Annotated in this window: 57 protein-coding genes and 1 tRNA gene (1 of these 58 cut by a window edge); 35 read left to right on the top strand and 23 right to left on the bottom strand. The window is 58.7% G+C overall.

Features of this window, described 5'->3' with window-relative positions:
• Nucleotides 1–32: 32 nt before the first annotated feature.
• The 3 genes from fabG to fabD form a co-directional block, all read right to left on the bottom strand.
• The gene (fabG, locus tag Q0936_RS16050) at nt 33–770 is read right to left on the bottom strand and encodes a 3-oxoacyl-[acyl-carrier-protein] reductase (protein WP_299292499.1); all 738 of its coding nucleotides are present in this window, start codon (nt 768–770) and stop codon (nt 33–35) included.
• 83 nt (nt 771–853) lie between these two features.
• On the bottom strand, nt 854–1,285 hold the full coding sequence (locus tag Q0936_RS16045; protein WP_299292501.1) for a GyrI-like domain-containing protein: 432 nt from the start codon (nt 1,283–1,285) through the stop codon (nt 854–856).
• Nucleotides 1,278–2,210, bottom strand: coding sequence for an ACP S-malonyltransferase (fabD, locus tag Q0936_RS16040; RefSeq protein ID WP_299292503.1), 933 nt, complete (start codon nt 2,208–2,210; stop codon nt 1,278–1,280). Before fabD ends, Q0936_RS16045 begins: the two co-directional genes overlap by 8 nt.
• Before the next feature lie 172 nt (nt 2,211–2,382).
• On the opposite strand from fabD, the gene Q0936_RS16035 reads away from it, so the two are divergent.
• Complete coding sequence (locus tag Q0936_RS16035) at nt 2,383–3,609, top strand: cytochrome b/b6 domain-containing protein (protein WP_299292505.1); 1,227 nt, start codon at nt 2,383–2,385, stop codon at nt 3,607–3,609.
• Nucleotides 3,610–3,861: 252 nt separating this feature from the next.
• Here Q0936_RS16035 and Q0936_RS16030 read toward each other — a convergent pair whose 3' ends face one another.
• Nucleotides 3,862–4,431: a YceI family protein gene (locus tag Q0936_RS16030; RefSeq protein WP_299144984.1), complete on the bottom strand. Its 570-nt coding sequence runs from the start codon at nt 4,429–4,431 to the stop codon at nt 3,862–3,864.
• A 144-nt stretch (nt 4,432–4,575) separates the two neighbouring features.
• Nucleotides 4,576–5,109, bottom strand: a complete 534-nt coding sequence (locus tag Q0936_RS16025) for a hypothetical protein (protein WP_299292508.1) — start codon at nt 5,107–5,109, stop codon at nt 4,576–4,578.
• Between the two features lie 244 nt (nt 5,110–5,353).
• On the opposite strand from Q0936_RS16025, the gene rpsF reads away from it, so the two are divergent.
• From rpsF to Q0936_RS16005, 4 genes are all read left to right on the top strand, one after another.
• Nucleotides 5,354–5,716, top strand: coding sequence for a 30S ribosomal protein S6 (gene rpsF, locus Q0936_RS16020; RefSeq protein WP_299292510.1), 363 nt, complete (start codon nt 5,354–5,356; stop codon nt 5,714–5,716).
• Nucleotides 5,717–5,734: 18 nt separating this feature from the next.
• Nucleotides 5,735–5,962, top strand: a complete 228-nt coding sequence (gene rpsR, locus Q0936_RS16015; protein ID WP_005608650.1) for a 30S ribosomal protein S18 — start codon at nt 5,735–5,737, stop codon at nt 5,960–5,962.
• A 12-nt stretch (nt 5,963–5,974) separates the two neighbouring features.
• Nucleotides 5,975–6,616: a 50S ribosomal protein L9 gene (rplI, locus tag Q0936_RS16010; RefSeq protein WP_299292512.1), complete on the top strand. Its 642-nt coding sequence runs from the start codon at nt 5,975–5,977 to the stop codon at nt 6,614–6,616.
• A 130-nt stretch (nt 6,617–6,746) separates the two neighbouring features.
• Nucleotides 6,747–7,295: a DUF4329 domain-containing protein gene (locus Q0936_RS16005; RefSeq protein ID WP_299292514.1), complete on the top strand. Its 549-nt coding sequence runs from the start codon at nt 6,747–6,749 to the stop codon at nt 7,293–7,295.
• Between the two features lie 66 nt (nt 7,296–7,361).
• On the opposite strand, the gene tig is transcribed toward Q0936_RS16005, so the two are convergent.
• On the bottom strand, nt 7,362–8,699 hold the full coding sequence (gene tig / locus Q0936_RS16000) for a trigger factor (protein ID WP_299292516.1): 1,338 nt from the start codon (nt 8,697–8,699) through the stop codon (nt 7,362–7,364).
• Between the two features lie 228 nt (nt 8,700–8,927).
• On the opposite strand from tig, the gene Q0936_RS15995 reads away from it, so the two are divergent.
• From Q0936_RS15995 to Q0936_RS15935, 13 genes are all read left to right on the top strand, one after another.
• Nucleotides 8,928–9,677 carry a transporter substrate-binding domain-containing protein gene (locus Q0936_RS15995; RefSeq protein WP_299292518.1) on the top strand — a complete coding sequence of 250 codons (750 nt, stop codon included), beginning with the start codon at nt 8,928–8,930 and terminating at the stop codon, nt 9,675–9,677.
• Entirely contained in the window at nt 9,674–11,152 is a 1,479-nt protein-coding gene (locus Q0936_RS15990) for an ATP-binding protein (protein WP_299292520.1), read from the top strand. Before Q0936_RS15995 ends, Q0936_RS15990 begins: the two co-directional genes overlap by 4 nt.
• On the top strand, nt 11,145–11,534 hold the full coding sequence (locus tag Q0936_RS15985; protein ID WP_299292522.1) for a response regulator: 390 nt from the start codon (nt 11,145–11,147) through the stop codon (nt 11,532–11,534). The genes Q0936_RS15990 and Q0936_RS15985 overlap by 8 nt, the downstream gene beginning before the upstream one ends.
• A 64-nt stretch (nt 11,535–11,598) precedes the next feature.
• Nucleotides 11,599–14,883, top strand: coding sequence for a chemotaxis protein CheB (locus Q0936_RS15980; RefSeq protein ID WP_299292524.1), 3,285 nt, complete (start codon nt 11,599–11,601; stop codon nt 14,881–14,883).
• Nucleotides 14,884–14,985: 102 nt separating this feature from the next.
• A complete protein-coding gene (locus tag Q0936_RS15975; RefSeq protein WP_299292526.1) occupies nt 14,986–16,209 on the top strand; it encodes a PAS domain-containing sensor histidine kinase in 1,224 nt (407 codons plus the stop codon).
• Between the two features lie 104 nt (nt 16,210–16,313).
• Nucleotides 16,314–16,706, top strand: coding sequence for a response regulator (locus Q0936_RS15970; RefSeq protein ID WP_299292529.1), 393 nt, complete (start codon nt 16,314–16,316; stop codon nt 16,704–16,706).
• 711 nt (nt 16,707–17,417) lie between these two features.
• A complete protein-coding gene (locus Q0936_RS15965; RefSeq protein WP_299292531.1) occupies nt 17,418–17,702 on the top strand; it encodes a DUF6525 family protein in 285 nt (94 codons plus the stop codon).
• Between the two features lie 10 nt (nt 17,703–17,712).
• On the top strand, nt 17,713–19,236 hold the full coding sequence (locus Q0936_RS15960) for an ABC transporter substrate-binding protein (RefSeq protein WP_299292533.1): 1,524 nt from the start codon (nt 17,713–17,715) through the stop codon (nt 19,234–19,236).
• Complete coding sequence (locus tag Q0936_RS15955) at nt 19,233–19,916, top strand: ATP-binding cassette domain-containing protein (protein ID WP_299292535.1); 684 nt, start codon at nt 19,233–19,235, stop codon at nt 19,914–19,916. Before Q0936_RS15960 ends, Q0936_RS15955 begins: the two co-directional genes overlap by 4 nt.
• Nucleotides 19,910–20,635, top strand: coding sequence for an ATP-binding cassette domain-containing protein (locus Q0936_RS15950; RefSeq protein ID WP_299292537.1), 726 nt, complete (start codon nt 19,910–19,912; stop codon nt 20,633–20,635). The genes Q0936_RS15955 and Q0936_RS15950 overlap by 7 nt, the downstream gene beginning before the upstream one ends.
• Complete coding sequence (locus tag Q0936_RS15945; RefSeq protein WP_299292539.1) at nt 20,632–21,570, top strand: ABC transporter permease; 939 nt, start codon at nt 20,632–20,634, stop codon at nt 21,568–21,570. The genes Q0936_RS15950 and Q0936_RS15945 overlap by 4 nt, the downstream gene beginning before the upstream one ends.
• A complete protein-coding gene (locus tag Q0936_RS15940) occupies nt 21,563–22,357 on the top strand; it encodes an ABC transporter permease (RefSeq protein ID WP_299292541.1) in 795 nt (264 codons plus the stop codon). Before Q0936_RS15945 ends, Q0936_RS15940 begins: the two co-directional genes overlap by 8 nt.
• Nucleotides 22,354–23,253, top strand: a complete 900-nt coding sequence (locus Q0936_RS15935; protein ID WP_299292543.1) for a DMT family transporter — start codon at nt 22,354–22,356, stop codon at nt 23,251–23,253. The genes Q0936_RS15940 and Q0936_RS15935 overlap by 4 nt, the downstream gene beginning before the upstream one ends.
• A gap of 186 nt (nt 23,254–23,439) precedes the next feature.
• On the opposite strand, the gene Q0936_RS15930 is transcribed toward Q0936_RS15935, so the two are convergent.
• The gene (locus Q0936_RS15930) at nt 23,440–24,399 is read right to left on the bottom strand and encodes a LysR family transcriptional regulator (protein ID WP_299292545.1); all 960 of its coding nucleotides are present in this window, start codon (nt 24,397–24,399) and stop codon (nt 23,440–23,442) included.
• Nucleotides 24,400–24,437: 38 nt separating this feature from the next.
• Here Q0936_RS15930 and Q0936_RS15925 point away from each other — a divergent pair, with 38 nt between their 5' ends.
• From Q0936_RS15925 to Q0936_RS15910, 4 genes are all read left to right on the top strand, one after another.
• Nucleotides 24,438–25,076, top strand: coding sequence for a glutathione S-transferase N-terminal domain-containing protein (locus Q0936_RS15925; protein ID WP_299292547.1), 639 nt, complete (start codon nt 24,438–24,440; stop codon nt 25,074–25,076).
• Between the two features lie 11 nt (nt 25,077–25,087).
• Complete coding sequence (locus tag Q0936_RS15920) at nt 25,088–25,999, top strand: sugar phosphate isomerase/epimerase family protein (protein WP_299292549.1); 912 nt, start codon at nt 25,088–25,090, stop codon at nt 25,997–25,999.
• Nucleotides 26,000–26,039: 40 nt separating this feature from the next.
• Nucleotides 26,040–26,960 (top strand): alpha/beta hydrolase, encoded by a 921-nt coding sequence (locus Q0936_RS15915; RefSeq protein WP_299292551.1) that lies wholly within the window; start codon nt 26,040–26,042, stop codon nt 26,958–26,960.
• A 282-nt stretch (nt 26,961–27,242) separates the two neighbouring features.
• On the top strand, nt 27,243–27,542 hold the full coding sequence (locus Q0936_RS15910) for a hypothetical protein (RefSeq protein WP_299292553.1): 300 nt from the start codon (nt 27,243–27,245) through the stop codon (nt 27,540–27,542).
• 196 nt (nt 27,543–27,738) lie between these two features.
• On the opposite strand, the gene Q0936_RS15905 is transcribed toward Q0936_RS15910, so the two are convergent.
• Genes Q0936_RS15905 through Q0936_RS15895 form a run of 3 tightly spaced genes read right to left on the bottom strand, consistent with a single transcriptional unit; the run spans nt 27,739 to nt 30,023 of the window.
• Complete coding sequence (locus Q0936_RS15905; RefSeq protein WP_299292555.1) at nt 27,739–28,908, bottom strand: glutathionylspermidine synthase family protein; 1,170 nt, start codon at nt 28,906–28,908, stop codon at nt 27,739–27,741.
• Between the two features lie 3 nt (nt 28,909–28,911).
• Nucleotides 28,912–29,583: a PspA/IM30 family protein gene (locus Q0936_RS15900; RefSeq protein ID WP_299292557.1), complete on the bottom strand. Its 672-nt coding sequence runs from the start codon at nt 29,581–29,583 to the stop codon at nt 28,912–28,914.
• Complete coding sequence (locus tag Q0936_RS15895) at nt 29,580–30,023, bottom strand: DUF2170 family protein (RefSeq protein WP_299292559.1); 444 nt, start codon at nt 30,021–30,023, stop codon at nt 29,580–29,582. Before Q0936_RS15895 ends, Q0936_RS15900 begins: the two co-directional genes overlap by 4 nt.
• A gap of 140 nt (nt 30,024–30,163) precedes the next feature.
• Between Q0936_RS15895 and Q0936_RS15890 the strand changes: the two genes are divergently transcribed.
• From Q0936_RS15890 to Q0936_RS15875, 4 genes are read left to right on the top strand one after another with little or no spacing between them, the layout of a single operon-like run.
• Nucleotides 30,164–31,213: an ion channel gene (locus tag Q0936_RS15890; protein ID WP_299378246.1), complete on the top strand. Its 1,050-nt coding sequence runs from the start codon at nt 30,164–30,166 to the stop codon at nt 31,211–31,213.
• Nucleotides 31,194–31,838 carry a DUF2491 family protein gene (locus Q0936_RS15885; protein ID WP_299292563.1) on the top strand — a complete coding sequence of 215 codons (645 nt, stop codon included), beginning with the start codon at nt 31,194–31,196 and terminating at the stop codon, nt 31,836–31,838. Before Q0936_RS15890 ends, Q0936_RS15885 begins: the two co-directional genes overlap by 20 nt.
• 13 nt (nt 31,839–31,851) lie before the next feature.
• The gene (locus tag Q0936_RS15880) at nt 31,852–32,262 is read left to right on the top strand and encodes a DUF350 domain-containing protein (RefSeq protein WP_299292565.1); all 411 of its coding nucleotides are present in this window, start codon (nt 31,852–31,854) and stop codon (nt 32,260–32,262) included.
• A 23-nt stretch (nt 32,263–32,285) separates the two neighbouring features.
• Nucleotides 32,286–32,846, top strand: coding sequence for a DUF1190 domain-containing protein (locus Q0936_RS15875; protein ID WP_299292567.1), 561 nt, complete (start codon nt 32,286–32,288; stop codon nt 32,844–32,846).
• 355 nt (nt 32,847–33,201) lie between these two features.
• Here the strand turns inward: Q0936_RS15875 and Q0936_RS15870 are convergent, their stop codons facing one another.
• Together Q0936_RS15870 and Q0936_RS15865 are read right to left on the bottom strand one after the other, a co-directional pair.
• Complete coding sequence (locus Q0936_RS15870; RefSeq protein ID WP_299292569.1) at nt 33,202–34,056, bottom strand: NmrA family NAD(P)-binding protein; 855 nt, start codon at nt 34,054–34,056, stop codon at nt 33,202–33,204.
• The gene (locus tag Q0936_RS15865) at nt 34,053–34,898 is read right to left on the bottom strand and encodes an alpha/beta hydrolase (protein ID WP_299292641.1); all 846 of its coding nucleotides are present in this window, start codon (nt 34,896–34,898) and stop codon (nt 34,053–34,055) included. Before Q0936_RS15865 ends, Q0936_RS15870 begins: the two co-directional genes overlap by 4 nt.
• Here Q0936_RS15865 and Q0936_RS15860 point away from each other — a divergent pair.
• Nucleotides 34,854–35,585 carry a TetR/AcrR family transcriptional regulator gene (locus tag Q0936_RS15860; protein ID WP_299292571.1) on the top strand — a complete coding sequence of 244 codons (732 nt, stop codon included), beginning with the start codon at nt 34,854–34,856 and terminating at the stop codon, nt 35,583–35,585. The genes Q0936_RS15865 and Q0936_RS15860 overlap by 45 nt on opposite strands.
• 235 nt (nt 35,586–35,820) lie before the next feature.
• Here the strand turns inward: Q0936_RS15860 and Q0936_RS20405 are convergent, their stop codons facing one another.
• Nucleotides 35,821–36,396 carry a LysR family transcriptional regulator gene (locus tag Q0936_RS20405; RefSeq protein ID WP_363323262.1) on the bottom strand — a complete coding sequence of 192 codons (576 nt, stop codon included), beginning with the start codon at nt 36,394–36,396 and terminating at the stop codon, nt 35,821–35,823.
• Nucleotides 36,397–36,523: 127 nt separating this feature from the next.
• Between Q0936_RS20405 and Q0936_RS15850 the strand changes: the two genes are divergently transcribed.
• Both Q0936_RS15850 and Q0936_RS15845 read left to right on the top strand, forming a co-directional pair.
• Nucleotides 36,524–36,946, top strand: coding sequence for a RidA family protein (locus Q0936_RS15850; RefSeq protein ID WP_299378243.1), 423 nt, complete (start codon nt 36,524–36,526; stop codon nt 36,944–36,946).
• Between the two features lie 12 nt (nt 36,947–36,958).
• Nucleotides 36,959–37,408 (top strand): VOC family protein, encoded by a 450-nt coding sequence (locus Q0936_RS15845; protein WP_299292575.1) that lies wholly within the window; start codon nt 36,959–36,961, stop codon nt 37,406–37,408.
• A 54-nt stretch (nt 37,409–37,462) separates the two neighbouring features.
• On the opposite strand, the gene Q0936_RS15840 is transcribed toward Q0936_RS15845, so the two are convergent.
• From Q0936_RS15840 to Q0936_RS15830, 3 genes are read right to left on the bottom strand one after another with little or no spacing between them, the layout of a single operon-like run.
• Nucleotides 37,463–38,170: a transporter substrate-binding domain-containing protein gene (locus tag Q0936_RS15840; RefSeq protein ID WP_299292577.1), complete on the bottom strand. Its 708-nt coding sequence runs from the start codon at nt 38,168–38,170 to the stop codon at nt 37,463–37,465.
• Nucleotides 38,167–38,583, bottom strand: a complete 417-nt coding sequence (locus Q0936_RS15835; protein WP_299292579.1) for a hypothetical protein — start codon at nt 38,581–38,583, stop codon at nt 38,167–38,169. The genes Q0936_RS15840 and Q0936_RS15835 overlap by 4 nt, the downstream gene beginning before the upstream one ends.
• Entirely contained in the window at nt 38,580–38,933 is a 354-nt protein-coding gene (locus Q0936_RS15830) for a MerR family transcriptional regulator (RefSeq protein WP_299292581.1), read from the bottom strand. Before Q0936_RS15830 ends, Q0936_RS15835 begins: the two co-directional genes overlap by 4 nt.
• A gap of 386 nt (nt 38,934–39,319) precedes the next feature.
• Between Q0936_RS15830 and Q0936_RS15825 the strand changes: the two genes are divergently transcribed.
• Nucleotides 39,320–40,240, top strand: a complete 921-nt coding sequence (locus Q0936_RS15825; protein ID WP_299292583.1) for a LysR family transcriptional regulator — start codon at nt 39,320–39,322, stop codon at nt 40,238–40,240.
• A 12-nt stretch (nt 40,241–40,252) separates the two neighbouring features.
• On the opposite strand, the gene Q0936_RS15820 is transcribed toward Q0936_RS15825, so the two are convergent.
• The 4 genes from Q0936_RS15820 to Q0936_RS15805 form a co-directional block, all read right to left on the bottom strand.
• Complete coding sequence (locus Q0936_RS15820) at nt 40,253–41,623, bottom strand: HlyD family type I secretion periplasmic adaptor subunit (RefSeq protein WP_299292585.1); 1,371 nt, start codon at nt 41,621–41,623, stop codon at nt 40,253–40,255.
• Nucleotides 41,620–43,368, bottom strand: a complete 1,749-nt coding sequence (locus tag Q0936_RS15815; protein ID WP_299292587.1) for a type I secretion system permease/ATPase — start codon at nt 43,366–43,368, stop codon at nt 41,620–41,622. The genes Q0936_RS15820 and Q0936_RS15815 overlap by 4 nt, the downstream gene beginning before the upstream one ends.
• A 63-nt stretch (nt 43,369–43,431) precedes the next feature.
• A complete protein-coding gene (locus tag Q0936_RS15810) occupies nt 43,432–47,139 on the bottom strand; it encodes a CHRD domain-containing protein (RefSeq protein ID WP_299292589.1) in 3,708 nt (1,235 codons plus the stop codon).
• Between the two features lie 646 nt (nt 47,140–47,785).
• Nucleotides 47,786–48,103: a hypothetical protein gene (locus Q0936_RS15805; protein WP_299292591.1), complete on the bottom strand. Its 318-nt coding sequence runs from the start codon at nt 48,101–48,103 to the stop codon at nt 47,786–47,788.
• A gap of 578 nt (nt 48,104–48,681) precedes the next feature.
• On the opposite strand from Q0936_RS15805, the gene Q0936_RS15800 reads away from it, so the two are divergent.
• Both Q0936_RS15800 and Q0936_RS15795 read left to right on the top strand, forming a co-directional pair.
• Nucleotides 48,682–51,120: a calcium-binding protein gene (locus Q0936_RS15800; RefSeq protein ID WP_299292594.1), complete on the top strand. Its 2,439-nt coding sequence runs from the start codon at nt 48,682–48,684 to the stop codon at nt 51,118–51,120.
• A 235-nt stretch (nt 51,121–51,355) separates the two neighbouring features.
• Nucleotides 51,356–51,538 (top strand): helix-turn-helix domain-containing protein, encoded by a 183-nt coding sequence (locus Q0936_RS15795; protein ID WP_299292596.1) that lies wholly within the window; start codon nt 51,356–51,358, stop codon nt 51,536–51,538.
• Nucleotides 51,539–51,665: 127 nt separating this feature from the next.
• On the opposite strand, the gene Q0936_RS15790 is transcribed toward Q0936_RS15795, so the two are convergent.
• A tRNA-Leu gene (locus Q0936_RS15790) sits at nt 51,666–51,750 on the bottom strand.
• 127 nt (nt 51,751–51,877) lie between these two features.
• On the opposite strand from Q0936_RS15790, the gene Q0936_RS15785 reads away from it, so the two are divergent.
• The gene (locus tag Q0936_RS15785; RefSeq protein WP_299144909.1) at nt 51,878–52,381 is read left to right on the top strand and encodes a Hint domain-containing protein; all 504 of its coding nucleotides are present in this window, start codon (nt 51,878–51,880) and stop codon (nt 52,379–52,381) included.
• Here the strand turns inward: Q0936_RS15785 and Q0936_RS20400 are convergent.
• Nucleotides 52,378–53,286: an NAD(P)H-hydrate dehydratase gene (locus tag Q0936_RS20400; protein ID WP_366524886.1), complete on the bottom strand. Its 909-nt coding sequence runs from the start codon at nt 53,284–53,286 to the stop codon at nt 52,378–52,380. The two genes, Q0936_RS15785 and Q0936_RS20400, sit on opposite strands and share 4 nt — an antisense overlap.
• Entirely contained in the window at nt 53,279–54,031 is a 753-nt protein-coding gene (locus tag Q0936_RS20395; RefSeq protein ID WP_363323264.1) for an NAD(P)H-hydrate epimerase, read from the bottom strand. Before Q0936_RS20395 ends, Q0936_RS20400 begins: the two co-directional genes overlap by 8 nt.
• 173 nt (nt 54,032–54,204) lie before the next feature.
• On the opposite strand from Q0936_RS20395, the gene Q0936_RS15775 reads away from it, so the two are divergent.
• Nucleotides 54,205–54,543 carry a P-II family nitrogen regulator gene (locus Q0936_RS15775; protein WP_299144907.1) on the top strand — a complete coding sequence of 113 codons (339 nt, stop codon included), beginning with the start codon at nt 54,205–54,207 and terminating at the stop codon, nt 54,541–54,543.
• Nucleotides 54,544–54,576: 33 nt separating this feature from the next.
• Nucleotides 54,577–55,617: the 5' portion of a type I glutamate--ammonia ligase gene (gene glnA, locus Q0936_RS15770; RefSeq protein WP_299144905.1), read on the top strand. The gene runs 363 nt beyond the window's last position; the window shows 1,041 of its 1,404 coding nt (coding positions 1–1,041); it begins with the start codon at nt 54,577–54,579; its stop codon lies off the right edge, out of view.

Below are 55,617 nucleotides of genomic sequence, written 5' to 3'. Positions count from 1 at the left end.
AAGGCCAGAGGTCGCTCGTGCAGCAGCGTAGCCTACAACATGGCCATGCCACCATTCACGTGCAAGGTGGTGCCTGTCACATAGGCGGCTTCGGGGCTTGCCAGATAGAGCACAGCGGCGGCGATTTCATGCGCCTCGCCCATGCGTCCGGCCGGAATTTGTCCCATGATTCCAGTCTTTTGGTCGTCGGTCAGCTTGTCCGTCATCGCCGTTGCAATAAATCCGGGCGCAACCGCGTTCACGGTGATGCCGCGGCTTGCAACTTCGTAGGCGAGGCTTTTGGACATGCCGATCATGCCCGCCTTGGACGCGGCATAGTTTGCCTGGCCAGGGTTGCCCGTGGCCCCCACAACCGAGCTGATGTTGACGATGCGGCCCCAGCGGGCCTTCATCATGCCGCGCATCACGCCCTTGCACAGTTTGAAGGTCGAGGTCAGGTTCACATTCAGGACCGAGGCCCATTCTTCTTCGGACATGCGCATAAAGAGGTTGTCGCGCGTGATCCCGGCATTGTTGACAAGCACGTCCACCGCACCCATCGCTTCGGCGGCCTGTTTGGGCAGCGCGTCGACCGCGTCGCCGTCGCTCAGGTTACAGGGCAGGACGTGGGCGCGTTCGCCCAGCTCATCGGCCAGCGCCTGCAGCGGGTCCACACGTGTGCCGCTCAGCCCGACGGTGGCGCCTGCGTCGTGCAAAGTGCGCGCGATATCTGCGCCAATGCCACCCGAGGCCCCCGTGATCAGTGCCGATTTTCCTGTCAGATCAAACATGCCTGTCCCCTCCTGCTGCGTCTGCTTTTTGACTGCCACATGGCTTGCCATGGCCCGCGCGGCGGCGCAAGCCACGGGGTGCCCTAAAGGACGTCCATATAGATGTCGATCACATTGAGCGTCGCATCCCGCGCCACCTGCCGGTAGACCTCGCGCGCCCAGGTTTTGCGCTGCAGGCCCTGTTCGGTCACAGGGGCATCCAGCGTCTGATAAATCTGCGGCAGCTGGTCAAAGCCCCCGCGATGGGTGTGCAGCAAGGCATCCGATCCCGGTGCCTCGAACATCTCGAACCCCGGCAGGGCGCGGTCCAGTGCCACACCGACCCGCACCTCCATCTGGTCTCCTGCGACACGGTAAAGCGCGGTTTGCGGCCCGACGTAGAAAAATCCGGCCTGCGCAATCGCAGTGTCCAATTGCCCAAAGATGTCCGGGATCAGTGACAACCGATCCGCAAACGGGATGGTTTCGACCACCCCGCCCAAAAGCTGCGGTGCAATTGTGACCCGGTCAGGCACCCGCCGCCGCCTTGACGTCCTCCGCCGTACCAACAGCGCGCGTCGCCACGGAGCGGTCGATCCGGCGCATCATGCCCGACAGGGCCTTGCCTGCGCCAATCTCCCAAATCTCGGTCACACCCTGCCCGGCCATCCATGCAGCACTTTCGCGCCAGCGGACGGAGCCGGTGATCTGATCGACCAGCAGCGTGCGCAGCACCGTCGCATCGGAACAGCCCGTTGCCTGCACATTCGGCACAACCGGCACGGCGGGCGCATTCAGGTCCACTTGCGCCAGCGCCTCGGCCATCACTGCGGCCGCGGGCTCCATCAGGCTGCAATGAAACGGTGCGGATACGGGCAACATGACGGCGCGTTTCGCCCCTTTGCCCTTGGCGATCTCGACCGCGCGTTCCACGGCCCCCTTGTGGCCCGACACAACCACCTGACCGGGATCATTGTCATTGGCCGCCTGACAAACCTCGCCCTGAGCGGCTTCGGCGGCCACTGCGCTGACGGCCTTAAAGTCGAGCCCGAGCAGTGCCGCCATCGCGCCAACGCCCACCGGGACCGCCTCTTGCATGGCTTTACCCCGCGTCCGTAACAGGCGTGCCGCGTCCGCGATGCTGAGCGCCCCAGCGGCACACAGCGCAGAGTATTCACCCAGCGAATGTCCCGCCACAAATGCGGCGTGGTCGATGCCGATGCCCTCGGCCTCGAGCGCGCGCATCGCCGCCATCGACGTGGCCATCAGCGCCGGTTGCGCGTTTTGCGTCAGCGTCAGCGTCTCGGCATCGCCCTCCCAGATCAGCGCGCTCAGCTTTTCGCCCAGCGCCTCATCCACCTCGTCAAACACCGCCTGCGCCGCCGGGTAGGCCTGTGCCAGATCCCGGCCCATGCCGATGGTCTGTGCACCCTGTCCCGGAAATACGAATGCCACGCTCATGACCTGCCCCTTTTGTGCTCTGCTTCGTCGCAACGGGTGTAAAGCGCGCGTCCCGCCCAGACAAGAGAGCCGCGCACGACACCTGTGCAGGTTTTCGAGGTTGCCACAGCATCACCCGCATAACATTACAGGCTGACGTGTTTCCATCAGGACCAACCATCGGAGCGTGCATATGGCCCTTTCCAACACCACCGACCGTTACGGCACAGTGTCAAAGACGTTTCACTGGCTGACCGCCCTGCTGATCCTGACGCTGTTCCCGCTGGGGCTGATCGCAAATGACATGGCGCACACGCTCAAGGCAGGCGCACAGCCAGATGCCTTTGTGGCACGTACGGTTTGGCTGTTCTCGCTACACAAGACGCTGGGGGTTGCGGTGTTCTTTGTCGCGCTGGCCCGCATTGCCTGGGCGCTGGCGCAGCCCAAACCCGGCCTGCTGCATCCTGACCGCAAGGTGGAAAGCCTGGCCGCCGAGACGGTGCACTGGCTGCTCTACGGCAGTCTCGTGGTTGTGCCGCTGTCGGGCTGGATTCATCACGCCGCTGCGTCCGGCTTTGCCCCGATCTGGTGGCCACTGGGCCAGAACCTGCCGCTGGTGCCCAAATCCGAAGCCGTGGCCGCAGCCCTTGGCGGCGCACATTGGGTGCTGACCAAGGTGCTGGGCCTGTCGCTTCTGTTGCACATCGCGGGCGCGCTCAAACACCATGTGATCGACAAGGACGCCACGCTGCGCCGCATGTGGTTTGGTCATGTGGCGGTGCCACCGGTCTCGGCCACCCACAAGCACCGTCTGCCGATCCTGGCGGCGCTTTGCCTGTGGGCTGTCGCCCTGTTTGCGGGCAATGCACTGGGTGTCTTTGCGCCCACAGGGGGCCTGACATCTGAGGCCGCCGCACTGGAAGAGGTTCAATCGGATTGGCGGGTCGAGGACGGCGTGTTGTCCATCACGGTGACCCAGCTCGGCTCCGAGGTCACTGGACAGTTTGCAGACTGGACCGCCGCGATCCGCTTTGACGACACGCAGGAACAAGGGACAGTGGGCGCAGTTGAGGTGACTGTGGCCATCGGCTCCCTGACGCTGGGGTCTGTGACCGATCAGGCGATGGGCCCGGATTTCTTTGGTACAACGACACATCCAACGGCCACGTTCACCGCCGATATTGTGACGATCACCGATGGCTACAGCGCGAACGGCACTCTGACGATCAAGGGACAGTCCGTGCCGATCACCCTGCCCTTTGGCTTGTCCGTGGACGGCGATACCGCGTCCATGACGGGTATGCTGATGCTCGACCGCCGCAGCTTTGGCATCGGGGACAACATGGCGGACGAAAGCTCGCTCAAATTCGCGGTCCGCGTGGATGTCGCGCTGACAGCCACCCGCGCGGCGGCGGAGTGACGCGCGCACACCATTTCAACCCACGCCCGCGCCACAGGCGCGCTGGACCAAAGCTGCCTGAAAAGGCGGCTTTGGTGTAAATCGTATCGCGCCAAAGGCGCGTCATCTTAAAAAATCCTGCCGAAGGCGCGTCACTAAAAAAATCCGCCAAAGGCGCGTCAATCACCACCACACACGCACTCCAACCAACACCACATACAAAAAGGCCGCGCCCCGACAGGCACGGCCTCAAGACTACGAAACCTGTGTCGCTTATTCGACCTTGGCCGCTTCGATCGAGATCTGGACTTCCACCTCGTCACTCACTGCGGGGGCAAAGGCGCCCAGTCCGAAATCAGACCGCAGGAGGGTGGTTGTCGCGTTGAAGCCCGCCCAGTCCTTGTTGGCCAACGGGTTGGTGCCAACCTGGTTCAGCACAGCATCCAGCACAACCGACTTGGTCACATCGTTCATGGTCAGATCGCCTGTGATTTTGGCGGTGTCGTCGCCTGTCACCTCAATGCCCGTCGACGTGAACGAGATCAGGTCCTCGTCGGTGGCATCAAAAAAGTCGCCCGACATGAAGTGGCCGTCGCGCTGTTCCCAGCCGGTGAACATCGACTTGGTGGGCATCGACACGCTCACGCTCGAATTTGCAGGGTTGGCCTGATCAAAGGTGATGTCCCCTTCGAACCCGGAGAACATGCCCCATGTGGTCGAAAAACCGAAGTGGTTGTAGGAAAACAGAATTTGGCTGTGGCTGGAATCCAGCGTGTATTTGTCAGCAGCCAGTGCAGATGTCGCTGCGAGGGCAAAGGCCGAGGCCAGGAAAAGGGGCTTCATTGGGTCGTCTCCACATGGGTTTCACATGGGGACAAAGATGTGCGTATTGGGGTTTGGCGCAATTGCACAGAGTTCAACACATCGTGCGCGCAGCCGAACACTTGGATTTGCGCATAAAAGCGCCGATTGGCGTGTTGCCAAAGGTCAGAGTTTGCCAGCGCAGCGCAGCGCGGTGGTCAAGCTGGCCCTTGCGGTCGCGTCGGTCAACTGTACCTCTGCCATCAGCGTGCCTTCTGCATCCCACAGGCGCAGCCCGTCAGAGGTTGGTTCCGCAGCACCCAGATCGCACATGCGCGTGCGGGCCAGCACAGTGCGGGCGCGTCCCCTGCCACGCACGGTGCGCACTTCCTGACGGACGGTGTCGATCTCGATCTCTGTGTCGCCCTCTGCGCCTGCCGCAGGCCAGCTGGCCTGAAACACCGCGAGACCGGCAAATCCCATCACCAGCGACAGCACAAATTTCATCAGCAGCACATCCGTCTCAAGCTGCGCACCCGGCTGGAGCCAAAGCCCCATGGCCGCCATCACAAGGGATGCACCCAGCAGTTTCTGCAATACGCGCACCAGCACAAGGTGCCCGTCCAGCGCGTGGGCTGTGTCGGTGTCGGCGTTCAGTGGCAGGTCTGCGGCATCGGGCCGTACAGCGGTCGCAGGCATTACATCGGAAAAGGCGGTCATGAAATCAGATCCTCGTTACAACTTGATTGCATCATCCCGTTCAAACTTGACTAAAATGCGGCCCTTGCGTGAAAAGGCCGTGCCTACCGCCCACAACGCCATTTGCCCTTGCGCGACAGGCTCAGCGATGTATACGGACGCGTCCCTGCAAAGACCTTTTTGCCGCGCAGTCTCTCGTGACCATCCCGCAGGGTTCATATGGATCGGTCTATGAAATGCGCCTTGAAACAAGTGGAGTACGTCCATGCCTCTTTATGAGCATGTGATGATCGCCCGTCAGGACCTGAGCAACACTCAGGCCGAAGGGCTCATCGAACATTTTGGCACAGTCCTTTCGGACAATGGTGGCACCCTCGTGGACAACGAGTACTGGGGTGTGAAGACCATGGCCTACAAGATCAACAAGAACCGCAAAGGCCACTATGCCTATCTGCGCACCGACGCCCCCGCGGCGGCCGTGCAAGAGATGGAGCGTCTGATGCGCCTGCATGACGATGTCATGCGCGTTCTGACCATCAAAGTCGACGAGCACGCGGAAGGACCATCGGTCCAGATGCAGAAACGTGACGAACGTGGTGACCGCGGCGACCGCCGCGAGCGTCGCTGAGAGAGAGGGAGCTAAACCATGGCTGCAAAACCATTTTTCCGCCGTCGCAAGGTCTGCCCGTTCTCCGGTGAGAACGCGCCCAAGATCGACTACAAGGACACGCGCCTGCTGCAACGCTACATCTCTGAGCGTGGCAAGATCGTGCCCTCCCGTATCACTGCCGTTTCGGCCAAGAAGCAACGCGAACTGGCCCGTGCCATCAAGCGCGCCCGCTTCCTCGCCCTGCTGCCCTACGCCGTGAAATAAGGAGCGACTGACATGCAAGTTATCCTTCTCGAACGCGTGGCCAAGCTGGGTCAGATGGGCGACGTCGTTGACGTCAAGTCGGGCTATGCCCGCAACTATCTGTTGCCCCAGAAAAAGGCGCTGACCGCGTCCAAGGCCAACATCGCGGATTTCGAAGCGCAGAAAGCACAGCTTGAAGCGCGCAACTTGGAAACCAAGAAAGAGGCCGAAGCGCTTGGTGACAAGCTGAACGGTCAGCAGTTCATCGTGATTCGTCAGGCGTCTGACGGCGGCAACCTCTACGGCTCGGTCACACCACGTGACGCCGCAGATGTGGCAACGGCCGAAGGGTTCACCGTGGACCGCAAGCAGATCGTCATCCCCGATCCCATCAAGGAGCTGGGCCTGCACGCCGTGCACGTCACCCTGCACCCTGAGGTCGAGGCTGTGATCCAGCTGAACGTGGCCCGTTCCGAAGAAGAAGCCGAGCTGCAAGCCTCCGGTAAGTCGATCCAGGAACTGGCTGCCGAAGAGGAAGCCGCGGCTGAGTTCGAAATTCAGGAACTGTTCGACGATATCGGTGCTGCGGCATCCGATGACGAAGATCTGGCGGAATCCGCAGGCATCGCATCCGAAGACGGTGCAGCCGAAGGCGACGACACACCCAAGGACTGATCGCATCAGCGATCTTTAGGACACGACATTCAGCGCCGCGCCCGACATCCGGGCGCGGCGTTTTGCGTTTGCCCGCCTGCCCCTGCATGCACGATTTGACGCGCGCTATGGTTCGGGACAGTGTGCGGCCATGAAACACGTTTTGCCCTTGGTGCTGGTGCTCGCCGCCTGTGTGCCCGACGATCCCGCGACAATTCAGATGGCCCCGCGTCCGGTCCCGCAGACCGACAACGAGGTGGCCTTTGTCAGTCGGTTGTTCAACGACATCCAACCACGGTCGATCATGGAAGATCGCGAGTATTGCGGCTTGATTGGCTTGGGTGCAGACGGCGCGTTAGTCGCGACCGCACCGCGGCGTGGGCAGGTGTCGTCCTGCCTGCCCCCGGCCCCCGGCAGCGTGCCGTTTGTCGTGGTCGCGTCCTATCACACGCACGGCGCCTACAGCCCCGACTATTTCACCGAAGTGCCGTCCTTTGACGATATGCGCACCGACATTCAGGACGGCACAGATGGCTATGTCGCCACGCCCGGTGGGCGGCTGTGGTATGTGGACGCGCGCAATCAGGTGGCGCGGCAGGTTTGCGGACGCAACTGCCTGATCCCCGACCCGGATCACCGCGAAGACCCCGATTTTGCCGTCCAGCCGACCTATACGCTGGACGATCTGCGCGCGTTCTAGGGCGCCAAACGAAAACAGCCGCGCGAGAAACCCGCGCGGCTGTTGATCCTGTCATGTGCCGACAGATCAGCTGTCGTCGTCTTCCAGCGCCTCGACGGCCTTTTGCAGGTCGTCCTTGGACACGTCCTTGTCGGTGACGCTGGCATTCTCGACGATGTGGTCGACAACCTTGTCCTCGAACAGAGGCGCGCGCAGCTGTTGCTGCATCTGCTGGTTTTGTTGCACAAATTCAAAGAACTGACGTTCCTGACCCGGATACTGGCGGGCTTGCTGCATGATCGCTTGGCTCATCTCGGCATCGGTCACTTCGACTTCGGCCTTTTGACCCAGTTCGGCCAGCAACAGGCCAAGACGCACGCGGCGTTCGGCCAGTTCCTTGTGTTCGTCCGTGGTCTCGATCTCGGGGTGATCGTGGCCTTCGACTTCGGGGTTGTCCTCGTGCCAGAGCTGATGCGCAATCTGCTTGGCCTCGGCGTCCACCAGGCTGGGCGGCAGGTCAAAGCTGACGATGTTGTCGAGCTGATCCAGCAGCGCACGCTTCATCACCGCGCGGGCGGCACCGCTGTACTCGCCTTCGAGCTGTTCGGAGATCCGCGTTTTCAGACCGTCGAGGTCCTCGGCGCCGTATTTCTTGGCCAGCTCGTCGTCGATTTCGGCCGCAACCGGTTTCTTGACGTCCTTGATGGTGCAGGAGAACACGGCCTCTTTGCCGGCCAGATGCTCGGCCTGGTAGTCCTCGGGGAAAGAGACGGTCACGTCCTTTTCTTCGCCAGCCTTGGAGCCGATCAGCTGTTCCTCGAAACCGGGGATAAAGGAGTTGGAGCCCAGCACCAGCGGGTAGTCCTCGGCAGAGCCGCCTTCGAACGCTTCGCCGTCGACCTTGCCGACAAAGTCCATGACAACCTGGTCGCCGTCGACGGCTTTGTTGCCCTTTTTGCGGGAGGAGAAGTCCTGCGCGTTTTCGGCCAGCGATGTCAGTGTTTCGTCAATCGCGGCGTCGTCAGCTTTGACCACCAGACGTTCCAGTGTGATGCCGCTCAGGTCGACTTCGGGGATTTCAGGCAGCGCCTCATAGGACATTTCGACGTTGACGTCGTCGCCCTCTTTCCAGTCCTCGTTGGTCATTTTGACCTCGGGCTGCATCGCAGGGCGGTCGCCCGACGCCTCAAAATGGTCCGACATGGCGCCGTCGATGCTTTCCTGCATCGCTTCGCCCATGAGCCGTTGACCGAACTGCTTTTTCAGCAGCGCCATAGGCACCTTGCCTTTGCGAAAGCCCTTCATTTCGACTTCGGGCTGCGCCTCGACCAGTTTTTCGTTGACCTTGGCGTCCAGTTCGGCGGCGGTCACGGTGATGGCATAGCCGCGTTTCAGACCGTCATTCAGCGTCTCGGTGACCTGCATGTGTGCTCCCATAGCGTAAAGGCCCCCAGGCTGGGGGCTGATCGGAAATTCGCGCCCTTCTATGCACGGTGGCGGCGGTGCGCAAGGGGATAGGACACGGCGACGGAAATTGGACTGCCGCCCCTGCGCGCGCGCAGGATCTTTGGCGGCGCTTAACACTAAATTAGGGCTGGTATTGCATCGGTTATTGAAGCGTTATCGGCATACACTCAAAACGGGAGGCGGAAGATGATCAAATATGTTTTTGCGGCCATTCTGGCGGTGACGGCCACATTCGCGGCGGCGCAAGACCGGGTGTTGCAGGTTGTGGCGGATGACTGGCCACCGTTTTCGGGGCCTAACCTGCCGGACGGCGGCATGTCGCTGGACGTGATCAAAGCGGTTCTGGAACGCGCGGGCTATACGGTTGAGACGCGTGTTGTGCCATGGGCGCGGATCATGGACGGCGCGCGCAATGGCACTGTCGACATTGTCGGCAGCCTGTTTGCCGACGCGGAATTGGCCAAGGTGTTGACCTATGGCGACCCCTTCTATGCCACCGACATCCAGTTGCTGCAGCCGGTTGGCGCGGGCCACAGCTATACCTCGGTCGAGGCGCTGCGCCCCTATTCGATCGCTGTGGGCGACGGCTTTTTGTACGAAGAGACATTTGATCGGGCTGATTATCTGGACAAGATGGTGGTCACGACGACGTTGCAGGCCGTTCAGATGGTGGCGCATGGGCGCGCCGATCTGACCTTGGACAGCGTCGATGTGCTGCGGCACGTCATTGAAAAGGATGACCCGTCGCTGAACGATCTGGTGGAGCTGGTGCCGGGGACCATGGCCTCTCAGAACCTGCACATGGCCGTGCGGACGGACCTGGAAGGCAGTGCGCAGATTGTGGCGGATTTCAACGCGACGCTGGCCGAGATGCGTGCGGACGGCACGTTGAAAGCCTTGCTTCAAAGACATGTGAGCGATCAAGTAAACGGATGACACGACGATTTTTCACCGATCCCCTCGGGTATCGCCTGGTTTTGGCGTCACTGCTGATTGGGTCGGTGTTGTCGGTTTTCTCAACCGGTATTCAGCTTTTGACGAGCTTTAACCGCCAGAAGGAAGAAGCGACAGCGGTCTTTACCCAGATCGAAACGGCGCTGGCCGGGACGCTGGAACAGGCGTTGTGGACCTTTGATTTTGATCAGGTGAACATTCTGCTGGACGGCATCGCCAGCAATGAGGACATCACCCACGTCGAGTTGGTGAGCCAGACGGGCCACCGCTGGGAACGCGGCGCGCCCAGCGAGGCGCCGGTGCAGCGGGTGTATCCGCTGAGTTACTCGCGCAATGGTCAGGTGACGCAAGAGTTGGGCAAGCTGCGGGTCGAACTGACCCTTGCGGCGGTGATCAACAATCTGCGCGAACAGTTCTGGGTCATATTGATGACCAACCTGATCAAGGCGTATCTGGCGGCTGTTGCGTTGCTCTATGTGGTGCACCGGATGATCACCCGGCACTTGCGGACGGTCGCGCGCCATGTTGACAACACAGGCGACGATCCCGCGTTGCAGCCTTTGGTTCTGGACCGAGAAAAACGCCGCAAACCCGACGATCTGGATCACATCGTGTCCGCCATTCGGCAGTTTGAACGGCGGGTCCAGAACGATGTAGCCGCCCTCAAGAGCGAGATTACTGAGCGTCGCAAGAGCGAGGCGCAGGCACGCGAGGCGCTGTCGGTGCGCTCCAGCTTTATCGGGACGATGAGCCACGAGGTGCGCACGCCGCTGAACGCCATTCTCGGGTTTCTGCACCTGATCGAGATCGACGAAGCCGTGCCTGAGCGCCAGCGTCACTATGCCCGTGTGGCCACGCGGGCGTCACAGCAGTTGTTGAACCAGTTGAACAATGTCCTTGAGATGTCGCGGCTGGATTCAAACGCGGTGTCGATCTCGACCCGCCCGACAGACATCCGCCGCCTCGCCCAGCAGTGGCAAGACACAACCCATGCCGCGATTCATTTCCACGAAAAGGACATCGAAGTGGTGCTGGAGCTCGAGCCGCCACTGCGCGAAAAATACGAATTGGACGGCGCGCGTGTCACGCAGATCGTCACCAACCTGACGGACAATGCGGCCAAATTCACGCAATCCGGGACGATCCTGATCAGCATCCGAGAAACTCGCGATCCCGACACGAATGAACCGCTGGGCGGGTTGCAAATTTCGGTGTCCGACACCGGGCCGGGCATTGATCGCGCGCAGTGTACACAGGTGTTTGAGCGGTTTACGCAACTTGACACCCGGCTGGAACGCACACATGGAGGATCCGGCCTCGGTTTGGCAATTTGCCTCGAATTGTCTCATTTGATGGGGGCTGACCTGACGGTTATTCAACCTGAAAGGGATGGTTTTACAACCGAGTTCTTGCTAGTGATACACAGTGCGGATGCACCGGAGGCCCAAAATGAGTGACCTGAAGAAAGTTCTTCTGGTAGAAGATGACGAGTTCACGCGCTTCATGATGAAGGAAATCATCGCCACCCTGGGTGTCACTGTTGAGATTGCGACCAACGGTACCGAAGGGTACGAAACGCTTGCTCATGATCCAACTGCCTTTGGTCTGGTCCTGATGGATCTGCACATGCCCGTGCTGTCCGGCATCGATGCCGCACGCAAAATTCGCAGCCTGGCGAAAAACCCGCCCCGCGAAGTGCCGATCATCGCCGTTACCGCTGATGTGAATTACCACGATGATGCACGGATTGAACAACTGGGCATGGATGGTTTTGCCAGCAAACCGGTGTCGCCGGGCAAGTTGCTGGCCCTGATTGACCGGTATTGTCTGGCGGCGTGACGGACACGCCGCACTCTCGAAACGCTCTCATGCGCGCAGAACGCCGCGTGACCAAGGAATTGCCATGACGGCTGACAACAACGGCGATGAAACCGATGCAGAGGTCGCGTCATCCGACCAAAACCTGCCTCGCGTTATTGGCATTGCGGCCTCTGCCGGGGGGCTCGAGGCGGTCTCGCTCTTGGCGCAGAACCTGCCTGAGAATGCCAACGCGATCTATGTCGTCGCCCAGCACATGTCGCCCACGCACAAAAGCGTGCTGTCCACGCTGATCGCCCGTGAGACGCGCCTCAATGTGCGCGAGCTTGAGGCGCATACCGTGCCCGAAGTCGACACGATATATGTCACGCCCCCCAACAGTGATGTCACATTGGAAAGTGGCGTGCTGCGGTTGCGCAACCCGGCGGGGCATGCGGCCTCTCCGAAACCGTCCGCTGATCGCCTGTTCAAGAGCATCGCCGCCGAATGTGGGGAACGCAGCCTCGGCATTGTTCTGTCAGGCACCGGGTCCGACGGCAGTTACGGGATGCAGGCCATACGGGAGGCCGGTGGCATCACCATCGCCCAGGAACCCGCGAGCGCAAAATACGATGGTATGCCCACATCCGCGATTGAAACGGGGTGTGTGGACCTGACCTTGTCGCCCGAACAGATCGGGACCCATCTGGAAAAGATCCTCGCCCGGCCCCGTGATTTCGACGGATTGCGTGCGTTGCAGGACCAACCTAACCCGCTGGGTGAATTGTTTGGCATCCTTCTGGCCCGCACGCAGGTGGATTTCGCGGACTACAAGGAAAACACGCTGAACCGGCGGATTGCCCGCCGCATGACTGCCTTGGGCATCGAAGATTATAATGGCTACGTTGATTATTGCCGCACCAACGTCAGCGAGGTCGACGCGCTGCACCGGTACCTTCTGATCTCGGTGACGCGGTTTTTCCGCGACCCCGATCAGTTCGAAAAGCTGGAACACGAGCTGGAGTTGAGCCTGAAGGGGCGCTCTGGCGGTCCTGTCCGCGTATGGGTGGTGGGCTGTGCCACAGGCGAAGAGGCCTATTCCATCGCCATCACCATTGCCGAAATCTTGGGTGGCATTGGAGCATTGGCCAAGAACAACGTCCAGATTTTTGCCACCGACATCGACCAGAACGCCATCGAAGTGGCCCGGCGCGGCGTCTATCCGATTGCCGCCGCACAGGACATTCCCGCCAAGCTGCTGAGTGAGTATTTCATTCTGGGCGACACCGAGATCAAGGTGCGGCCAGAATTGCGCTCCGTCACATTGTTTTCCCATCACAACGTGTTTCAGGACCCGCCGTTCATCAACGTTGATCTGGTCAGCATCCGCAACCTGTTGATTTATTTCAATCTCGCGCTGCAAGAGCGTGTTCTGAGCCGCTTGCACTATGCCATGTCTGCCGGTGCTTTGCTGTTTCTTGGCACGTCCGAGACCGTTGGCGAAATGGGCGTCTTTTTCGAAGGGCGGCAGGGTGCGGACAAGGTGTTTATCAAGCGCCGCGGCATATCCGGCGAGTTGGCGGTGGGCCACAGCGCCCGCGTTTATCAGCGCAAGGCCGCGGCCGGAGGTGGTCAGAAAAACACCAAGGCCACCGCAGATGCCGCTGCTGTTTCAGAAATGTCGCTGGCCCGGACGGTTGCCCCCAACGGTATGATCTGCACGCGCAACGGCAACATCATCGAAATTTTGGGTGACATGAGCCCGTTCATGGAAATCCGCGCCGGGGCGTCGACAGCGTTGAACATCAAGATGTTGATCGAACCGCTGCGCGCCGAGGTTGCCAGCCTGATCGCCGTCTCTTTGCGCAGCAACAGTCGCCGGGACGGACGCTGGCACACGGTTTCACTGCCCGTCGGCAACCGGGTGCAATTGCAAACTTTTCCATTTACCAGCACTAAAGGGGGCGAAACCCACTGTCTCGTGGCCGTCAATGCCAAGTTCGAGAAAGAGGCGGACATCCAGCTTGATGATATCTCGGACGAGGAACACAGGGCCTATGTCGAGCGGATGGAGACGGAAATCCGCGCCACACAAGAAGCTTTGCAGCAGACCATAGAAGAGCTGCAGACCGCCAATGAAGAACTGCAATCGGCCAACGAAGAGCTGCAATCCACCAACGAGGAATTCCAGGCCACCAACGAAGAGTTGGAGACGTCGAACGAGGAATTGCAGTCGTCGAATGAAGAGTTGATGACCGTCAACGAAGAGCTGCAGATCAGCTCGGCCGAACGTCAGGCGCTGGCGTCGGAGTTGGAGGCGACGATGACCTCGGCGCCTTATGCGGTCGCCTTGGCGGATCAGGCGTTGATGGTGCGCCGCCTCAGCAATGTCGCGCTGGAGATGTTCGGCCTGACCGAGATTCCGCCGACGGGCATCCACCTCAGCCAGTTCAATCTACCTGTTGGGTTTCCCGCCCTCGCCCCCATCGCCAATACCGTTTTGCGTGTGCAAGAGACCCGACGCATGCCGATCCTGTCGCGCGGCAAGTATTACTCGATGGTCATTTCCCCGGTTCACGATCAGCACCGCAAACTGATCGGGTTGTCGATCACGATCACCCAATATGACAGTGAACCGCTGAGCCGTGTGGTCGAAATGATGAGCGATATCAGTCGTGTGGCGCATTGGTCCTATAGCATGGACACCGACGAGCTGTTTTGGTCGCAAGAGATGTTTTCGATCTACGGGCGGTCGGATTCCGGTGAGATGCCAACCTGGAAGGACGCGCTCAATCTCGTCCATCCCGAGGACCGGGTAGAGGCATCAGAGCAGGTTGACCAGTTGCTGCGCGAAGGCGGGAGCGTGCGGTTTGAGCACCGCGTGTTTGGCCCTTCCGGCCACATTGTGTCTGTGTGCGGCAAGACCACTTTGATCCGCAATTCCGAGGGCGAGGCCACGCAGTTGATCGGTGTCGTGTGGGACACCGCCAGCGAGACTGAGCGCAACATCCGCCTCAACATCCTGGAAACGGTCCAGGACGAGCTTGGCATCGGCTTCTTTACCTTTGACGTCGAGAACAACGCGCCGCTGTGGAACCAGTCGATGTACGACATCGTAGGGTACGACAGCGTGGTGCATACACCCTCGGTTGAAAGCCTGTTGCAGGTGGTCGATCCGGACATGCGAGCGGAGATCTCCTCGCATTTCCAGAAAGCGTTGATTATGGGTCAACCCTTTGAAACTGATGTAAGATTGGTGCGGACAGACGGCTCCGTGTTGACTTGCATCTGCAAGGGTCAGGTGCGGCGTCGGGCCGACAACAAAGTGTCGCATGTCTTCGGCAGCCTCACCCGCATCAGCACGCAACAGGTGCAGTCCATCGCGAACTGATTGCGGTGCCAAGATCACGGAACTGATCTGAACTTAACCAAAGTTTTACGCAATGTGGGCATGATGCGCCGACTTGTGTTCCGTGAACGTAGAAAGTGCATCATGTCTGTTTTAAGCAAGAAAGACACTTTCGACCCAGTTGGTTCTCCCCCAGAAGCGGGCCAAACCGCGACGCTGCTGCATCTGCGCAGCGATACAAACGAGCTGTTTGGGCACCCCCTGCGCAGTGCTTTTGTCGGATCGCCCTATGCATCCTTTCTGCTGGATGCGAACGGAACCGTGATGTTGGCCAACCGGCGGGCGCAAAGGCAATTTGCCCCCGGAACCGATGCTGCGGACATCGACATACGCGGCACCACGTTTGCCGATCTGACCCATCAGACGCCCGAAGAGGTCTTTGCCAGGTTGAAAGCCGCGTCTTCGAGTGCGCGTGCGAACTTTACCATGAGTACCGGGCGCAAACGTCAAACACCGCGCAATCTGGATTTTCACGTGGCGATGTTGCACGCGCCGGGGCAATCGACACCGATCTACCATCTTACGCAAGATCACCTGACGTCGACCGTGGATGCGTTGATCACGATGAACGGCAGGCGATTGGAAACACATGAGAAACTGACGCGGCTTGAGGCGCAGTACAGTGCCTTGCATCAGGTTATGATCGCCACAGAGGCCTATGCGCACACCGCTTCGCACGATCTGCGCACGCCGCTGAACACGTTGACGGGCCTGTTGCAGATCTTTGAAATGAATTTTGGGCAGGATTTGCCAGATCGCGCGGTGGAGTACCTGTCTTATATGTCGCGCGCGGTGGCGCAGATGGACACTTTGACCGGCGATTTCCTCGAACATGCCCGCAGTGCAGCGATCGAGCTGGTGCGCGAGGATCTCGATATGACCGCAATGGTCAAAAATGCGCTGGATGATCTGAAGGGCGAGTTTGAGGCCATAGGTGCCACCTGCGAGATCATCGGGCCGTCGGTCAACCTGTGTGCAGAGCCGACGTTGGTGCGCATGTTGGTCAACAATCTTTTTACCAATGCCATCAAGTATCGGCACGATGCTCGGCCCCTGCACCTGCGGGTGACGCTGGTGCCAAAGGGCGATGCGCCAGCGCAGATGATCGTGCAAGACAACGGTATGGGGTTCGAACCTGGCGCGAGCGAGGCGATTTTTCTGCCGTTTCGCCGCTGCAACACCGAAATCGAAGGAACAGGCATCGGTTTGGCCACATGCCGAGAAGTGTGCCGCCGCCATGAGTGGAGCATCACCGCGCAATCCGATGGCCATACCGGCGCAATCTTTACAGTTCTCATGACGACCTGAGGCGCGCCGCAACACAAACACTTCTTAAACATCCGGACCGCTTGATTAAGGTTTTGTTTAATCTCGCAGCCTAGAAAACCCTTGCTTGAATATCGGAGTTGCTGATGGCTGTCGTACTGGTACTGGAAGATGACCCTGGGCTCCGTTTCATGTTCACAGAGGCACTTGAGAGCGCAGGCCACACGGTGCATGCGGCTGCGGACAATGACCAGGCAATGTCGATGCTGCGGCGGATGATCCCGGATGTTTTGGTCCTGGACCTGATGATTGCCGATGGGCTGTCAACTGACGTGGCCAACTATGCGGTGTACTCGGCACCTTCTGCGGGTGTGATTTTCATGACCGGCAGCGGCTTGTTTCCCAAAGGCGAGCTGTTTGGCATGTCGCGCAATGCCCGTCTTGTACTGCGCAAGCCGGTGGACGTGACAGAACTGACGACGATGGTCGCGCATGTCACCACCCCAACGGACGAAATGAGCCTCGCGCAGATCGAGTAGAGATATGGGCCAATCGCAAAAGGCACCATACGCTTACGTATTTTCAGCACTTTTGTGTTTTGGCAAGCCACGCAGACTTGGGTCGCAATTCAGCAAATATGCTGTATTCGACCGTCCGAACTGTAGATCGGGCCGCTCGTTCTTGTTGCGCGCCTGGTGCTGCGGCAAGCTAGGAGCACTGAAGCCTATGGCGCATAGCTCCAACCAAAAGTTCAAAACAAAGCGTTGAGCCGGTGGCCGACTGATGCGCCACTACAACTGGATGCACCGTCAACCAAGTGGCAGCGCTGACAGCCGACACGGAACGATTGGCTTTCAAAGCGGTCTGTCATCGTGGAAACGACGCCCCACGCCTCATTGGATCATTTACGGCGCTTTAAGCGCTGCGTAGCTGTAGGCTTGATGCTGCCCTTGCGATGCAGAAGATTGCGCATCTGGTTCGAAAGCGGTTGATGGCGCGCGCGCCTGCTCTTTCAATACTCTGACATTATTCATTCTCGGTACTTGGCGGATGCTGTCTGTCCCGACATGCGCAGACGCTGAATTTGCGCAAAACCTTGCCTGAACCCGGACGCATTTGCCCCACGACGGGCAGCCCCCCTGAAAGCCACCTCGAACAAACCTGAATGATATAACGTAACATTTCTATTGCGCGCATTCCCCAACTCCGGTACTCGCTCACCCGTCGAAACACACCGCGTGGCAGGTATCATGTCCCTTCATCAGTCCGGAAACCTGGGGCAAACGTCCTTGCGCGGCAAGCGCCGCAACGTGGATGCGATGCAGGCCTATGACGCGTTGCCCATACCCCTGCGCCGATGGCTGTGTCACGCGGCCCTGCCCTGGTCACCGACATCCGCGCGCAAGATCTGGAACCGCGCGCGCGCAACCGGACTCGATACCGACGAAGCGATCGCCTTGCTGCGGCGCGCCGAAACGAATACGCTCGCTCGTGAAAAGCGCGCGAACCGCCAGCCACCCCCCTTCCCTGATTAAGGATATAACCATGTCGTTCATGACACGGCTCGCTGCTGCTGCCCTGCTTTCCATGTCCTCCGCGCTGCCCCTGATGGCACAGGACCGAGACCTGACCATCTCGGTCGGCTTTGGCCCAACCGCCGAAGTCCCGGACCCGCGCGCCGGATACAATGGCTGGATGTCCAACCAGACGGGCGTGACCGAAACGCTGATGGGCATCGATTATGACCTGAACCTCTATCCGCGTCTCGCGGCGGGGATCGAACAGGCGGGTCCGACGACATGGCGCGTGACATTGCGCCCCGCACTTGCGTTCCATGACGGGACCCCGGTAACGGCGCAGGCGGTCATCAACGCAATCACCGCGATTTCGGACGAAGACAACAGCGGCTACAATGCGCGCATCGCAAAACTGTTGGATCTGGCGTCCATCTCGGCGGATGGCGACACCGTAGTGGTGTTTGAAACCAACAGCCCAAACGCGGCATTCCCGTGGACGTTGTCAGAGCCGGGCATCGCCATCGTCGGCGCGCCCTCTGACGCCTACCCGATCAACGCCACCGGTCCGTTCGTGTTCCGTGAGGCGATCCCGGAGCAGCTGTACCGCGTCGAGGCAAACGCCGACTACCGCCTTGGCACACCGCGCCTGGACGAAGTGCGCGTGGTCGCCATCCCGGACCCCGGCGCATCAGCGCTGGCATTCGAAGCCGGTGAGGTCGATCTGGTGATCAACTACCCCGAGACAGACTTTGAACGCATTCAGAAAACGGGCGCGCTTGGGTTTTCGGCCCCGACATCACGGCTTTATTTCTACACGATCAATGCCACATCCGGCCCCATGGCAAACCCGCTGATCCGCCGCGCCGTTTCGGTGGCCATAGATCGGCAGGGCATCGTGGATGCGGCATTGTCGGGTGTGGGCGGCCTGCCCGCCGGCACGGTCTATCCCGCGGGCAAGGGCTGGGCGGCCGAGATCGACCCAGTCTATGATCCGGCGCTGGCCGAAACGCTGCTGACCGAGGCAGGCGCGGCCAAACAGGGTGGCCAGTGGATGCTGGACGGCGCGCCGCTTGAGATTGACATCGTGACATACGCATCGCGGGCTGCATTGCCGCCCACTGCCGAGGTGACGCAGGCGTTTTTGCAGGCGATTGGTATCAAGGCGACTGTGCGCGTAGGCGAATATGGCGCCAGCAATGACGCGATTGCCGACGGCAGCGCGGACATGTTCCTACAAGCCTGGGTGACCACGCCCCAGGGCGACCCCGGTGCGGTGCTTGAGGCGTTGCTGAAATCCACAGGCGGGTCCAACACGGGCGGATATGCGAACCCGGAACTGGATCAGTTGCTGGCTGACGGTCGCACCACCTTCGACCCCGAGGCCCGTGGCGTGATCTATGATCAGGTGCAACAGATCATTACCGATGACGCCGCCATGATCCCGGTCTTTCATGTGAACCAAGTGAACGTGTCCCGCCCCGGTCTGACCGGCTATGCCGTCCACCCGACAGAGACCTATTGGATCAACCACGAGACTGCTTTCACCGAATGACCATCACGGCAACCGGCCTGACCGCAACGCGGGCGGGCCGCACCATCCTGTACCAAAGCGAGATGCGCATCGCGCCGGGCGAACGTGTGGGCCTTGTGGGGGCGTCCGGGTCGGGCAAGTCGACACTGGGTCACGCGCTGATCGACACCCTGCGCGCGGCGGGCCACGGTGTCGCGCATGTCCCACAAAGCCCGGACGAGGCACTCGACCCTCTGCGGTCCATGGCGTTCCACTGGCGCGAGGCAGAGCGCGCGTTGCGCAGCCCCCCCTGCCCCGCGCGCCAACAAGAACTGTTCGCGGCGCTCCGCATCGCCGGTGGTGATCTGTGCAAACGTCCCTGGAGCTGGAGCCGCGGCATGCAGCAACGGTTTGTGATCGCCCTTGCGCTGATCGGGACGCCCGACGTTCTGGTCATGGATGAGCCGACCTCTGCACTGGATCCGGTTGTGGCAGCGGGCACGATGGACCTGCTGGATCGCCATCTCGCGCACAGTGACACGGCCCTGGTGCTGATCACCCACGACCTTGGGCTGGCCGCGCGCCGGGTGGACCGGTTGATGGTGATGGACGCCGGGCGCATCGTCGAGGATGCGCCAACAGCGCAGGTGCTGGCCTCCCCCACATCCGGGGCGGCTCGGTCGCTTTGCGCGCACCGGAACTGGCTGGAACTGCCATGTTGAGCGTCGAAAACGTCACCGTGCGGCGCGGTCGGGCGCAGGTTTTGAACGACGTCTCGCTGACCCTTGCGCCGGGGAAAACGCTCGCGGTTGTCGGAGAAAGCGGCGCAGGAAAATCCACCTTGATCGCGGCCATCCTTGACCTTGTGCGTGTTGCTGCGGGTCAGATCACCTGGGCGGGTGCGCCCGTGCGCCGCTGCAGCCCCGCACTTGTCATGCAGGAGCCCCGCCGCGCCTTTAACCCGCATCTGTCCTTGCGCCGGTCGGTGATGGAACCGCTGGAGGCACAGGGCCACGTGATCGACACATCGCACCTGACGACCCTGTGCGCGGGGTTGGAAATTGCCCTTGACCTTCTTGATCGACGTCCAACCGAAGTGTCCATCGGGCAGGCACAGCGCGTGGGCATCCTGCGCGCCCTGATCGCTGCGCCGCCGCTCGTGCTGTTTGATGAACCGCTCTCTGCGCTGGATGCGGTCACACAAAAACACACCGCCCGCCTGATCGCCGACCTGCAACGCGAGGCCGGTTTCGCAGCACTGATCGTGACACATGACCTCGGATATGCGGCGGCCTATGCCGATGACATCGCCGTCCTGCGCGCCGGTCAGGTTCAGGAACGAACCCCAGCCGCCCGCTTTGTCACGGCACCGCAAACCGACTACGGTCGCACGCTGCGCGATGCCGCCTTTGCGCTTGGCGCACTCGAGCGTGTAGCATGATCCGCACCCTTGCCGGACTGACCCTGCGCGCGGTGGTGGTGCTGACAGGCACCGCACTTGCGACATTTGCCCTGCTTTGGCACGCGCCAGGCGATCCGGCCCTTGCCATTGCACTGGCACGCTACGACGCCGTGGTTCCGGCAGCGGTCGTCGAACAAATCCGCGCGCAGGCCAGCTTTGATGACGGGTTCTGGTCTGCATTCCAGACCTGGCTCGGCCCGCTGCTGGTGGGTGATTTTGGCCAGTCTTCGGTGACCGGGCGCGATGTGTGGCCCGAGTTGATGGCCTCGCTGTCCTACACGGTGCCGCTTGCGCTGGCCGGGCTGGCCATTGCGCTGGCCCTTTCGGTGCCGCTGGCGCTGCTCGCCACGCTGCGCCCCGGCGGTTTGCTGGATCGCGCAGCCGTTGCCCTGGCATCCATCGGTGTGGCGATACCGGCTTACTGGCTGGGGCTGCTGCTTGTTCTGCTCTTTGCCGTGCATCTGGGCTGGCTGCCTGCGATGGGTGCACGAACGCCCGCGCATGTCATCTTGCCCGCGCTCACCCTTGGGCTGGGGGTGGCCGCGTCCCTGACCCGTATCTTGCGCTCCGGCATCCTAGAGGCCCGCGCACAGCCGTTTCTGCCTGCGTTTCGCCGTCGCGGCGTAGGGGCCCGCGCCATCGAACGCGACCACGTGGCACCGCATGCCGCCATCCCTGTGGTTACGGTCCTCGGTCTCGAACTGGCCTTCCTGCTCGAAGGGGTTGTGATGGTCGAGGTGATCTTTGCCCGCCCCGGACTGGGCGTGTTTCTGGTCGACGCCATCGAGGCCCGCGACTTCCCCAAGGTGCAGGCCGTGGTGGTGCTGGCCGCAGTGTTGTTTGTGGTCGTCAACCTCGCCATTGACCTGTTCTATCGCCGCCTCGACCCCCGGATCGGAGAGCGGGATGCGTAGCGTGTTCATCCTCATCCTGATCCTCGTGGCGATCGCCGTGCTGGGTCCGTTGTTGGCCCCCTATGATCCAACCCAGATCAACATCCCCAACCGGCTGAGCGCGCCGAATAGCACGTGGCTGCTGGGCACGGATGCGCTGGGGCGGGATATCCTGTCGCGCCTGCTGTATGGTGCGCGCTGGTCGCTTGGCCTTGCCTTTGTGATCTCGGTCATCGGCCTTGTCATAGGCGCAACCGTGGGCCTGATCGCGGCGCTTGGCGGCAAGGTCGCGGATTGGCTGGCGATGCGCGCCACCGATACCTTTCTTGCCTTTCCGGACATCATCGCAGCAGTCGTCATCGCCGGGGTGCTGGGTGCCGGTACGGGCAGCCTGATCTTTGCGCTCACCGTAACGGGATGGATGCGCTATGCGCGCGTGGCGCGGGGCATTGGCCTGTCGCTCACGTCGCGCGGCTATGTGGTGCAGGCTCGGCTGGCCGGTCTGTCGCCGCTGGTTATCGCCTGGCGACACTATCTGCCATCGCTCCTGCCGTCGCTCGCCGTCGTCTGGACCGGCATGTTTGCGCGCGCCATCCTCGGGATTTCTGCGCTTGGGTTTCTGGGCTTTGGCGTGCAACCGCCGATCCCCGAATGGGGCACAATGCTGCTCGATGCGCGCATCCACATGCGCTCCACGCCGCTCCAGATGATCTGGCCCGGCCTCGCTGTCGTGGCCTGTGTGCTTGCCATCAACCTCGTCGGCGACGCGCTGCGGGATGCGCTTGCCCGGCAGGACCGCACCGAATGACCGCGCCAGACCGCCCGCGCATCGGCATTGGCCTGCGGCTGTTGTCGGGTCTCTTGATGGCTGGCATGTTCGTCTGCGTCAAAGCCGTAAGCGACGACATCCCCTTGGGTGAAATCGTGTTCTTCCGCTCGGCCTTTGCGCTGATCCCCCTGATTGTCTTTCTGTGGTGGCGGCGCGAATTTCCGCACGGCCTCGCCACCCGCCGCCCGCTGGCGCATCTGCTGCGCGCAGGCTTTGGAGCGCTGGCGCTCTTTGCATCCTTTGCGGCCATTGCACGTCTCAACGTCGCCGAAGCGATCCTGATCGCACAATTGTCGCCCATCCTGATGGCAGTGGCCGCTGTGGCCCTCCTGCGCGAACGGCTGACCGTCTGGCGCGTCGCGGGGCTGGTGCTGGGCTTTGCCGGTGTGATCGTGATGGTCTGGCCCGAATTGGGCGCGCAAGGCGCAGGCGACGCCAGGCTGGCCGGGATTGCCCTCGCGTTGCTGTCCGCTGTGCTGTCGGCGCTGGCCCTGATTATGGTCCGCAGCCTGAACCGCACCGAAAGCCCCGGCGCCATCGCGCTCTACTTTGTGCTGGCCTCGATGCTGGGCGCGCTTGCGACGCTGCCTCTGGGATGGGTGATGCCTGGCAGCTGGACGCTCGCCCTGTTGATCGGCGCGGGCCTGTTTGGCGGCTTTGCCCATATCGCGATGACAATGGCGTTCCGCTATGCCGAGGCCACGCGCCTTGCGCCCTTCGAATATGTCGCCCTGCTGTGGCCCATCCTCGCCGATCTGGCGATCTTCAGGTTGCCGCTTGCGACCAGTTTTGTCTTTGCCGTGCCGCTTGTCTTGCTGGGGGCCGCCATTGCAGCCGCCGAGAAATCCCGCCCCGAACCGCCCGGCGCATCCTGACGCCCGCGCGCCGCCGTACATCCGATGGTTCCGGCGATTTGTCTTGCAGCAACCACATGGAAAAACGGTACGGACGGGCAACGACCGGAACGGCCATCCAGCCCTTCACCCGCTATTTGCCACCAGGTTCTTCGCGGCGCCGAGCACAAGGATCAGTTTTCCGACTGCTATGCTGCATAGCGAAGTTCATTGAAGCAGGTTCCTGACGCCTTCTTTTGCCATTGCAAGGAACGCCTTCACTGCAGGGGATGAGCCGCGAAACGACGGTGTCAGTGCGTTGATGTCGGCAGCTGGCAATCGCCAATTCGGCAGGACTTCGACCAGATCGCCGGTGCTCAATTCGCGTTGAACCGCAAAGCGCGGCAATTGCGCGAGCCCCGAATTTCGCAGCGTCGCATTCAGGATTGGTGTCACATCATTGCAGGCAAATCGAGGCTCCAGCTCCGCCGTCATCTTTTTGTCTGCGCGCGAGAACTGCAAGACAGATGGCTCCAGCGTGCCGGAAAAGAGAAACAGGGGATGCGCGGGCAAGTCTTTCGGGTCTTTGATGGCCGTGGCTTCTGCAAGATAGTCGGGCGTTGCAAAAAATGCCGTCTCTGCGGCCCCAAGTGGGGTCATGGCCAAGCCAGAGTCCGGCAGCTCCCCCACGCGGATCGCAATGTCGTACCCTTCCTCAATCAGATCGACCCGCCGCGCCGTCGCTTCGAGCTTGATCCGCACCTCTGGGTAAGTTGCGATATATTGCGCCAGAACCTCATTGATCAGGCACTGCCCGATGATAACCGGGCAAGTCAGGCGCAACGTCCCGGATGGTCGCGCGTTCATCTCTTCCAAGGCTGTGGCGACAGCCTCGGCTTGCTCCAACATTTGCTTGGCATGCCGGTACACGCGTTCGCCCGCTTCGGTCAGGACAACGCTGCGTGTTGTGCGATTGAACAGGCGAACCCCAACGCGCTCTTCCAGGGTCGCGATCCGGCGGCTGACTGTGGGTTGCGGTATTTTGGTGATCCGCGCGGCGGCACTGAAACCGCCGTTGTCCTTGACACGCACCAGCAAGGCGAGATCCGAAAGCGAAGCGTCGATTAATTCATTCATGGATTTATAATATCTAAATTGACCGACTAATGCCAGCTGGCGATGTCGCATAGCTTTCTCTCAACGCAAACACACGTTGGAGAAAAACAATGACGACGCTTTATGCCTGGAACACACCAAACGGCCAGAAACCCGCCATTATGCTCGAAGAGCTGGGGGTTCCCTACGACTTGGTGCCAATCAATATCGAGCGCGGCGAGCAGACCGATCCGGCGTTCTTGAAGGTCAACCCAAACGCCAAAATCCCGGTGTTGAGCGATGCAAGCGTGTCGCTGTTTGAGTCAGGTGCCATTCTGCTGCACCTCGCGGAAAAACACGGCCGGTTCCTGCCAGATGGCGGTCAATCCCGCGCCGACACACTTGCCTGGAGTTTCTGGCAGGTGGGCGGACTGGGACCGATGATCGGACAGTGGGGGCACTTTCTGATGCTCGATGAAAAGCTGCCCACAGCCATCGAACGGTATTTGGCCGAAACGCTCCGCCTGTTCACAGTCCTTGAGGGCCGGTTGGCCGAGAGCGCATATCTTGGCGGTGCAGACTACACCATAGCGGACATGATGGTCTTTCCATGGGCGCGGGGCGGGCTGATCTATCTGGATCGGGTTGCCGCGGATCGTCTGCCGGATTTGCCCCATACCCGTGCCTGGGTTGCCCAGATCGAAGCGCGCCCAGCGGTCAAACGGGCCTTTGCCAAGCTCGACGCCATCGCCGATCCGCACGCGGCATAGGAGCCGTGCAGATGAACCGCCGGACATTCCTGTCGTCGGCTGCGACCACCGCTGCCGCCACTCTCTTCAAACCGAGTTTCGCCATGACCAACACAGTTCAACGTCGCGTCTTGTGGGCCGCAAATGTCCGCAACAAGTCACTCGATGACCGCCTCATCGCCGCCACCGAGGGGGGCTTTGATACCATGTCGATCTTTCCGATTGATTTCAAAATCTGGCGCGACCAAGGGCTGAGCAACGCAGACATTCGCCGCCGACACGATGATGCAGGTGTCCACGCGGCCATTGTGGACCCCTTTGTCCAATGGGCTCCGAATTTCTCAATTCCTGAGGGCATGCCGGACGATGTTCAGGCCTTTCTGGACCACTCCGAGGCAGATATCTTTGAGATGGTCGATGTGCTTGGCGCCACCCAGATTAACGTGGTCGAAGGCCTGGGGGTGGAGCATGAACGGACCGCCCTGATCGACGCCTTGGGTGGCTTTGCAGATCGGGCGCAGGCACGTGGATTGCGCCTCGGGCTTGAGCCGATGCCTGTATCGTCGATCGAAACACTTGCCGAAGGCTGGGATCTTGTGCGTGCCGTGGACCGCGACAACCTTGGTCTCAACTTTGATACCTGGCATTTTTGGCGGTCTGACCCCGACCATGACCTGCTGCGGACGATTCACGGGCACAAGATTTTCGACGTACAGATGGTCGACGCCAAGTCAGCACTGCGGGGCGATCTGTATAACGATCTTCTGCACCATCGTCTGCTGCCGGGAGACGGCGATTTTGACCTCCGGACAACGGTGCAAATTCTCAAGGACATCGGCGGCTTCAACTCTGTTGGTCCTGAGCTCTTCTCTGACGTGATGGACGCGCTGCCGGCCAAAGATGTCGGCCGCGTTGCGGGTCAAAACCTGAACGACTGGCTCTGAGCCAAGACCATTAATCCAAGAAAACAAAGGAAACGAACCTATGAAACATCTTATGCACTCAGCCGCTGTCTTAGCCTTGTCCGCATCCGCAGTCCTGGCCGATGCCACCATTCCGCAAGGATTTGAAAGTGCGCGTATGACCTCGGCAGAAGTGAACCTGCACTATGTGCGCGACGGCGGCCCCGGCGAAACGGTCATCTTGATGCATGGCTGGCCTCAAACCTGGGCGTCCTGGGTCGAGGTTATGCCGCTCTTGTCCGCCGACTATGACGTGATCGCCGTTGATCTACGCGGGGTGGGACAATCGGATAAGCCTGAGGGTGGGTATGAAAAAACCACTATGGCGGCGGACATCATGGCGCTCATGGACGAACTCGACATCAGCAGCGCCAACATCGTTGGCCACGATATCGGCGGGATGACGGCTTTTGCGTTTGCGAGCCAGTTCCCCGAAGCCACCACCACAGTCACGATTATCGACGTCCCCATTCCGGGCACACCGACCTTTGATGCAATCTCCGTCGATCCGCGCGCTTGGCACTTTGCCTTCCATGCGGCCCAAGGCAATGTCCCGGAGGTTTTGACCGCTGGTCGCGAAGCGTTTTACTACGGCGCGTTCTTGCAAAAATTCGATGCAGGTGCGGGCGGGATCACCGAAACCGAGATCGCGATCACGGTGGGTGCCTACAGCGACCCTCTGACGGCGGCAGCAGGGTTCAACTGGTACCGCGCCTTCGCTCAGGATGCGGAGGACAACAAAGCGTTCATGGAAACCCGGCTGGAAATGCCAGTGCTGGGGCTGAACGCCGGACGGCTGTCACCGGTACCGTACGTGCGTGACATGCTGGCCCCATTGGCAACGACCGTTGAAGGTCGGGCCTTCGACAGTGGCCACTGGATTGCCGAGACGCGGCCTGAAGAACTCTCAGCGACCTTGGACGATTTCTTCAAACGGCACTAATGCACCGGCGCGGCAGATCAACCTGCCGCGCCAAGCAACTAAACGGTGGTTGCGACACACACCCGTCATTGGCGGCGCCGCAGCACTCATCCCCAGTTCGACAGTTTATCCCTTCGGGACGGTTCAAAGCTAACATGTGGCAACGGTTCGGAACAGCGCCAGCGCGCCACATACCGGACATTGATCCCCAAGCACACCATTTCATCAGGATGAATGGCGGATCAGCGGGACAAAACCGCCATTGAAAAATGATGACATGCATGCAGGTATTGTGCGAAGCCGATGGCATTGTTGGAAAGCAAGCGAGTGACCAAAAAGGAAAACAAACGCAGTCTTTTGATCGCCTTCGCGCTTTCGTTCGGAAGTGCTTTGGTCTTTCTGGCAGCAGCCTTAAGCGACACTCTGTTCACGGAAATGACTGAAATTGTTCGAAATTTAGTACTTGTATTGACCTTTTTCGCCATGTGCGGAGTTTTGGTTTTCTTGGGTCCGCTTGGCATCGGTCCGCACATGAAAAAGATGCTTCCAAAAGACAGCCTTGGTTGGAAAGCACTTTGGTTCGTTCCTGACTTAGAGGAATGAATAGATTTTTTTCACCTGTAGTATCGTGCAAGTTGGGCTCAGAACGGACCTTGGGTAAGTGTCGATCCGGCTTAATGTGCGGTCGTCACAAAGGAGCAGTGACCAACGGCGGCTGTGCACACAAACCGCCCATTCGCTTCAAGTGCGCCGATGGCGGCTAACACCTCGTTTGCGTCTCTATACAGAATTGTAGAGGTTAAGTGGCAGTGTTGATGAAATGTGGAACAAAACGGGACAAATCTTGAGTGACTTCCGCCTTGTCTTCCCTAATGCAAAGGCCGCACGCTGTGTCTCCTATCAACCAAGACCCTATCATCATATGATCACGATCGAATTTCGCGGCAGGCCAGTACTGCTGTAGTATGCTTCCTTCGGCACCGTACTGTCCTTCGGTTTCCAAAACAGGTTTATCGGGGCGAACGACTTTGATGTTTGCACCTTCACGACTAAACAAAGGCTTTTCGACGTAGGCCATCGAAGTTACCCCATCCGGCGCATTGTCAGCGAACCAGCTGGGCAAAAGGTTAGGGTGATTTGGGAACATCTCCCACAGCAACGGAAGAATACCCTTGTTCGACAAAATGGCTTTCCATGGCGGTTCGATCCAACGTTGTGGTGCAAATGGAAGCGCAGGCCCGAACTGTTCACGAAACATATCTTCCCATGGGTAAAGTTTGAATATCGTGTCAATGACGATGTTGTCGCTGTCAGCAAACCGCCCTTGATGATCCAGCCCAATATCTTCCATCGCTACAAATTTGGGCACCAAACCAGCTTGCTTTGCGCAATCTTCCAAATAGAGTACCGTTGCCCGCTCCTCTTCATGATCTTTCACACTGGCGAAGTGCAGGTGATATCCGGGGGCAAATACTTTTTGTAACCGTGTAATCAGGGCATCCTGAACAGAGTTAAACTGGTCGGCTCCTTCAGGTAGCACGCCTGCTTGAATCTGTTGTTCTAACCAAATCCATTGGAAAAAACCCGTCTCATATAGCGCCGTCGGGGTGTCCGCATTGAATTCAAGCATCTTGGCAGGGCCAGTGCCATCGTAATGGAAATCAAACCGCCCGTAGAGCGTTGGATCACCACGGCGCCAACTTTCCGCAATCCATTGATGAAAAGGTTCGGGGATTGCCAACCTGTGCATGAGAGCAGGGTCAGCAACGACGTGGGCCACAAGCTCCAGACACATTTGCCATAGCTCGGTTGTTGGATCTTCTAAGTCATTTTCTATCTGTTCTAGCGTGAAACAGTAGGCCCGGGTTTCATCCCAGTAGGGTGCGCCGTACATAGAGTGAAAGCCGAAACCGAGTTTTTCAGCCAGCGTCTGCCAGCCGGGCCGTTCGGGCAGGTCAATGCGGCGCATAGGTCATAGTTTTGCGAGGAGAGCTTGAACATCGTTGCGCGCGGGGTTTTCCAATGCCTTGATTTTGTCTTCCAGAGCTTCGCCGGAGATCAACTTGGCTTCCTCCTCGGCGGCGGCCAGTAAGGCCTGCTGATGCGCCTGCTTTTGTTCGAGCCGTTCGAGGCTTGCCATGGCATTGGACATACGATCACCAGAGGCGTTTGTGCCCACTGCGGAGGCCTTCTGGGCCGCAATCAAGGCTTCATTTGCTTTGGCGGCCTCTATTTTTCGCTGAAGCGTTTCGATGCGAGAGTGCGATTGCTTGAGAGCTGCTTCCATGCCTTCTTCGGTTTGGCGATATTGACCGGCCAGCGCCTGGTCGGTCTCGACTTTGTCGCGCAGCTTCAAGACGCTTTCGATGATCTCGACCGCCAAAGGTTCGTCGCCGTTTTGCTTGGCAGCGCGGGCAGCATTGGTACGTCTTTCGATTTCCGCCATCATTTCCGAGACGGATTTCTCCTTGGTAATCCTGTTGGCAGTCATCCGCGCCTTCTCGTCTCGGGCCTTTGAGATTGCATCCTTTGCTTCCCGCATTTCTTGATCAAGTATGCGCATCAGGTTGGCATCCACCACAGCTTCGGCAGCTTCGTTGGCTCCGCCTTTGACGGCGGTGACGAGTTTTCTCCAAACACTCATGCTGCGCTCTCCTTACCTGTCCGTGGCCCGATGTCGCTCGCTAGTTCTAGAGCGCTTTCAGCGATGACCGAGAACTCTTCCACAATCTCGTCAAGCGAAGCGTTCCGTGAGACAGCTCCAAACAATTCGTAAAACTCGCGACCGTCTACCTTATCGATACTCAAAGCACAGAGAGGCAACAGCGCTTTGTGATTGCGCAACATCATCGATTCAAACGCCTCGGGATCATCCTGTGCGTCGCGTGGCCAAAGAATTGCTGAGGTCAGGATCTGTGCGGCACCAACAGCGACGTGCAGGACAAAGTCGCCAGCCGTGGCAACCGAAACTTCCAAGACATCGGTATCTTCGATGTGGTTTATAGAAAACCCCTTGCCTTGATCCAGCCTGATAAGCGCATCAGCAAGCGATCTGGTCGTCCACGAGACTTCGCTCTCGGTCATATTCCCTCACATCGTAAAAGCGTCTACCTATGGGTATGTGTGCTTATCATGATTTTCAAGGCAGACTACCACTTGTAAGTGTTTGACAGTCAGTCGCTTTAGTTCAAATATCGCTCACGATTGGTCGCTGGTTTGAAGATTTGCCGATACTGACAAAACTACTTTCGCGATTTTATCGTGAACTGTTGGATCTCAAGTGGTGGCTGTTGAGTGTTTTCGCGGCGATGTTTTTTGTCGTCTCTTGGGTCTTTTTCCGGCTCGCCGGAGAAGCAGAGATCACAGAAAGCTTGGCAACCTACGTTTACTTTGCGGCCACGACGGCCTCGACAGTGGGTTACGGAGATATGTCGCCGCAAACACAAATGGGGCGTATGATCGCTGCATTCTGGTTTTTTCCGGGATCGTTGCTGATCTTTTCGGCGGCTTTGGGACGACTGGCGGGCGGCATGGTGGAAAGGATAAGGCGCATGGCAGATGGATTTGGCAGCTACGAGACTCTTCATCATGCGACCGTGATCGTGGGCTACAACCGTGACCATACGCCGGTCATGATTGAAAATCTTATTGCCGGCCAAGACGGAGACAAGGACATTGTTTTGCTGACCAGCAGCACCGAGGGCGACTTGCCTGAAGGCGTAAAGTTGGTGAAATCGGACAGGTTGGACGCCCTGTCGTCGTTGAAACGGGCAGCGATCCCGAACGCGGAGAAAGTCATGGTCTATGCAAACTCGGATGCAGAGACATTCAACACATGCCTGGCTATTCGCGAGCTTAACGAAACACTGCACATCGCTGCGTTCTTCGAAGACAGGGATACTGCGCGTCGGGCGGCAAAACTCGCCGGTCTGGAAGCGATTGTTTCAAATGCATCAGAAGCACTGGTGCGGGCAGCACAGGATCCTGGCGCGGGTCAGGTACTTATGGCAATGTCGGCAGCAAATGTCGGAGCCACAGTTTATTCCGCAACTGTCGGCGCGAATGTTGAGGTGGCAAGCCTGCGAGCTGCACTCTACGCGTCTGAAGCGACTTTGATCTCGTTGCGTCAAAGTTCCGGCGACGAGTTCGAATTTGCCCCATTCCCGTCGCAGCTAATGGCTGGTGGCACATTCTACTATCTGTGCCAAGAACGGCTGTCGGCAGGGCAGATTTCCGACAAGATTGAGGGGGCGGATGTTTCGATCACTGTTTAGTCGAAAACCAACCAAGAACATTCCCGAGATTTCCAATCTGACAATCGATCGAGCATTCCATATTGATCCAGTTGAAATGAAGCTCGTCGGTAAGGATTCTATTTTTGTTTCCCCCGAAATAGACTTGCGAATAGTAGCACAAGGGTATTCCGATCTTGGTGAGCAATCCTTTCTGCATCGCTTCTACCCGGATGATGATCGTTTCATTTTGCAGATCCAAGGCGGTGATGGTGTTTCCGACAAGCGGATCGATGAAATCGTTCTCTGGTACGCTTTTGACGTGCGATACATTTCGCAAGACGATGAATGGTCGGGAATGAAACAGAAAATGAGCGCTGCACAGTTCAGTTTGCCTACGCAGGACGGCGCTATCGTTTTTCAGCGTGTTTGGTTTAACCATAGTGATGCAGCCGAAGACCCAATGACATATTTTGAGGACGTTCATGAAAATAGGGAATCGCAAAAAGGGCGCAGTGTATTCCAAACGGCCATGCTTTTTGGAAGGGGCTTGAAAGATGGTTCTGATGAAATGCTTCTTGTGAACATGGAAGAGCCCGAAGACGGTGACAGGGCCGTGTCGTACCTTGTCGGTCGCGCAATTCCGATGCATTCTCTTGTGACTTAGGGAAGGACCCACGATGAGCACTCTGATCGCCACACTTACTGGCCTCGCGCCGTTCTTGATGTATTTTGGGACGGCATTGATCCTGTTGATGATTTTCATGTCGATCTACATGTGGATGACACCAAACGACGAAGTCGCGTTGATCAAGGAAAACAATGCCGCGGCATCAGTTGTACTGAGCGCAGCTTTCTTGGGATTTTCGATACCCCTTGCCAGCGCCGCTGCGAACTCGGTGAACCTGATTGATTTCATTGTCTGGGGCATTATCGCGGGTATCGCCCAGCTATTAGTGTTCTTGGTGTTTCGGCGGTTTTACCCACTTGTAGCGGAACGCATCACACAAGGCGAAATCGCCGTTAGCATCAAACTGGCTGGCCTATCGGTCACAGTGGGGCTGTTGAACGCCGCTTGCATGACATATTGAGCCTTGCGCTCGGAGGATAAGCTATGAAACGATCCCGTTCGGTCACACTGCTCACGATGGCATCAGCAACCTTCGCGCTGGCGGCGTGTGAAGAACAAGTCGATACCGAGGGTGAATTGTACAAGAGCGAGGCTGAATGTTCTGCTTCGGAATTTGTGCCGGAAGCCGACTGCGCCCCCCTTCTGACCGAAGGCACGCGAATTCATAAGGCAACCGCGCCACGCTACAACACGATGAATTTGTGCGAGGCAGAGCATGGTCGGTCGGAATGCGTTCCCCACCCAGGTGGACCGCAAACCTATTACTCACCGTCGCCTCTTGGCTATCTTGTCACCGGTGCAATCGCTGGTGGCGTAGTTTCCGATCTTGTGCGTCCTGTCTACCGCGAAAGGGATAGTCGCCGGTATTACACGACAGGAGGCGGCTTTGTTCGGTACATGGACAACGGGCGTTACGGCACGACGCGTTCAACCATCCAAAGCTATAACCCAACCATTACTCAAGCGCCTCCCCGCATTCAAACTCGCACCACGATTGCATCACGCAGCGGTTTTGGGTCGCGCAGTGGTTCTTTGGGAAGCTGAACTTTTTCGACCAACACGCCAAAAGGCGTCATTCCGGTCAAAACTTATGACTGTTTCAATCTTGTTCTCAATGACCGCTGTGGCAAGAATCTGGACCTTGGACGGCTTTGCAGCATCCGGCGAAATGGGCTCGATGCCGACATCGGAGCGGTAGCAGCATTATGTCGTAGGGCTCATATCTTGGCGGTGAGGGCGGCCCTTAGCAGCCAGTCATCGTAACAGACGACGCCTGTGTGCAGCTTCACCGAACCACCCATTCGCCGCAGCCGCGACGTTGCCGAGCAGTTCGATGACCAGAGCGCAGACTTTTCATTTACGTGTCGATGCAAACTCAAACCCCGCATTTCTCGGCAGCCTACATTGACGCAATCGAATGCTTTTGGAGAAACGCCTCAAACCGCAACGCATCTGGTTTCACCGCTCGCAGCTCTTCACTGCCGAATGCAAAATTCACCCGATTGTGCCAGCCAAGCTGTTCGGCAAACTCTGGCACCAACCGTCGAAACAATGCGCGGGGGAGACGCCAGGTCTTGGGACGTTTGCCAGTGGCGTCTCGATAGGTTTCCTTCATCTGTGCCACCGTCATGACATCGCCCGCCAAGTTGATCTTGCGGCCCGCCCAAGTGCTTGGGTTGGTGAGCGCCTCACCGGCCATCCATCCGAGGTCTTCTATGGCGAGCATCTGGAATTTCGTATCCGGGTCCAGCGAACCAGCCAGCACCGGGAACATGAGTGCGGGCTTCATTTCCGGGTTCAACAAGTTGTCCATAAACCAGACGGTGCCGAGAAGCGTCCAGTCGATACCGCTGCGTTTGATCTCACGTTCCAGCAGCGCCTTTGAGATGAAATGCTCTGGCCCGCCGGGCGCATGGCCATCGCCCATGCTGGACTGCACAATGTGGCGGACCCCGGCGGCTCTTGCCGCTGCCAAAACGGCGCGGCCTTGTTCCAACTCACCCACCAGGCCGACCCCGGGGGCATAAAAATCCTGAACGGAGAAGACCCCGGCAATGCCTTTGAACACATCGGGCAGTGTTTCCGGTTTGGACAAATCGCCCTCGACGACCTCTGCGCCCATTTGTGCAAGCGCTTGTGCCCGGGTCGACTGCGCGCGCCGCGTCAGAATGCGAATGGGATGCCCGCGATTGAGCATGTCACGCGCGACCGCGCCGCCCTGCAGTCCCGTGGCGCCAAGAATCAGAAAGGTCATTGCGCAGCCTCCAAACCAATGAATTTCTTGATTATGTCCGCCACGCGGTCGGGTCGTTCGACAGCCGAAATATGCTTGCCCCCGACCGCTTCGAAGCGCCCTTGGGGTGCCAGCAATGCTGCTTTGGCCTGCACAGCGATGGGATACATCCTGTCCTCCTTCCCGGCGATCACGAGGGTTGGGACGGTCAGTTCTGACATGCGGTCAAGCAAGGGTGCGCCGCGCAGGATGACGGAGCGAACTGCGGTTGCCAGTGGTGCGGGATTGGCCGCTTTCAGCATGTCATGGAACGCGCGCGCATAGGCCGTGTTTGCCGCGAGGACAGTGGCGGAGAAGAAGCTTTCGGCGACCCCGTTGCGGAAGGATGCCGTCTTCAACGCCCACCGCGCGCCGCCCGCGATAAACCGCGCCTTCAGGCCGGGGCGTTTTGCGTCGATCTGCATGGGCGTGTTCATCAGCACAAGGGCTTTGACGCGGGCGGGCGACATCAGCGCCAGGTGCGCCGCCGTGATCCCACCCCAAGAGGTGCCACCGACAATTGCGCGGTCGAGATTGAAATGATCCATGACTTCGCTCATCGCCTTGGCGCAATCCTCCATAGTGAACGCGTCCGTTCCGCCTTCGCTTTGTCCATGGGCCGGACCGTCGATCAGCAGAAAGCGATAGGAGGTGCTCAAACGCGCAACCAGATCGTCGTAAATATGATGGTCCGTGAAGATGGATGGCCAGAGGACGAGGGTCTCGGGCCCTTGGCCGGTTTCGACAACATGAAGCCGTGCGAGTGAGGTTGGAACAAGGTGCGAAACGGGGGCTGTTTTCGTGAACTCGGTTATGGCGTTCATCATGTCACTCCAAAAGTAATCAATGATTACATATATCGCGTTGCGCGTTATGTAAACAGTGATTACAAGGCGCGTATGATACAGACAAAACCCCGCGACGCGCTTCGGCACGGCAACCTCAAGGAAGCCCTTATAAATTACACCTTGAATGCCGCCGACGACGGCATGTTGGCCGACCTGTCCGTGCGCAAGGCAGCGCGAGAATTGGGTGTGTCGCCGGGCGCGGCTTACCGGCACTTTCCCGACAAGAACGCGCTTCTGCAATGTGTGGCGGAACGGGGATTCGACTCGTTGGCGACTGCCTTTGAACATACTGTGCCTTTCGACAGCACGGCGAAGGATGCGGCGGATGCCCGAAAACGGTTTGCTGCGCTGGCTATGGCCTATGTCTCATTCGCGGGTGCGCATCGAGAATTGTGGCGTCTGATGTTCGGGCCATTTGGCCTCGGCCCCAGTGGCGCATCTGACCGGCCCTCAACCTATGACTGGCTCGGCAAGTGTTTGTCCGAGTTGGCGAACTGCGACATCATTGCGCCGCCCCGGCCCGAGCACCAGTTCTTTGCATGGTCAGCGATCCACGGCATGTCAGACCTACAAGGGTCTCCTGCCTTACGTGCCCAGCCAATCGCCGCGTCTGTGGAGCGGCAGTGTGAACTGATCATTTGTGCGCTTGCAGCGCAAAGTTAGATGAGCTCGCGAAGCTGGCATTCGTTTCGATGTGGAATTGAACAGTTCGGGCTCTCCAACGCCACTACGTCGACCGCAGCATGTTCGCTTGCTATGCCGCCTACCCCGGTACGAACGGCCAATTTCTGCCGTTCGATTTCGGAAACCCATTCTGCGGTTGGGACCCGTATTGCGGGCATTCACATTTGAAACTGTCTGCCACTCGTCCCGAATACTGTCGCAATCTACCTGCCTGTTACGCATCCAATGCTTCACGTATCGCGCGCGATTGACGGCACTCGGCGAGGCCGGGGCGGGTTACGAAATACACGGGCGCCGCAGAGCCACTCAGGCAAATGGCACGCTCTGAAAGCGCCCCATGTCGCGTTTTGGCGGCAAGTAGCAGTGCATCAAGTTCGTTGGACCAGATCAGTTCTACGTCATTGGTTGAACGTGTTTCCCGGATATAGGGGTCAAGCTCCTTTGAATGACGGGGCCATCCCTTTGGCAGGCGTTCAGCGACGACCGGATCAATACCCAAGCTCAACTTCCGACCGTTGAGCGCCGGGGCAACTGCTTCGGTCGCATCTGTCAAAACGTCGAAAGCCCGCGAAACCTCGGGGAGGTAAACCGCGCCTTCTGGTGTCAAAAGCAACCCTTGTGGCAACCGCCGGAACAGCGAAATGCCAAGAGACATCTCCAGGCGTTTCACCTGCTGACTGACGGCACCGGCCGTTACGCCAAGCTCTGCGGCCGCTGCCTTGAAACTCAGATGTCGAGCGGCCGCCTCAAAGGCCTTGAGGCCGTTCAGGGACGGAAATCGATAGGTCATAGCGCCTCCTAGCACGCATAGCCGGCGCGGTAGACTGAGATTTTCTAAGCCTCGCGCTCAATTTCTATCGTTTGAACAAAACCTGCCTATCCCCGCAAATCCTCTCAACAAACAGAAAGAGGGTCTTATGACGATCAGATACAATCCCCCAACCGGATGGCCACAACTTGGCCGCCCCTTCCATCATGGAGTGATCGAACCCAAAGGCCACGTTCTCCACATGACGGGGCAAGTCGCTTGGGACAAAGCAGGGAACGTCATTGGCGACGGCGACTGTGAAACGCAGGTCCGGCAATGCTTCGACAATGTCGAAAACATCCTGAAAGCCGTGGGTGGGCGCTTGGACGATATCGTGTCGTTGACGGTCTTCTACCTCGATCCGGCAGACATGCCAGCCATCCAAAAGGTCCGGGCCGAACGCCTGCGGTTGGAGCACGGCCCCGTCAGCATTCTCATTCAGGCCGCGGGGCTGATCACACCTGACCTCTTGGTGGAAGTCGCCCCCATAGCCGTGATCCCTGATGATCGCTTTCACGAACCAAGATACTGAGGCTGGATTGCCATGCACAAACATGAAGGTGTCAGAGCCATTCGCAGCTTGGACTACGTGATCCTCCTATGTGATGACCTCGCAAAGATGAAAGCGTTCTACCAAGGTCTTTTCGCGTTCCAAGTCGAAGAAGATTTCCCGGAACGAATGGTCTTCTTTCGGGTCGGCACGCTGTTTCTGGGTCTCAGGAAACGTGGCCGCCCCTACGATGGACCAAGCCTGCCGACGCTATCTGCATCCATTCAGATCAGCTTTCGTGTGCCGCCAGCTGACGTTGATCTCGCGTACGACCGGCTGGTCGAAGGCAAGATTGACGTGATCGAGCCTCCGACAAATCAGGATTGGCCCCACAGGACGCTGTTCTTCCGCGACCCGGAGCACAACATCATTGAAATCTTCGCCGACATTCACCCGCGCGAGACATTGGCTGAACCATCCGGTGCACATCAGGTTGTCGACTGAGGGCGGTTGCTGCGACTTGGGCCACATCCATGGGCGGCCCCTTCTTCGCCATGGCTAAAGGGCCCGATCAACATCGGCGTCCGCAAACCCGAACTCTGTCATCAATATCCGATGCTCCGCACCCCCGATGAAGGTGTTCAGAACTTGATCAACTTGGTTACGAAGGTCACTGGCCGAAAGCGCAAAAGCGAAGCACCCAAACGCTGGCTCCCTCTCCCGAAGCGGGACGTTCACAACGGCGAGGCGCGCGTCATCGTTCGACTTAAGAAAGCCCTCATGAGCGCGAGCAACACTGGCAAACGCACTGACCGTCCCGTCATACACCGCCTGCGCCGCATCTGTATAAGTCTCGAACACGTGGATCTGGCCGGGTGCCACGCCGAGGTCAAGGGCCGTCAAATGCTGTACCTGGTCTCGTATGACTGCGAGTTTCAGATCATCAGATGCGGCAAGGCTACGATATCCCGTTAAGCCCTGCGCATCCTCTGCCCGGACCAGCAATCCATCCGGCAAAGCCCAGATCGGCCTGCTGAACAAAGCAATGCGCTGCCGTTCAGGGGATACAAAAAGACCCGTGGTCATGTGCCAGTCGCCTTGGGCGAGACCGGGCAAAAGTTGGGCGAACTCGGTTTCAACAAACTCAATGTCGCCAAAGCCGAGTTGACCAAGGACGTACCGCGCCAACTCAACATCGCATCCGGTCACGGTTCCTGCGTCATCCACATAGTTGAACGGCGGCTCGATGAGATATGCGACCCTCATTCCACAATCACCACTTGCCCGTTATTGGCCCCGTCAACACATTTGCCGAATACCCGCCCCACCCGATCTTGGCCGGCAAGTAATGCTCCATAGCGGCGTTCAGACACATCAAGAAAGCCGGAGTTCACGACATTGATCCGCACTCCCGGAGGCATCTCAATCGCTGCACCCTTCACGACACATGCGAGCCCACGGCTTCGCGATGCGACCTCCAGATCACGATCCAACAAGCGGTTGGTCAACACGAAGGGGCTTTCGCATACGTTCCGCTTCATCCTCTCCAAGACACTGTTGATATGCCACGTCACCCTTTTCCCACGCCCCATTTTCGGTGATGCATCCATCTGCTCGGACAGCGGCGCAAATGCACCCTGCCCCACATCGCCCGAGGTGCGCATAAGACCAATTTTCACTTCAGATACATCTCATAGATTTCGAGCTTTCTGGTCAGAATGTCGTTGCAGCGATCAAGATCATCTCTGCGTTTTGCCAAGAGCCGCGCGTGATCGATAAGGATGGCCTTGCGATCCGGTATGGTCTTGTCCCCCTGCGCATAAAGCGCCGCAAACCGCTGCATGACTTTCATCGGCATGCCTGTTTCGCGAAGCCAATAGAGCAATGTCAGCCAATCGACATTTTCCGGCGAAAACCGCCGTTGCCCGTCTGGCCCGCGCGTCACATTCGGGATCAGCCCCTCTGCCTCGTAGTACCGTATTGTATCAACCTTGAGCCCCGACCGGGCCGCAGCTTCAGAGATGCGCATGGTTTCAAAAACTCCTGTCGGCTGGCAGATACCGGGCTTGAGTAACTCCAGGTCAAGAAGAAAACTGACAAAGAGGGATGGCCCTTAGCTGACCTGACAATTGCGAGAGTCGCTTTGGCGAAGTCCGCAGAGAAGGCATTTCCACGGCCAAATTGGACGAACTTTCGCGATATTGATGACATTGCAGGCCCCTGCTTCAAACTACGGCTTTGGCACCGATACGACTCCGCAGGACCGACACCTGATTGGACCGCACTGTTAGAACGCGAGCGAAGGATCATACGTGGCCCAACAGTGCGAAACTGGCCTGCTTGCGCGTACGGATCGTTCTTTCTATCGCGAGATGGGTCCTCTAGAAGAAACCCACACAGGTATTGCGGAATGTAATGAACTTACGAGACTTGGAATACGTCACAGCGGTTGCAAAGTGCGGCAACTTCAGTGTCGCAGCCAAATTGTGCAACGTGTCGCAACCCGCTCTGTCAAATCAGATCAAGAAACTCGAAAAAGAGCTGGGCACCGATCTGTTCCTTCGGCTCAGCGGTGAGGTAAGGCCAACGGCCTGCGGTCAACGCATCGTGAAAATTGCCGAAGAGATGCTGATCAGTGCCCAACGGATCAGAGACACGGCAACCGAGTTTCGCGACCCCGAAGCGGTGCCTTTTCACATTGGCCTGACGCCGACGCTGGCGCCATATCTGACGGACTACTTCTCGAACCTGTTCAGCGTCCTCTTTCCCCACATGCGGGTCACCATGATCGAAGACCTGCCGCAGAACATGTTGAAGATGGTCGAGGATCACAGCCTGGACGTGGCCTTGGTGGCGAAACTCAATCACAATCCGACGCTTGAATTCACGTCGATCTGGCAGGAACCTCTGTATTTAGCTGTGAACGAGGGCCACCCGCTTGCGCCCTTGCCATCCATCCGGCCAGAAGACGTGCCAGTGCATGACTTCATTCGTCTGCCGCATTCGTTTGGATACGAACTTGAAGAACGGCTACCGACACCCGACCAAGCATCGCGTGCGACCAAGAAATTCGACCTGACCGCGCTGCGTTTCGAGACCATTTGCCGACATATCTGTCATTCGGACGATTGCACCATTGTCTCCGCCCTAGCCGCCGAGCAGTTCCGCCAAGACAATTGGCCGCTGTCCTTTATCCCGTTCGAGGCCCCCGGCAACCTGCGCAACCTCGGCGCCGCGTCGCGATTGAACTGCCCCAGAAAGCCACTGCTTGCCAAGATCGGGGCCTATATTCAGGAAAACCCGCCCAAGGGCGTCACGCCAACATTTGTGGCGTGACGCGCATTTTTCCTACTCGATAAAGGTGCGGGCCAACCGATCGCTCAGCGGTTGGGTCAAGTAGCTGAGCGCCGTGCGTTCGCCCGTGTTCACGAACAGGTCGGCAGGCATGCCCGGCACCAGATCCAGTCTGGCCACGTCCTGCGGCTGAACGTCGTCCAGTTTGACACGCGCCGTGTAGTAGTAGTCACCGGTACGCTCGTCTTCGAGGCTGTCGGCAGAGATGTCGATGATGCGGCCTGCGGCCTCTGGCACATCGCCCTGATCAAAGGCCGACAGACGCACGCGTGTGGACTGACCGACATATAGCTTCTCGATGTCGGCTGTATTCACCCGCGCCTCGACCAGCAGCGGTTGGTCGATCGGCACGATGTCCAGAATGGGTGTCCCAGGGCGGACAACGCCACCTGCCGTGAAGACCGTCATCTCGACCACCCGCCCGCTGGCAGGCGCAGTGATCGCGACACGCTTCAGCCGCTCCGAGGCCCCGACAAACTGCGGCTCGAGCGTGGCAAGCGACGCGTCAATCTGCGTCAGTTCAGCCGAGGCCGCCTCTTCCCGCAATGTGCGTGCACTGATGCTGGCAAGGCGCAACTCGCTGATCTGGTTTCGCGCCTGTGCCTCTTGGGTCAACAGGGCCGCCTCCACGCCGATCAGCCGTTCGACCTCGACCCGGCGCGCATTCACCCGTGCCACCGCAACAAGACCTTTGTAGAGCAGAGTTTGCAGGTCCCCCAGCTCTTGGCGTGTGATGTCCAGCTGACGGGTATTGGAGGCGCGTTGCAATTGAATACCCCCGATTTGATCCTCAAGATTGTCGATGCGTTGCTCTGTCAGCGCCTCTTCGGCGTCGCGTGACCGGCGTACTGCATCAAACAGCAGCTTCTGAGTGGCAAACGCAGTGGCCCACGTTGCGGGTTCCAGTTCGACGCGCATCATCTGTTCGACGGATGCTTGATCAAATGTATCGGCGTCCTGCAATTGGGCCATCAGCCCGGCACGGCGTACCGACAAATCGCTCAGCTGGCTTTCAATCACGTCCAGATCGACACCCAGATCAGTGCTGTCCAGTTCCAGCAGGGTTTGGCCCGCTTCGACCAGATCACCGTTGCTGACAAGAATGTTGCTGACGATGCCGCCATCCAGATGCTCAACCGTCTTGCGGTTGCCTTCGACCACAAAACTCGCTTGGGCCACAACGGCGCCATCCAGTTTTGACGCGGTTGCCCAGTAAGCGGCACCGCCAAGGAAGCTGATGACGGCCAGCAGTCCAAAGATCACAAAACCGGTGATCCCTGCACCAGAGGCCTTGGGCTGAACGCGGTTATAGTCCTCAAGGCGCAGAACGCCGGTGTTGCGGGCGGGGGTGAGCGCAGTTGTCATTGTGCGGCTCCTTTCACAGTGGTGGTTTGTGCGCGGCGTGCAGCCAATTGTGCGGCGGCGGTCTGCGCCACGGCTGTCTCTTGCTGACGCGGTCGCAGGATATCCTGCTTGTCGCCAAAGCCGGTTTGCGCGCCTTTGTTGAGCGTCAGGACCTTGTTGACGGCTTCCAAAGTGCTGGGGCGATGCGTCATCACAAAGGTGATGGCCCCGCGCGCGCTGGCACCACGAATGGCGTTACGCAGTGCCGCCTCGCCCTGAGCATCCAGGTCCGAGTTCGGCTCATCCAGCACCAGAATGAACGGGTCGCCATAGAGCGCGCGGGCCAGTGCGATCCTTTGGCGTTGACCGCCTGACAGGTGGAAGCCGTTGCCGATCTCAGTGGCATAGCCATCGGGCAAGCTGCTGATCAGACCATGCACATCGGCGGCGACGGCTGCGGCCAGCACCTTGCTGTCATCGATCGACGTGGAAAACCGTGCGATGTTTTCGCGGATGGTCCCATCGAACAGATGGACGTCCTGCGGCAAGTAACCCACCAATTGCCCCAGTTCTTCGGGGTCCCACTTGGCCATGGGCGTTCCATCGAGGCGAATGGCCCCACGTTGCGGCATCCAGATCCCGGCCAGCATCTTTGCCAAGGTCGACTTGCCGGACCCGCTGTGACCGATCACGGCCAACACATCACCCGCCGACAGGGCAAATTCGATCCCACCGATGGTCGCGTTTTGGGCCAAGGGTGGACCCGCCTGCGCGATGGCGGCGTTCAACGAAATCTGCGGGCGTGGCAACGCCAGCCGCTTGGGTGGCTCGGGGTAGGCCTCAGAGAGGGCGCGCAGGGTTTTGTACGACCCACGCGCGGCGAGAAAGGTGCGCCATTGACCGATCAGCTGATCGATGGGCGCAAGTGCGCGGGCCAGCACGATGGTTGCGGCAATCATCACACCGGCGGTGGCCTGACCGCTGACCGCAAGGGCGGCGCCCAACCCCAACATGCCCGATTGCAAGGCCATGCGGGTTGTCTTGGACATCACTGAAAAGCTGGCCAGCCGGTCAGACACACGGGATTTCAGATGATGCGCATTGAGTTGCAGAGCTGTCCAACGCCGGGCGAGATCACCAGTCATACCCATCGCGTGGACAAGCTCTGCGTTCTGTTCACTCGAGGTGAACAAACCGTCGGACCTGACACGCGCTTGGGCGGCGTCTTGCATGGTGTCAGCAGAGCGCGCGTTGTTGATCAGGGCCATAAGTGTCAGGAACAGCGCACCGGCAAGGCCAAGCGCGCCAAGATAAGGGTGCAGCACATAGAGCACACCAAGGTAAAGCGGGATCCACGGTGCATCGAAAAATGCGACCAGAGTGGGCCCCGAAATGAAGTCGCGCATCCCGTTCACGTCCGCGGCGGGGTTGTCGCCACTGGACTTGCCTTGCACCCGGCGCCGGATCGAAGCCTGCAGGATCGGTGCGCCAATCTCCAGCTCAAACCGCGCGCCAAGGCGGCTGAGGATACGCATACGGATCAGGTCAAGAAGACCGGTGACAAGGAAAACACCACCCAGCAGGATGCTGAGGGCAATCAGGGTGTCCATGTTCTGGCTAGTCAACACGCGATCATAGACCTGCAACATGTAAAGGGGGCCGGCCAACATCAGCACATTCAGGATCATGCTGAAGAAGCCAATGGCGAAAAAGCCGCTGCGCAGCTTGCCCCATGCGGATTTGACTGTGGATTTTTTCTGAAACATTTGGGTGATCTCTTTTCAGGGTGAAGAGATGGCGACCTGTGCCGCCATCCCGGTTTGATGTGATCAGGCGATGAAGTCGTCTTCGGTGTTGAAGTTCTCGACACCTTCGAGCAGGACCGATCCGTTCTGACCGAGGGTCAGCAGAGCACCTGCATCGGTGTTTTCGACAACCAGCTGTTCGCCGAAGTCCGGGCCAAAGTCGGAGAAGTCCAACCGGTCCACACCAACTTCGAAATCGCCCACAGTGTCGTTGCCGAACAACCCTTCGAAGGTGAAGATGTCAGAGCCTTCGCCGCCCAGCAGCAGGTCGTCGCCCTGACCACCGTTCAGCAGGTCATCACCGTCTTCACCCGACAGGGTGTTGTCGGCATTGGACCCGGTGATGATGTCACCATCGTCCGACCCGATCACGTTCTCGATCGAGCTGAGGATGTCTGTCTCGACCACTTCGTCGATGACATCCAGACCGGACACACCCGTTGGGGCATCTGCGTCAATGGTTGCACCTGCGTCCACCAGCGTGTCCTGCGCGATGGGACCATTGATCCCGGCAGGTGCGTTGTGCAGGTGGATGGCCGACACGACACCCGGCACCGGGGTTTGCAGGTCTTCTTCGTTCAGGCCCGTTACGGTCAGTTCGGACGAATAGACAACCTGCCCCGTGGCTTCATCGACCGAGATGGTCAGTGTCGCCGTCCCCGTCGCTTCGCTGTCAGAGGTTGGGCCCGGTTCCTGGCTTGCGTCCAGTGTCGCCACCAGTTCAATGACACGCCCGTGCCCATCGCCCTCGTCGCTGACGACTTCGAACTGGCCCCGGATTTCACCGCCGGGGAAGTCCGAGGTGTGGATGTTGTAGTACAGGTTCCCGGCAAGGGCTTCTGATACAAATCCGGCTCCGTCATTGATGTTTTCGGTGGGTTGCAGCGACGCACCGACCACGACGTTTTCAACCGAAACCGTGAACCCGGTTTCGCGGGTCGCCGTGCCATTTCCGTTGGCCCCAAGGTTCACGGTCACAGCAACGTCCTGGTCAGAGAAGTCTGCCGTGTCGATGCCTGCGCCGCCTTCGATGAAGTCGTTGCCAAGACCGCCGACAATCACGTTGTCGCCCTGTCCGGCAATCAGAACGTCATCGCCTGCACCACCGTCGAGAACACCGTTGATTTGACCAAGGTCGACAACAATGTCTTCTCCGGCGCCCAAGAGCACGTTGCCATTCACCACGCCGTCGTCGTCGTTGACGAAAGTGACGTCGCCCGCTTCGGTTGCGTCGATGGCGTTGACCGTACCGGTGATTTCACCTTCGTTCAGGATCGCACCCAGCAGGTTCAGACCACCATCGATGCGGATACCCGCTGCGGCGTCGCTGTCTTCGGACCCGGCGATGACGCCTTCGTTCTGCACCAGACCGGCAAAGTTCGCGTCTTCCTGGTTGCTGAAGAGACGCAGACCGTCACCGACAGTGTTTCCTTCGACCGCGTCGCCACGACCTTGTAGCAGACCTTCGTTGAAGATGGCCGCCGATACGACATCCCCGTCCACATCGCCGGTTTGCAGCGACACGGCAGAGCCGTTGTTGCCAAGACCTGCATCCACAACGCCTGTGTTGGTAAAGGTGTAGTTGTCGGCCGTACCGTCGGCATAGACCGTGCCGTTGCGCTGATCGCCGGTGCCGAGGATCGAACCGGAGTTCACAACGTCCAGCCCTTCGCCGTCGATGTTCAATGCACGGCTGTCGGACGACACAGTGCCAGAGTTCACAAAGGACCCGCCTGTGTGATCACCCGTGCCAAAGTAGACGCCGTTCTGCACGCCGGAAATTGTCCCGGAGTTGCTCAACTCACCTTTGAAGTCGATGCCGTTGACGACACGCACACCGGCAACCGTGCCGTTGGCCCCTTCGGACGCGATGGCACCGGAGTTGTTGATGACAGCATCGGTGACGCCGACATCGCCCACGTTGCCGATCCGTATGCCGTCGCCCGCCAGCGGTGTACCCGCCGCGGCATTTCCACGACCTTGGATCGTCCCGGAGTTATCCAGCGTAAAGCTGTTTACCCCATCTGCGGCACCACCAATCTCGGCACCAAATCCGGAGCCCTGGTTGCCAACGCCCGCGTCGATGGAGCCGCTATTGACGACCGAAAAGTCATCTGCCGTGCCATCGGCATAGGCCGTCCCGTTGCGCTGATCCGCTGTACCAAGGATCGAACCGGCGTTTTCAACGCTCAGGCCCGTGCCATCGATGTTGAGTGCGCGGCTGTCCGAAGACACAACGCCGTTCTCTTCGTTGACGAAAACACCGCCGGTATGGTCACCCTCGCCGAAGTAGACACCGTTCTGAACACCTGCGATCAGGCCGGAGTTGGACAACTCACCTTGAAAGTTCACGCCATTGACGACACGCACACCGGCGACTGTGCCGTTGGCACCTTCGGACAGGATCTCGCCCGAATTGGTGATGGTGGCGTCGGTCGTGCCCGTGTTGCCGACATTGCCGATCCGCACGCCGTCGCCTGCCGGGTTGTTGCCCGCTGGCGCATTGCCACGGCCCTGAATGATCCCGTCATTGTCGAGCGTGAACGTGTTGGCACCATCCGCGGCACCGCCGATTTCGGCTCCGAAACCGGACCCCTCGTTGCCTTCACCGGCATCGATTGTTCCGCTTGCGAGGTTGCGCACGCTGAAATCATCCGCCGTACCATCGGCGTAGACAGTACCATTGCGTTGGTCACCCGTCCCCAGAATGTCGCCCGCGTTGATAAGATCAACGCCGGTCCCATCGATGTTCACCGCACGGCTGTCCGATTGGATCGTCCCAAAGTTCAGAACATCAAGATCATGCTCGGCATCGCCGATATAGAGACCATTGCGCACCCCTTCGATCACACCGGTGGATGTGTTCAGGATACGACCTTCGGCGGCAGCACCATCAGCGATACGGATACCTCCCGCCGTGCCGTTGTTGCTTTCGGACGAGATGAGGCCCGCGTTCACGATGTCCGTGTCAGACACCGTGCCCTCTGCGCCGTTGTTGATGCGAATGCCGTCGCCCGCACCGCCGGTGTTCGACGCCGCTTGGCCGCGTCCTTGAATGGCGGCGCCAAAGCCGTTGAAGACTGCGTTCGACACCACGTCGCCCGCTTCGTCACCGACCTGGAACGAAATGCCGGCGCCATCATTGCCATCACCTGCGTCGATAGTGCCGCCCGAGAAGTTCGAGATGCTGACATCTTCTGCTGTGGCATTGGTGTAGATAGTACCGTTGCGCTGGTTGTCGGTGCCGACAATGTCGCCAAAGTTGCGAACGCTGATGCCTTCGCCTTCGATCTCGACCGCACGGCTGTCGGATGAAATGACACCACCGCGGAAGTTGTCGAGCGTGCCCGAGCTGTTTGGCCCGCTGAATTCAACACCATTCAGTTCGCCGGCAATGCTGCCAAAGTTGCGAATGTCGGCGCTGGATCCGTCCGTCACTTCGATGCCTGTGGCACCTGCCCCATTGGCCTCGATGCTGCCCGTGCGGAAGTTAAAGACCTGAACGTCCTCGGCCTCGACCGAGACAGCGGACGGTGCGCCATTGGTCTCAACCTCGCCAAAGTTCAGGAACCGGGACAGGTCGTTGTTGAGAATGAACGCGGGGGTGTTGTCGACAACGGTACTTTGGAAAAAACCGTTGGTCAGTGTCTGTCCGTCGCGAACAGTTTCCTGCGCCAGAGACGAGGTCGTCAGCAACCTGGCGCGCAGGCTTGCAAGTAATTCGGAAAGCATGGGTGATCTCCGCTTGAGATTTGGTTGACGCGGAGATCAAACCAAGACCATGGCCTCTCCGCTGGTCCATCAAATGCGGGGGCGTGGGCGTATTGGAAATTCTTGGTCCGAATACTGGGTATAAGCTCAGGAAATAGTCACGAACCCTGTGATGGGCGCGAAATTTTTTCGTTCTTTAACAGTGTTTTAAACGACAAAATGACCGGGATTGAGTTATTCTCTGACGATTTTTCACGAAACTGTTTGCGGAGTTCATCAGAAAAGTCAGAGCCTGGCCGGTCAGACAATCCGATAAATGGCGGCAGCCCCGAGCCAACCGTTCGCTCCGCATCCGCCGACAACTCATCTGCAAAACAAACACCACCGTTCCCGGATGGTCTTGGGATTAGTTTCCACTGTTCCCCAAGTAGGGGCACGATTCACGGTTCAAAAAAGCAAGCGGTGAACATGTCTGATCTTTTCAGGCTGACCGACACGCGGATGGCGCGTCTTGAGCCCTTCTTGTGGTAACTCGATACGGCAGATGCCCAAAGATCTTCCTCTCTGCCACCGCAGCATCCGTCATCTACGTCAGTGGGTTCTGCCCCTAAACCCTTTTTAATGTCCGGCAGCTTTGTCTACAACGCCGACGTTGTTCATGGCTCTCCTATGAGGTTTCCGTTGGGCCTTCTTCTTCTTCTCCTGACTTCAACTCCGGCAATGACTTTCCCGTCGCAAAAACTAAAGTCACTGAACCTTCATCATCAACATAGGTCTCAATCTGCGTTGTAACGCCCTTGCTGGCCCAAACGTTCCTGACTGCGTCGGCAATACCGCCCGTGACCAAACTGTCGGCAACCTTGGCGCCGATGTTTACAACGACACTGTTGCCTCCGTCATGACCACTTTTCCACTGACCGCACTTAGCGCTGCCGATACTCCGGCGATAAATGGCGTTCCGGCTTTTGATCTTCTCGGGCGGCATACATATGCAGTCTCCCCAAGTGTCCCCACCGCTTTCGTGTGGTCCATCGTCTGCTTTGAAGAACTTGCAAGTGTTACATGTCATTCCAGCCATAGCCACCTACCCTGCTTTGTGTCGCCTGTTGATAGCATGTTTATTGGAACCACCCAAAATCTGGTTTGAGCCAATAGCCCAGATTGCAGCAAAGAGTATGAGGCTTGGGTGCGCGCAAACGAAAGACTGTGTAGCGCCCAGCATAAACTGCGGTGCCAATAGAATTGGCAATTCCAAGCGACTTACCGAACATACAGCCCGTCGGTTTGCCAATTTGGGAAAGGGTCTCGCACACAACTTTTCATCTATCTGTTCTTGAGCGTTTCCAGTTGGGTCGATAAGTAACAGTATGAGGCATCAGCTTGGACAGGGCATTCATCTACGCGCACCCATCGATCCATAAATATCGTCTGCACGCGCATAAATTCGAGCGCCTCATAGATGATGATCGAGGTTGACGCAGCGGTTTGTACTCTACCCAATGCAGTACATTTCGACACTGAAGAGAATAAACACGCATCTTATTGCGTACGGAGAGACCCATTATGCCAGCACAAGACGTCGTTACGTCCGAACTCGATGACCCTCTAGGTGGTTTGTACGTGACGGCATCGGGTTTTGGGGCTCCGAACGCAGTGTTCGGATACAACAGTGACACCGGTGAGATGGACGTTCTGACGACTGCAAGTGGTGAGGCATTTACCACCTATGGACGCGTCTTCCATGTCTTTGGGGAAAGTTTCATTGCTGGCGCAGTCCAGGGTGGGGTCGGAACTGAGCTGTACAGGATAACGGAAGACAACAACCTGGAGCTATTTCTTGATATTCGTGTCGGTGAACAGTCGTCGTTTCTGCGGGGATTAAACAGGGTTGGTCAATTTGGCGATACCCAGTTCTTCACCAGCAGGGCACGGATAGACAGTGACGCCTATCAAGAAGTCTATATCACAATGGATGGTGAGTTTGGATTGGTGGCGGACTTGCCTGAGAACACGGAGTTTTTCGTGAGGCCGAACTTGTTGGATGGGCATCAGCAAGTCGTCACGACGCAACCGACAGAAGCGGGCAACTTTGTCCCGGTCGTTTACTCTCCGGAACAGGACGCCTTTGTACCTTTTGGCCACGTAACAGATGAATTTTCTGCATCAACCTTTTCGGCACCCTATATCGATGATGGCGTTTTATACGTGCGCGTTGTCAGCCCGGAAGGTGACAACCGCGTCGTATTTCTGAATGAAAATAATGTCTGGCAAGATTTGACCGGCACACTATCCGGGTCCTTTGCGTGGGGCCCCTTCTTTGTTTTTGCCGCAAATGGCTATCATTTCTATCTCGGAAACTCCAACAGCCAAGGAATCGAGCTTTACCGCGTAGACCCTGAAAATGGTGAATTTGAATTTGCAACCAATACCCATTCGCCATTGCGCAGTTCTCTCTCTTTGATAAGTGTCTTGGAAATCGGTGATCGCGTTCTTTTTTACGCAGTATCAGGTAACCTTCAGGATACTTTGTATACAATCAACGAGGATGGTGATGTTGAGGAATGGGTCGGGAATATTCCGACCACCAACCATCCGGGTTTTCGTTACATCATCGACGTTGAAACAGGGAGAGTCTTTGAACCGGATTTTCTCAACCCATCAAACAGCCCCGATTACCTGTTTGTCGACGGTGCCTTGGTTCCTTTCCAACTTCCGGAAGGTGACATAGAGACCATAGACGTGTTGAACGGAGCCATTTTTGTTTCGACTCAGATGCCCGACGGCTCACATCAGCTATGGCACATCACATTGGATAACGTGTCCCAGCTTGTCGCAGAATTCCCCGAATATCCGTTCGGTCTGGACGTGACCCACGCAGACCACGTCTACCGGGAAGGGTCTTTGATCCTGCGGGCGGATGAGGATGATTTCGTTACTTCGCGTGCAGTTGACACAACGATCATCACGAGGGGTGGCGACGACACTGTCGTCGGGGGTAGCGCCAGGGATCAGGTCTATGGCGGGACGGGCCATGACAGCATCTCGGGCCATGGTGGCAACGATGTGCTGGACGGTGGAACAGGAGACGACATCGTGACTGGCGGTTCCGGTTCGGACACGCTCCATGGTGCCGATGGAAACGACACGCTCAACGGTGGCACGGGCAACGACAGCCTGTCGGGCGGTCGGGGAGATGATACACTGATGGCTGGCACCGGAGCCGACGCGTTGGATGGTGACCGCGGCTCCGATGTCATTGTGCTGACGGGTGCGACCTATCACACGTCCGGCTTTGAAGCCTTCAACATCAGCTCGGACACGCAGGTCGGCACCGGGGCGAGGGTAAATCTCGAAGGGCTTGTGCACATCGAAGCGGTGATCGATGGAGGCCTTGGAGCCGATATCGTTCAACTCAGTGAAGAAGGTGACGCGTTCTTCCTGCACGATGCCTTTTCCGGGTTCCATAGCTCGGTCGCATTGACAGAGGATCATGACGGCAACGCAAGCGCTGCGCGGTTTATCAACATCGAAGTTATTCGGGGCATGGGCGGTGACGACATCATCGACCTGACCAGCCCTGACTACAGCCTCGCCGGCGTGACGTTGTCGATCAACGGTGGCGCAGGCCACGATGTTATCTGGGGCTCGGATGCCAATGAGAACATTTCCGGCGGGAGCGGAAATGACACTCTTTTTGGAGGCACTGGGACCGATGTGCTGACAGGTGGCGAGGGTGCCGATGTTTTTGAGTTCACACGGACGTCAACGAACGCATCAGTCACCGATTTCGATCCAATCGGGGGTGACATTCTTCGCTTCTACAACGCAGGCGGAGCAGAGTTTGATACAGCAAGCGTCGCGCTCACGGCCCAGGGCATCCTGATTTCTTTTTCTGATGTCGCATCCGGCATAACGCAGACCCTTTCCATTGACTTGGCGCAAAGCCCCGCTGATTTTGAGACGACTCTTTCCGAGGTACTTGGTGCCTTGGAAATTCTCTGAACCCGTCATCTCCGGCAACATAGCGCCCCTTTTCGGCCACCAGCGGGCTCAACCAGGCCACAAATGAGCCGACACTGACTCACTGACTCACTGGCCATCTGTCCGCATGGCTGTCGCTCACCGCTTTTCCGGGTTGCCAGTTACCAGCGTTGTTCCCTTGCCCGAACGTCTCGCAAAGCCGCCCGTTCAACGTTCCCAAAACATGACCCCCTACCCAATAACTCCGGAGACAGACATGACCACACCCGCCCCGATCTACACGCGCATGTTCCAGGTTCAGGAGCGTTACGGCGTTTCCGAATGGACCGTGCGCCGCTGGGCGGCCCAGGGGCTGATTGCGATCCACAAACGGGGCAATATGAGCTTTGTCCGTCACGAGGAAATGCAGCAGGTTTTGGAGGCGGGCTGTGCGGCCTGATGTGGGACCATACTGCCACAACCAACGGAAAGTCATAAAATTAGGGATAAAATGGTATAGGTGAGAGGAGAAACCTCAAACCGAAACCGGCCTCAAGTAGCGCTCTGCGCAGTAGGCCAGATCGGAATGGTGCGGGCGGGGAGACTCGAACTCCCACACCTTGCGGCGCCAGAACCTAAATCTGGTGCGTCTACCAATTCCGCCACGCCCGCATCACCAGCCCCAATAGCAAAGCCCATGCAGGGAAGCGAGACGAAATTGACGAAAAATCACGCGACATTAAGGGCCTGTTGAGGTATCGTGCCCTTAACCTAGAGGCAGGTTACAGAAAGAGACGCCATGAAACCGAATACGGTCGGGCGCGAGATCGGGCGGCAGATGCCCCCTTTGCGCACTGAAATCGCACATACCGGCTTGGTGGCCGGTACCCTTTTATTGACAGCAGACGGTGAAATCCCGGTCGAATATCTTTCGGTCGGCGATCGCATCATCACGCGCAACGCGGGCTATGTCCCCCTGCGCGCGCTCCACAGCATCCGCGTGACCGAAGAGGCGGTGAAAATCGCCGCCGGGTCGCTGGGGGATACCAAGCCCACGCATCACGTCATGGTGCCTGCATCGCAAATGGTGCTGGTCCGCGACTGGCGCGCCCGTGCCTTGGGGGGTGCGGCGCAGGCCGTGTTGCCCGCCGGTTGCCTGATCGACGATGAGTTCATCACGTCGCTGGGTCCGCGCGAGATGACGCTGGTCTGCCTGGGGTTCGAAGCACCGCACGTCGTCTACGCGGACGGGCTCGAGCTGTCGGTGCCTGCGATGTCGATGACCGGGGCGGCTGCGGCCTAGGCGTCCAGTTGCCGCAAGACCTGCGGCAACATCTCCGGCAAATCCTCGGCGATCAGACCGGGACCAAAGGCGCGGGCGCATTCCACATGCAGCCACGCCGCCGTCTCGCAGGCCGCCATCGGATCGAATCCGCGCGCCAACAACCCAGTGATGAACCCCGCCAGCACGTCCCCTGCCCCTGCTGTTGCAAGCCACGGCGCTACGCGGCCATAGGCCGCCGCGTGCACCGAACAGCGCCCATCCGGATGGGCAATCACGGTGTCCGGACCTTTGAACAGCACAACTGCCCCACACCGCGCCGCCGCCTCTCGGGTCGCATCCACTTTGGAATAGGCCGGGCCTCGCTCCGGCACCGCATTCAGCTTCTCGGCAATATCGGGGAACAGCCGCGCAAACTCGCCCCCATGGGGCGTCAACACACAACGATCATGCAACATGTCGCACAGTTCGGCTGGATCATCCGCCCAAACGCTCAACGCATCCGCATCAAGCACCACGTAGGGTGTGCGCTCTGCGCGCACCGCCACTGGCACCAACGCGCGCGCCCGTTCGAACCCCAGACCGGGGCCTAGGCACAGTGCATTGATCCGCGCATCTTCCAGCACCGCTTCAAACGCTCCGGCATCCGCAACCCGCGTCAACATCAGCGCCGTGATCTGAGACGCCGCCTCCATCTGCGCAGAGGGCGGCACGCCCAGCGTCACCAGCCCCGCCCCGATGCGCAGCGCGCCACGCGCCGCAAGCCGCGCGGCCCCAGTGCGTCCGGGACCACCTGACAATACCAGAGCGTGACCGTAGTCGAATTTGTGACCAGCGGTTTTCGCCAATGACCCTGGCGCTTCAACAGCCTGTACCGCATCCTGGGCTAACGTTCCGGAGGATTGGTTGGTTGGTGTGCTAACCATGCAGACCGATGTCTTTGACTACTGTTTTCATTCCGTGACGTTCAATTGCTGCATGGACGGGTTTGCGTGCATGGAAGGTGACAGCCAAGTCCGAGAAAATCGCTGGAAAAGCAGGGGAACCGTTGTCCTGCCCCCAGATCACCTCACCAGTATCGGTGTGGTAACCACTTGGGACGTCAATTGCGAGCAAACGGCTCGCGTTAAGACCGCGGTGAAGTGCAAGATAGTCCATGTGGACCATGATTTCATTGAGGCCGGTAATCGGACGTGCCAGCCCAATTCCAAAAAGAGCATCGACGACTAGAAAGGGCGGCTTTCGTTCGTTTTCGTCTCCAGACAATTCGTCTACTCTATGGCTTGCTTGATCACCGAACGCATGTTGCGCGTCCAATGCCGCGCGAGGGAAGCCTAGCATGTTCACCCGGCAGATCTCGAGAAATTGCCGAAAGTTCTCGCGTGCATCCTGCGGCAGCTTTTCGGCATCGCCATAGAAAAACACCTCAACATCCCACCCACGCACCTTCAGCAACCGCGCGACGACAAACCCGTCGCCGCCATTGTTGCCCGGCCCACACAGCACCACCGCGCGGTGTGCACGCTCACCCAATTCCGACCATTCCTCGAAAACTGCTTCGACCACACCGGCGCCTGCGCGCTCCATCAACTCGAGGCCCGTCACCTGCCCCGACTCAATTGCGGCCTGCTCTAGCGCCCGCATTTGGGCGGCGGTCAGCAACTCTGTCACACGCAAATCCCCAAAGTTTTCATTTTGCCCGTTTTTTGTGCGCACTGCACAATTTATGCCCGCGCATGCGCCAATTGCACTTTATCCCCGACAATCTCTACCGCATCCCATGGACGTTCCAAACCCAGAAATGGTCCATCCCAGACAAGGCGCGGCAAAGGGAGGCAAGCCCCATGAAAAAGATCGAAGCAATCATCAAGCCCTTCAAACTTGATGAAGTGAAAGAGGCCCTGCAAGAGGTCGGCGTTCAAGGCCTGTCCGTTGTCGAGGTCAAAGGGTTCGGCCGCCAAAAAGGTCATACCGAACTCTACCGTGGCGCAGAATACGTCGTGGACTTTTTGCCCAAGGTCAAAGTCGAGGTTGTGCTGGACGACGATCAGGTCGACGCAGCCATCGCCGCCATCGTTGACGCGGCCAAGACAGAGAAAATCGGCGACGGCAAGATTTTTGTCACGCCCATCGAACAAACCATCCGCATCCGTACCGGCGAGACCGGCTCGGACGCGCTCTAACTCTACCCTAAAGACAGGAAGGACTTTCCCGAAATGGCTAACCCCGTTCTCGATCTCATCAAGGAAGAAGGCGCAGAGTACGTCGACATCCGCTTCACCGACCCGCGCGGCAAGCTGCAGCACGTGACCGTCATGGCGGATCAGGTCGACGAAGACTTCCTCGAAGAAGGTTTCATGTTTGACGGCTCGTCCATCGCTGGGTGGAAATCCATCGAAGCCTCCGACATGAAGCTGATGCCCGACCAAAACAGCGCCTATGTCGACCCGTTCTACGCCGAGAAAACAATCTGCGTGCACTGCTCCATCGTCGAGCCCGACACCGGCGAAGCTTACGAGCGTGACCCGCGCGGCACCGCCGAAAAAGCCGAAGCTTACCTGAAATCAACAGGCATCGGCGACGTGGCTTACATGGGCCCCGAAGCGGAATTCTTCCTGTTCGACGACGTGCGTTATTCCAACTCGATCAACAAGGTATCCTACGAAGTTGATGCAACAGATGCATCCTGGAACACCGACACCGAGTACGAGATGGGCAACATGGGCCACCGTCCCGGCGTCAAGGGCGGCTACTTCCCCGTGAACCCCACGGACGAAAGCCAGGACCTGCGCTCCGAGATGCTCTCGACCATGAAACGTCTGGGCATGAAGGTCGACAAGCACCACCACGAAGTGGCGTCCTGCCAGCACGAGCTGGGCCTGATCTTTGACAGCCTGACCACACAGGCCGACGAGCTGCAGAAATACAAATACGTCATCCACAACGTCGCCGCTGCTTATGGCAAGTCGGCCACGTTCATGCCGAAACCCATCGCGGGCGACAACGGCACAGGCATGCACGTGAACATGTCGATCTGGAAAGACGGCAAACCGCTCTTTGCGGGCGACAAGTATGCGGACCTGTCGGACGAGGCGCTGTTCTTCATCGGCGGCATCCTCAAGCACGCCAAGGCCCTGAACGCCTTCACCAACCCATCGACCAACAGCTACAAGCGTCTGATCCCCGGCTTCGAAGCCCCCGTGCTGCGCGCCTACTCGGCCCGCAACCGTTCGGGCTGCGTCCGGATCCCATGGACC

This window comes from uncultured Tateyamaria sp. (assembly GCF_947488715.1).
Lineage (GTDB): Bacteria > Pseudomonadota > Alphaproteobacteria > Rhodobacterales > Rhodobacteraceae > Tateyamaria.
This window is presented reverse-complemented; position numbering and strand designations above follow the sequence as displayed.

Bases quoted from the DNA above. Each gene is read 5' to 3' on its own strand.
- Q0936_RS15990 (WP_299292520.1), top strand. From the start codon at position 9,674: ATGACACGACGATTTTTCACCGATCCCCTCGGGTATCGCCTGGTTTTG.
- Q0936_RS15810 (WP_299292589.1), bottom strand. From the start codon at position 47,139: ATGCTTTCCGAATTACTTGCAAGCCTGCGCGCCAGGTTGCTGACGACC.
- Q0936_RS16030 (WP_299144984.1), bottom strand. From the start codon at position 4,431: ATGAAGCCCCTTTTCCTGGCCTCGGCCTTTGCCCTCGCAGCGACATCT.
- Q0936_RS15920 (WP_299292549.1), top strand. From the start codon at position 25,088: ATGAACCGCCGGACATTCCTGTCGTCGGCTGCGACCACCGCTGCCGCC.
- Q0936_RS15925 (WP_299292547.1), top strand. From the start codon at position 24,438: ATGACGACGCTTTATGCCTGGAACACACCAAACGGCCAGAAACCCGCC.
- Q0936_RS15905 (WP_299292555.1), bottom strand. From the start codon at position 28,908: ATGCGCCGCATTGACCTGCCCGAACGGCCCGGCTGGCAGACGCTGGCT.
- Q0936_RS15970 (WP_299292529.1), top strand. From the start codon at position 16,314: ATGGCTGTCGTACTGGTACTGGAAGATGACCCTGGGCTCCGTTTCATG.
- Q0936_RS15965 (WP_299292531.1), top strand. From the start codon at position 17,418: ATGTCCCTTCATCAGTCCGGAAACCTGGGGCAAACGTCCTTGCGCGGC.
- Q0936_RS20400 (WP_366524886.1), bottom strand. From the start codon at position 53,286: ATGGTTAGCACACCAACCAACCAATCCTCCGGAACGTTAGCCCAGGAT.
- Q0936_RS15940 (WP_299292541.1), top strand. From the start codon at position 21,563: ATGCGTAGCGTGTTCATCCTCATCCTGATCCTCGTGGCGATCGCCGTG.
- Q0936_RS15945 (WP_299292539.1), top strand. From the start codon at position 20,632: ATGATCCGCACCCTTGCCGGACTGACCCTGCGCGCGGTGGTGGTGCTG.
- Q0936_RS15880 (WP_299292565.1), top strand. From the start codon at position 31,852: ATGAGCACTCTGATCGCCACACTTACTGGCCTCGCGCCGTTCTTGATG.
- Q0936_RS15800 (WP_299292594.1), top strand. From the start codon at position 48,682: ATGCCAGCACAAGACGTCGTTACGTCCGAACTCGATGACCCTCTAGGT.
- Q0936_RS15775 (WP_299144907.1), top strand. From the start codon at position 54,205: ATGAAAAAGATCGAAGCAATCATCAAGCCCTTCAAACTTGATGAAGTG.
- rpsR (WP_005608650.1), top strand. From the start codon at position 5,735: ATGGCTGCAAAACCATTTTTCCGCCGTCGCAAGGTCTGCCCGTTCTCC.
- Q0936_RS15930 (WP_299292545.1), bottom strand. From the start codon at position 24,399: ATGCGACATCGCCAGCTGGCATTAGTCGGTCAATTTAGATATTATAAA.
- fabG (WP_299292499.1), bottom strand. From the start codon at position 770: ATGTTTGATCTGACAGGAAAATCGGCACTGATCACGGGGGCCTCGGGT.
- Q0936_RS15985 (WP_299292522.1), top strand. From the start codon at position 11,145: ATGAGTGACCTGAAGAAAGTTCTTCTGGTAGAAGATGACGAGTTCACG.
- Q0936_RS15785 (WP_299144909.1), top strand. From the start codon at position 51,878: ATGAAACCGAATACGGTCGGGCGCGAGATCGGGCGGCAGATGCCCCCT.
- Q0936_RS15980 (WP_299292524.1), top strand. From the start codon at position 11,599: ATGACGGCTGACAACAACGGCGATGAAACCGATGCAGAGGTCGCGTCA.
- Q0936_RS15910 (WP_299292553.1), top strand. From the start codon at position 27,243: ATGGCATTGTTGGAAAGCAAGCGAGTGACCAAAAAGGAAAACAAACGC.
- Q0936_RS15975 (WP_299292526.1), top strand. From the start codon at position 14,986: ATGTCTGTTTTAAGCAAGAAAGACACTTTCGACCCAGTTGGTTCTCCC.
- rplI (WP_299292512.1), top strand. From the start codon at position 5,975: ATGCAAGTTATCCTTCTCGAACGCGTGGCCAAGCTGGGTCAGATGGGC.
- Q0936_RS15995 (WP_299292518.1), top strand. From the start codon at position 8,928: ATGATCAAATATGTTTTTGCGGCCATTCTGGCGGTGACGGCCACATTC.
- Q0936_RS15820 (WP_299292585.1), bottom strand. From the start codon at position 41,623: ATGACAACTGCGCTCACCCCCGCCCGCAACACCGGCGTTCTGCGCCTT.
- fabD (WP_299292503.1), bottom strand. From the start codon at position 2,210: ATGAGCGTGGCATTCGTATTTCCGGGACAGGGTGCACAGACCATCGGC.
- Q0936_RS20405 (WP_363323262.1), bottom strand. From the start codon at position 36,396: ATGACCTATCGATTTCCGTCCCTGAACGGCCTCAAGGCCTTTGAGGCG.
- Q0936_RS15825 (WP_299292583.1), top strand. From the start codon at position 39,320: ATGAACTTACGAGACTTGGAATACGTCACAGCGGTTGCAAAGTGCGGC.
- Q0936_RS15875 (WP_299292567.1), top strand. From the start codon at position 32,286: ATGAAACGATCCCGTTCGGTCACACTGCTCACGATGGCATCAGCAACC.
- Q0936_RS15840 (WP_299292577.1), bottom strand. From the start codon at position 38,170: ATGAGGGTCGCATATCTCATCGAGCCGCCGTTCAACTATGTGGATGAC.
- Q0936_RS15915 (WP_299292551.1), top strand. From the start codon at position 26,040: ATGAAACATCTTATGCACTCAGCCGCTGTCTTAGCCTTGTCCGCATCC.
- Q0936_RS15845 (WP_299292575.1), top strand. From the start codon at position 36,959: ATGCACAAACATGAAGGTGTCAGAGCCATTCGCAGCTTGGACTACGTG.
- Q0936_RS15850 (WP_299378243.1), top strand. From the start codon at position 36,524: ATGACGATCAGATACAATCCCCCAACCGGATGGCCACAACTTGGCCGC.
- Q0936_RS15885 (WP_299292563.1), top strand. From the start codon at position 31,194: ATGTTTCGATCACTGTTTAGTCGAAAACCAACCAAGAACATTCCCGAG.
- rpsF (WP_299292510.1), top strand. From the start codon at position 5,354: ATGCCTCTTTATGAGCATGTGATGATCGCCCGTCAGGACCTGAGCAAC.
- Q0936_RS15830 (WP_299292581.1), bottom strand. From the start codon at position 38,933: ATGCGCATCTCTGAAGCTGCGGCCCGGTCGGGGCTCAAGGTTGATACA.
- tig (WP_299292516.1), bottom strand. From the start codon at position 8,699: ATGCAGGTCACCGAGACGCTGAATGACGGTCTGAAACGCGGCTATGCC.
- Q0936_RS16005 (WP_299292514.1), top strand. From the start codon at position 6,747: ATGAAACACGTTTTGCCCTTGGTGCTGGTGCTCGCCGCCTGTGTGCCC.
- Q0936_RS15865 (WP_299292641.1), bottom strand. From the start codon at position 34,898: ATGAACGCCATAACCGAGTTCACGAAAACAGCCCCCGTTTCGCACCTT.
- Q0936_RS15955 (WP_299292535.1), top strand. From the start codon at position 19,233: ATGACCATCACGGCAACCGGCCTGACCGCAACGCGGGCGGGCCGCACC.
- Q0936_RS15900 (WP_299292557.1), bottom strand. From the start codon at position 29,583: ATGAGTGTTTGGAGAAAACTCGTCACCGCCGTCAAAGGCGGAGCCAAC.
- Q0936_RS15870 (WP_299292569.1), bottom strand. From the start codon at position 34,056: ATGACCTTTCTGATTCTTGGCGCCACGGGACTGCAGGGCGGCGCGGTC.
- Q0936_RS15950 (WP_299292537.1), top strand. From the start codon at position 19,910: ATGTTGAGCGTCGAAAACGTCACCGTGCGGCGCGGTCGGGCGCAGGTT.
- Q0936_RS15960 (WP_299292533.1), top strand. From the start codon at position 17,713: ATGTCGTTCATGACACGGCTCGCTGCTGCTGCCCTGCTTTCCATGTCC.
- Q0936_RS16035 (WP_299292505.1), top strand. From the start codon at position 2,383: ATGGCCCTTTCCAACACCACCGACCGTTACGGCACAGTGTCAAAGACG.
- Q0936_RS15805 (WP_299292591.1), bottom strand. From the start codon at position 48,103: ATGCCGCCCGAGAAGATCAAAAGCCGGAACGCCATTTATCGCCGGAGT.
- Q0936_RS15935 (WP_299292543.1), top strand. From the start codon at position 22,354: ATGACCGCGCCAGACCGCCCGCGCATCGGCATTGGCCTGCGGCTGTTG.
- Q0936_RS15815 (WP_299292587.1), bottom strand. From the start codon at position 43,368: ATGTTTCAGAAAAAATCCACAGTCAAATCCGCATGGGGCAAGCTGCGC.
- Q0936_RS15795 (WP_299292596.1), top strand. From the start codon at position 51,356: ATGACCACACCCGCCCCGATCTACACGCGCATGTTCCAGGTTCAGGAG.
- Q0936_RS16025 (WP_299292508.1), bottom strand. From the start codon at position 5,109: ATGACCGCCTTTTCCGATGTAATGCCTGCGACCGCTGTACGGCCCGAT.
- Q0936_RS15895 (WP_299292559.1), bottom strand. From the start codon at position 30,023: ATGACCGAGAGCGAAGTCTCGTGGACGACCAGATCGCTTGCTGATGCG.